The following is a 56,782-nucleotide window of genomic DNA, read 5'->3' as shown; positions in this document are numbered from 1 at the left end:
ATCGTTTACCGCATCGGTGCGCATATTCCGGTGCCGGGGATTGATCCGGACCAGCTTGCGAAGCTTTTCCAGTCTCAGTCAGGTGGCATCCTCGGGATGTTCAACCTGTTCTCGGGCGGTGCGCTGTCGCGCTTTACCGTCTTCGCGCTCGGCATCATGCCGTACATCTCGGCGTCGATCATCATGCAGTTGTTGACGATCGTACTGCCGCAGTTGGAGTCGTTGAAGAAGGAAGGGCAGGCAGGGCAACGCAAGATTACGCAGTACACGCGTTACGGCACCGTGGTTCTGGCCACGTTCCAGGCGCTGTCGATTGCGGTTGCGCTGGAATCGCAGCCTGGTCTCGTGTTGGAACCGGGTCTGATGTTCCGGGCCACGGCGGTGATCACGCTGGTGACTGGCACGATGTTCCTGATGTGGCTGGGTGAACAGATCACCGAGCGTGGTCTGGGCAACGGTATCTCGATCATCATCTTTGGCGGTATCGCGGCGGGCTTGCCCAATGCGATTGGCGGACTGTTCGAACTGGTCCGTACGGGTTCCATGAGCATCATCGCGGCGATCTTCATCGTGGCGATCATTGCGGGTGTGACCTTCGCCGTGGTGTTTATCGAGCGTGGCCAGCGCAAGATTCTGGTGAACTATGCCAAGCGTCAGGTCGGCAACAAGGTGTACGGCGGTCAGTCGTCGCACCTGCCGCTGAAGCTGAACATGGCAGGGGTGATCCCGCCGATCTTTGCGTCGTCGATCATCCTGTTCCCGGCAACGATTGCGGGCTGGTTTACGTCGGACTCGACGAGTGCGGTCGGTCGGTTCATCAAGGACCTGGCTGCCACGCTGTCGCCGGGTCAGCCGGTGTACATCCTGCTGTATGCAACTGCGATTGTTTTCTTCTGCTTCTTCTATACGGCTCTGGTGTACAACAGCCGGGAAGTAGCGGATAACCTGAAAAAGAGTGGTGCCTTCATTCCGGGCATCCGTCCGGGCGAGCAAACGACGCGCTATATCGACAAGATCTTGGTGCGCCTGACGCTGGCTGGTGCGATTTACATCACACTAGTCTGCCTGTTGCCGGAATTCCTGGTGCTGCGCTGGAACGTTCCGTTCTATTTCGGCGGAACCTCGCTGCTGATCATCGTGGTCGTCACGATGGACTTCATGGCACAGGTACAGTCCTACGTCATGTCGCAGCAGTATGAGTCGCTGCTGAAGAAGGCGAATTTCAAGGGTAACCTGACCTTGCGTTAAAAACAGGTTGGGACAGGCTCAGGTATGGCAAAAGACGACGTCATCCAGATGCAAGGGGAGGTCCTGGAAAATCTCCCCAACGCGACGTTCCGCGTCAAGCTTGAAAACGGCCACGTAGTACTGGGCCATATCTCCGGCAAGATGCGAATGAACTACATCCGGATTCTTCCGGGTGACAAGGTGACTGTCGAGCTGACCCCATATGATCTGTCACGCGCACGCATCGTCTTCCGGACGAAGTGAAGCGAACAGGAATTGAAGGAAGAGGAAAATCATGAAAGTGCTGGCTTCTGTTAAGCGCATTTGCCGCAACTGCAAAATCATCAAGCGCAACGGTGTCGTGCGCGTGATCTGCTCGTCGGATCCCCGCCACAAGCAACGCCAAGGCTAATCGGAAAGAGGATTGACGAATGGCACGTATCGCAGGGGTTAACATCCCGAACCACAAGCATACCGAAATCGGCCTGACGGCCATTTACGGTATCGGCCGCTCGCGCGCCCGCAAGATTTGCGAGGCCACCGGTGTACCGTTTGACAAGAAGGTCAAGGACCTGACCGACGCCGACCTGGAAAAGCTTCGTGATGAAGTGGGCAAGGTCACGGTCGAGGGTGACCTGCGTCGTGAAACCACGATGAACATCAAGCGTCTGATGGACCTTGGTTGCTATCGTGGCATGCGTCACCGCAAGGGTCTGCCGATGCGCGGTCAGCGTACCCGCACCAATGCTCGTACCCGTAAGGGTCCGCGCAAGGCCGGCGTGGCACTGAAGAAGTAAAGCCGAAGGCATAGGAAGAATCGAATGGCAAAAGGTCCGAATAACGCCGCCCAGCGCGCGCGTAAGAAGGTCAAGAAGAACGTTGCCGACGGCATTGCGCACGTCCACGCTTCGTTCAACAACACCATCATCACCATCACCGACCGCCAGGGCAACGCTCTGTCGTGGGCGACCGCAGGTGGCCAGGGCTTCAAGGGTTCGCGTAAGTCGACCCCGTTCGCTGCCCAGGTTGCTGCCGAGAACGCCGGCCGTGTTGCGCAAGACCAGGGTATCAAGAACCTGGAAGTGCGCATCAAGGGCCCCGGTCCCGGCCGTGAGTCGGCTGTCCGTGCGCTGAACGCGCTGGGCATCAAGATCGCGGTGATCGAAGATGTGACGCCGGTGCCGCACAACGGCTGCCGCCCGCCGAAGCGCCGCCGTATCTAAGCGCTTGGTTTGCCGGAGAACCGCAAGGGGGTTTTGATCCCTTGCCTCCGGACTGTGGTAGTATCGCGCGTTCGCCTGCTGCAATCTGATTGCAGCAGGTTTTCGTTTTGCGTCTGGACGAAGGGGTCATTGCCTCCGCAGTCCGGCGTGTTGTCATGCTTTTGCGTTGCGTCCGTGCGGCAGGCTGCCTGTCGTTGGCGGATGAAGAACCATAAGCCCACCGTCCGTTACAACCGGTGACGGACTCATGGCGCGTCATGATGGCGCCGTGATCGATCAAAGGAAGATAAAGTGGCACGTTATACCGGCCCGAAGGCCAAACTCTCCCGCCGCGAAGGCACAGATCTGTTCCTGAAGAGCGCACGCCGCTCGCTGGCCGACAAGTGCAAGCTGGACAGCAAGCCTGGCCAACACGGTCGCACTTCGGGCGCCCGTACGTCCGACTACGGCAACCAGCTCCGCGAAAAGCAGAAGGTCAAGCGTATCTACGGCGTACTCGAGCGTCAGTTCCGCCGTTACTTCGCCGAAGCCGATCGCCGCAAGGGCAATACCGGTGAAAAGCTGCTGCAACTGCTGGAATCGCGTCTGGACAACGTCGTGTACCGCATGGGCTTCGGCTCGACCCGCGCTGAAGCGCGTCAGTTGGTGTCGCACAAGGCGATCCTGGTGAACGGTCAGACGCTGAACGTTCCGTCGGCACAGATCAAGGCGGGCGATATCGTGTCGGTGCGCGAGCAGTCGAAGAAGCAAGTGCGTATCGCCGAAGCACTGTCGCTGGCTGAGCAGTCGGGCTTCCCGACTTGGGTTGCTGTGGATGCCAAGAAGTTCGAAGGCACGTTCAAGCAAGCCCCGGATCGCGCCGACATCTCCGGTGACATCAACGAAAGCCTGATCGTCGAATTGTATTCGCGTTAATCGCCGAATCGATCATCGAACGGTTCAGCGCTTGCCTTTCAAGCAAGGCTTCGCTTTCAGCCCGACGCGCTCTGTGGCGCGCCGGGCTTATTGCCCATCGTACGATGGGATTCTCAGGTTCCAAACGTCAGCCTTATCGGTGTAACGAGCCGAGGGTATTGAAAAGGACAACCTAATGCAAACAGCACTCCTCAAGCCAAAAATCATCGCCGTTGAACCGCTGGGCGACCATCACGCCAAGGTCGTGATGGAGCCGTTCGAGCGCGGTTACGGTCATACGCTCGGTAACGCCCTGCGTCGCGTGCTGCTGTCGTCGATGGTCGGTTATGCGCCGACTGAGGTCACGATCGCTGGGGTGGTCCACGAGTACTCCACCATCGATGGCGTGCAAGAAGACGTCGTCAACCTGCTCCTCAATCTGAAGGGCGTGGTGTTCAAGCTGCACAACCGCGACGAAGTCACGGTTTCTCTGCGCAAGGACGGTGAAGGCGTGGTGACGGCAGCCGATATCGAACTGCCGCACGACGTCGAGATCATCAACCCGGGTCACGTCATTGCTCACCTGTCCGCCGGTGGCAAGCTCGACATGCAGATCAAGGTTGAACAAGGCCGCGGCTATGTGCCGGGTAACGTTCGCAAGTTCGGCGACGAAGCCAGCAAGGTGATCGGCCGTATCGTGCTGGACGCCTCGTTCTCGCCGGTCCGCCGGGTTTCGTACGCCGTCGAATCGGCGCGTGTGGAACAGCGTACCGATCTGGACAAGCTGGTGATGAACATCGAAACCGACGGCGTGATCTCGCCCGAGGAAGCGATTCGTCAGTCGGCCCGTATCCTGGTTGACCAGCTGTCGGTGTTCGCCGCCCTGGAAGGCACCGAATCGGCTGCCGAGGCCGCTTCGAGCCGCGCGCCGCAGATCGATCCGATCCTGCTGCGCCCGGTCGACGACCTCGAACTGACGGTGCGTTCGGCCAACTGCCTGAAGGCCGAGAACATCTACTACATCGGCGACCTGATCCAGCGTACCGAGAACGAACTGCTCAAGACTCCCAACCTGGGTCGCAAGTCGCTCAACGAGATCAAGGAAGTCCTGGCTTCGCGTGGTCTGACGCTCGGCATGAAGCTCGAGAACTGGCCGCCCGCAGGTCTGGAGAAGTAATTGAAGTCGTGGGGTAGCGGTAACGCCGCCCCACGCTTCGTACGCGCCACAGGCATTCCGTCCGTGGCATGGAAGCCCCACCGGCCCGCGCCGTTGCGCAAGCAAAGGCGATAGAAGAGCTGGTTAAACACTGAAATCGAAAGGAATCATCATGCGTCACCGTCATGGTTTGCGGAAACTGAACCGCACCTCGTCGCACCGTCTCGCGATGCTGCGCAACATGTCCAACTCGCTGTTCCAGCACGAGCTGATCAAGACCACCCTGCCCAAGGCGAAGGAACTGCGCAAGGTTGTCGAGCCGCTCATCACGCTGGCCAAGAAGGACACCGTTGCCAACCGCCGTCTGGCTTTCGCCCGTCTGCGCGACCGCGACATGGTTACCAAGCTGTTCACCGAACTGGGCCCGCGCTATGCCACCCGTCCGGGCGGCTACACCCGCATCCTGAAGTTCGGCTTCCGTCAGGGCGACAACGCGCCGATGGCGCTGGTCGAGCTGGTGGATCGTCCGGAAATCACCGAAGCCCCGGCTGAAGAAGCGGCGGAATAAGTGATGCCTGATCCCGTCTTTCGCTGACGGGATTTTGGACACGGCACTACAATCGAGCCAGGCTTTTGCCTGGCTCTTTTGTTTTGTGCCTTGTTTTGCGCCGGAATCTGGAAATGACCGCTTCGAATGCTTCCCTTTCCGCTCAGTCGGCAGATCCGGCGGAGTCGGTGCTGATTGCGATGACGAACCTGCCGGACGAGGCGTCGGCGATCCGCCTGAGCGCGGCCATTCTCGAGGCGCGCGTAGCGGCGTGTGTGAACCGGATGGCACCATGCCAGTCGGAGTACTGGTGGCAGGGTCGGCTGGAGCAAGCGCAGGAGTGGCCGCTGCTGATCAAGACGACGCAGCGTCAGTACGGGGCCCTGGAGGCGTTGATCCGCGCCGCGCATCCTTACGACGTACCGGAGCTTGTCGCATGGCCGCTAGCGGCCGGTTTGCCGGCCTATCTGGACTGGGTCCGGAGCGAAGCGACGGGTGCTGACGACAAGGTCTGAAGCTACTGAAGCTTCTCAAGTATCGGAATATCAACACATGGTAATGACGGGTAGCAGCATCGGAACAATGTGGAAAACCGGTGCGACGCGCGGGAATCTGATGCGACATATCGCCGCACTATGGCTGACGGTATTCGCCTGCCTCTTCTTCTGGACCGTTGCACATGCGGCGACCGAAGACGATTTCCTGCCGCCGGAGCAGGCCTTCCGATTTGTCGCCAGGCAGATCGACCAGAAAACCGTCGAGGTTCGCTTCGACGTAGCCGATGGCTACTACCTCTACCGGGAGCGCTTCGCCTTTGCTGCCCAGCCGGCTGACGTAAAGCTCGGCAAGCCGGAGATGCCTGCCGGAAAGGTCCATTTCGATGAGACCTTTGGCAAGGACATGGAGACGTATCGCGGTGCCGTCGTGATCAAGGTGCCGGTGGAGCAGGCGCCCGCAGATGGCCGCTGGTCGCTCGTTGTGACGTCGCAGGGCTGTGCGGACAAGGGGCTTTGCTATCCGCCGATGGAAAGCATCTACAAGGTCGGTGGCTCTGTACTTGGCAACTTGTTCGGCGATCGTGGCGCGGCTGCCCAGTCGACGCCGGAGGCGCAGGCTCCAGCCGCCGTGCAATCTGCGCCAGATAGCGCGACGCCGACGCGTCAAAGCAAACTGGTCGACGACACTGATCGGATCGCCAATGCGCTCGCCAGTCGCAATCTCGCGCTGATCGGGGCCCTGTTCTTCGGCCTCGGCATTCTTCTGACATTCACGCCGTGCGTGCTGCCGATGGTGCCGATCCTTTCGTCGATCGTCGTCGGCGAGCATGTCACGCGCGGGCGTGCGTTCCTGGTGTCGCTCTCCTATGTGCTTGGCATGGCCGTGGTCTACACCACGGTGGGCGTAGCGGCTGGCCTGGCTGGCGAAGGCCTGGCCGCGGCGCTCCAGACGCCCTGGGTGCTTGGCGCTTTCGCCGCCTTGATGGTCGCGCTCGCGATGTCCATGTTCGGCATGTACGAACTGCAGATGCCGCAGCGCTGGCAAGCCCGGCTGACCGAATCCTCGAATCGCCGGCAGAGCGGCCAGTTTGTCGGTGCGGCCCTGATGGGGGCGATTTCCGCGCTGATCGTGGGGCCCTGTGTCACGGCACCGCTCGCGGGCGCGCTGGCGTATATCGCGCAAACCGGTGATGCCATCACCGGCGGCGGTGCCTTGATGGCAATGGCTCTCGGCATGGGCGTGCCGCTGATGCTGGTTGGGATGGGCGCCGGCAATCTGCTGCCACGTGCGGGCAAGTGGATGGAGGCTACCAAGCGCTTCTTCGGCTTCCTGCTTCTGGGCGTGGCGATCTGGATGGTGACGCCCGTACTGCCGGCCTGGGTCGTGATGCTGGCTTGGGCGGCGCTGCTGCTTGTGGCGGCCGTCTATCTCGGTGCGTTCGACGCGCTGGGTCCGGACCCTCGGGGCCTGATGCGACTGGGCAAGGGGCTTGGCCTGCTGGCGGCACTGGTAGGAGCGATTCAGATCGTTGGTGTGGCGTCGGGCGGACGCAACCCTTTGCAGCCACTTTCCCATCTGAGTCTGTCGGCGGCTACGCTGCCACCGCATGCGGCCGAGACTCGCTTCGAGCGCGTGCGGAGCATCGCCGAACTGGATGCGCGGATCGCGCAGGCCTCCGCTGCCGGGCGTCCGGTGCTGCTGGATTTCTATGCCGACTGGTGCGTCAGTTGCAAGGAGATGGAGAAGCTGACGTTCCCGGACGCGAAAGTCAGGGCGCAACTCGCGGACGTCGTCCTGTTGCAGGCTGACGTGACAGCCAACAATGCCGACGATCGCGCGCTACTGAAGCGTTTCGGTCTGTTCGGCCCGCCGGGCATCATCCTTTTCGGCAAGGATGGCCAGGAGCGCCCGGTGCGGGTGATCGGCTATCAATCGGCATCGCGCTTCCTCGAAAGCCTTGAGCGCGCGCTGGGGCCACGGTCGCAGACCTGACCTGACCTGACCTGACCTGACCTGACCCGGTCCGCGTCCTAGCGATCCAGCCAGCGGCCCAGGCCCCAGACGCCACCGATCACGGTGACCACGGCTCCCATCAGCCCGATCGACCACCAGAAGCCGTCTGGCTCTTGCAGCCACGGCATTCGCGCGAAGTTCATGCCGAAGATGCCCGTGATGAGCGTCAGCGGCATGAAGACCGCCGTGATGACGGTCAGCGCACGCATGGTCCGGTTGGTTCGGTGAGCCACTGCGGAAAAATGGATCTGCACCGCGGATTCGATCGAATCCTCGAGTCGCCGGGCGTGCGCCAGCACGCGCAGGATGTGCTCCATCAGGTCGTTGATGCGTACGAGCAGGACTTCGTCGCGGCTCGCTTCCTGCGCACCTTCGGCATCCTCGGCGCTATAGCGGTTGTCGAGCAGACTGTCGCGAAACTCCTGCAGCGCATCTCGCTGCTCTTCACTGAGATGCTCGAGCCGCCTGAGCTGGATGCGCGCATCCAGCAGGCCTTCCCAGCTTGAGAAACTATGGCGACTGCTCAGCAGCGCCCGCTGCCAACGATCGAGCTGCCGGGTCAGCGGGGCACGCAGATCCAAGTAGCGGTCGACCATCGCGTTCAGCAGTCGCAGCATCAGGTCTTCGGGCCGGGTTGGCGGCCTGACGCCATGCACCAGCGCTGCCGTGCCACCGGCGCGCGCGGACGCGGGGCGAGGCGCGCCACAGCTCTCGAGTAGCCTTTGGCGTACCTGTTCGATCGTGCGTGACGGCGAGGGCCGCACGGTTACCAGTACGTTGTCGAAGACAAAGAATGCAACTGGCTGTGTATCAATGCGGGCGAGCGCCGGCAGGAAGCCCGGCGCGTATTTGCGCGACGCCTTGCGCTGCGTGACGGACTGTGTGGCCTCGGCCTCTGCGAACTGCCGGCTGGTTTCGAAGGTGAGCTTGCGGAAGATCACCATGTCGTACGCGTGGGTCGTATCGAAGAACGACGGATGCGCAGGATTGGTGGCGTCGGCCAGATGCAGGTCGAGGATGGGTGCGCCCGTCAGCGCCATCAGGCTGTCGCGCCAGGCGCCGGGCGCCGGCGTAACTTCCTCGGTGCCGAAGTCCGCCCAGACAAACCGCGCGGCCGCATTTCCGGAGAGGAAGTCGCGCGCCGCGTCGAGTGTGTCCAGCGGATGTACCTGGTTGGCCGAGAAGCCTAGCAGCTGCATCCGCCGCTCAGGCCTGCAGCAGGCGCGCGGCGTCGCGCGCGAAGTAGGTCAGGATGCCATCCGCGCCAGCACGGCGGAATGCCAGCAGCGATTCCATCATGACCTTGTCGTGGTCGAGCCAGCCATTCTGCGCGGCGGCCTTGAGCATCGCGTACTCGCCGCTGACCTGATACACGTACGTCGGGAAGCGAAACTCGTCCTTCACGCGGCGCACGATGTCGAGGTACGGCATACCCGGCTTCACCATGACCATGTCGGCGCCTTCCATGATGTCCTGTGCGACTTCACGCAGAGCCTCATCGGTATTGGCCGGGTCCATCTGGTAAGTCATCTTGTTGCCCTTGCCCAGATTGCTGGCCGAGCCCACCGCATCGCGGAACGGGCCGTAGAACGCTGACGCGTACTTGGCCGAGTAGGCCATGATGCGCGTGTGGATGTGGCCAGCTTCTTCCAGTGCGTTGCGCACGGCGCCGATACGGCCGTCCATCATGTCGGACGGCGCGACGATGTCGACACCTGCTTCCGCCTGGACAAGCGCCTGCTTGACGAGGATCTCGACGGTGATGTCGTTGATCACGTAGCCGTTCTCGTCGAGCACGCCATCCTGGCCATGGCTCGTGTACGGATCGAGCGCGACGTCGGTCAGCACGCCAAGCTCGGGAAAGCGATCCTTCAGTGCGCGCACGGCGCGAGGCACCAGGCCTTCGGGGTTCGTGGCCTCGATGCCGTCAGGCGTTTTCAGCGACGGATCGATCACCGGGAACAGCGCGATGACCGGAATGCCGAGCTTCACGCAGTCTTCCGCGACTGGCATCAGCAGGTCCACGGACACACGTTCCACGCCGGGCATCGACGCCACGGTCTGTCGCTGGTTCTGGCCTTCCAGGATAAAGACCGGATAGATCAGGTTGTCAGGCGACAGGCGATTCTCGCGCATCATGCGGCGCGAGAAGTCGTCGCGACGCATGCGGCGGGGACGGAACTCGGGGAACGTGGACATGGCTGAATCTTGGGAAAGTCGTGGACGAATGCGCGGCGCACGTCACCGCGAAAGGCCCGCGGCAGACAACAGCAGAAGTACGCCGAAAGAAAAAAGAACTTTTGTGCGTGCCCGCTATCATACTCGCGGACACCCTGTGTTGCTCCGCGCAGCGCGGATGTCCCCCGCTACTCCTCCCTGAGCGGGTACCCGCCCTGAACCGGCGGGAAAGTTCGTCCCCGTTGTTCGCAACGGGGCTTTTTTTTGCCGGTTCGAAGTCGATGCGTGGCCTCAGCCCTGCGGCGTGTCGGGCGTATCCGTCTTCGCAACGGCAGGCTGCGCTTCAGGCAACGCCAGCCAACCCGCCACTACCCGCTGTGCTTCTTCGATGCCACGACGCTTCAGGCTGGAGAACAACTGGGCGGTGAGCGCCGGCGGGTTTTCCATCTGCGCCGCGTAATCGGCGAGCACCTTGCGCGTTTCGCGCAGCGCCTTGGCATTATCGCTGGTGGTCAGCTTGTCCGCCTTGGTCAACAACACGTGGATCGGCTTGCCGGTCGGCAGAAACCACTCGACCATCTGGCAATCGAGGTCCGTGAATGGGCGGCGCGCATCCATCATCAGGATCAGGCCGGACAACTGCGTCCGGGCCTGCACGTAGTCGGAAAGCAGGCCTTGCCAGTGAAACTTGGCGCTGCCAGATACTTCCGCATAGCCGTAGCCGGGCAGGTCGACCAGGAAGCCGACAGGATCGGGGGCCTTGACCGGCGCCACGGTGAAGAAGTTGATATGTTGCGTGCGCCCGGGCGTGCGTGACGAGAACGCCAGCCGCTTCTGGTTGCACAGGATGTTGATGGCCGTGGACTTGCCGGCGTTGGAGCGGCCGGCGAACGCCACCTCGGGAACGGCCGTGGCAGGCAGGTCGCGGAGGTGGTTGACGGTCGTAAAGAAGCGGGCCTGATGTAGGAGGGACATGCGCTGGAGTGTTGAGGCAGGTGACGAGTCGGCGGGGTGGTATACGACCCCTTGAAGGGACGTCGCCATAGAGACTGATCTAAGTCAATCCGGAAAGCGATTTATTGTACAATAACCCGGTTTACGGTCTCCTGAGCAGGTGACGTGTGGCATCCTTGCGCGATGTCATCGGCGATGCCTTAAATCGCCCGGGAAGCAATGTCCGGGGCAGGTTGGCGGGTGTTGCGTATACCGTTCTCACCCCTTGCTCGAAAAAGGCGCTTCCTCACCGCCTGGCCAGGGAAGATCGGCATGCATTACGGTGTTCATAACAAATCTGACAAGGTATACGAATGAACCGCATTGCGAAACTTCTGGGTGTCATGGCGCTGGCTGTTCCGATGGCCGCCATGAGTGGGCTGGCATCTGCCGCAGAGCAGGCCGCCGCGAAGGCAGATCCCGCCAAGGGCGAGACGCTATATTCGCAAGGCGCACCCGATCGCAATGTGCCAGCATGTCTTTCCTGCCACGGCGCAGCCGGCAACAGTGCCGCGGCCACCAATCCTAAGCTGGCCGGCCAGCAAGCGGAGTACGTGCACAAGCAACTGGCAGACTTCAAGGCCAAGAGCCGTAACAACGCCATCATGACGCCGTATGCGTCGGCGCTGAACGACCAGGAAATGAAGGACATCGGTGCCTATCTCGCCAAGCAGCAGGTCAAGCCTGCCACAGCGAAGAACAAGGACACGATCGAGATTGGCCAGAAGATCTACCGCGGTGGTATCGCGGCCAAGGGCGTGCCGGCCTGCGCTGGCTGCCACGGTCCGACCGGTGCCGGCATCCCGGCGCAATATCCGCGAATCGGCGGCCAGTATTCCGAGTACACCGAAGCGCAACTGGTGGCGTTCCGCCAGGGCACCCGTACCAACAATTCGGTCATGAGCACGATCGCCGCCCAGATGTCGGATACCGAGATCAAGGCGGTCGCGGACTACGTCGCCGGCGTCCGTTAAGTCGTATCTGGCCGGCATGGCAGGGTATCCCCTTGGGGGGGTGAACCAGCCGTGCCAGCAGCAATCGAAGAGGGTGGCCTGCTTGCCAAAGCACGTCCACCCTCTTTTGTTTTCCGGCGCCCAACCGGCGTCACATCAAGCACCAAACCGGATATCGGGTATTACCGCACATGTCGACCCCTTCCACTTCAGGCCTGCACCTGAAGACTCATCACCGCGTGCTGCGCGACGCCGTCGAGTTGCTGTCCTCGATGCGCTTCGCCATCACGCTGCTGACGGTGATTGCCATCGCCAGCATCATCGGCACGGTGCTCAAGCAGAACGAACCGTACCCGAATTACGTCAATCAGTTCGGGCCGTTCTGGGCGGACCTGTTCCACGCGCTGTCCCTGCAGAAGGTGTACAGCTCCTGGTGGTTCCTGCTGATCCTGGGCTTTCTCGTTGTCTCGACTTCGCTCTGTATCGCGCGCAATGGGCCGAAGATGATCGTCGACATGCGCTCGTGGAAGGATCACGTGCGCGAGCGCAGCCTGCGCGCGTTCCATCATCGGGGTGAGTACGATGCGTCGCGCGTCCGCACCGATGCCGCCGGCCGGGTGTATGCGCTGCTGCGCAACCGGGGTTATCGCATCAAGCCCGTCGAGCACGAGGGCGCCACGTTGCTGGCTGCCAAGGCCGGTTCGGCGAACAAGCTCGGCTACATCCTCGCGCACACGGCCATTGTCGTGATCTGCCTGGGCGGTTTGCTTGATGGCGACATGCTGATCCGGGCGCAAATGTGGTTTGGCGGCAAGAGCCCGATCGACGGCAATGCCATCATCAGCGAGATTCCGGCCAAGCACAGGCTCTCGCCGAGCAACCCGGGCTTCCGTGGCAATGCGTTCGTGCCCGAAGGCGCGACCGTGTCGACTGCGATCCTCAACATCGCCGACGGCGCGCTGGTGCAGGACCTGCCGTTCACGATCATGCTCAAGAAGTTCACCGTGGACTTCTATTCCACCGGGATGCCCAAGCTGTTCGCCTCCGACGTGGTGGTGACCGACCGGGCCACCGGCAAGAAGACGGAGGCGACGATCAAGGTCAACGAGCCGTTGGTTATCGACGGCGTGGCCATCTATCAGTCGAGCTTCGAAGACGGCGGCTCGCGCCTGAAGTTCGTCGGGTATCCCATGACGGGCAGCACCCATGCGACGTTCCCGTTTGCTGGCACGATCGGTGGCAACGCGCCCCTCGCGGGTACCGGCACCGGTGCCGACAAGGATGGATTGACCGTCGAGTTCAGCGATTTCCGGCTGATGAACGTCGAGACGGTCACCGATGCGTCGGGCAAGGCCGACGCGCGTGGCGTGGCGCGCAAGTCCTCGCTGGGCACGCTGGAGCAGCACCTCGGCGCCGCCGCCAATCCGAACAAGGAAAAGGACCTGCGCAATGTCGGTCCGTCGGTGCAGTACAAGCTGCGCGACGCCAATGGTCAGGCGCGCGAGTTCAACAACTACATGCTGCCGGTGCAACTGGATGGGCAGACCGTGTTCCTGGCCGGTATGCGCGAATCGCCGAATGAGCCATTCCGCTACCTGAGAATTCCGGCCGATGACCAGAGTAGTGTGGCGGACTGGATGCGCCTGCGTGCGGCGCTGCAGGACAAGGGGATGCGCGGCGAAGCTGCCCGCCGTTTCGCCGAGATATCGATGCCGGGCGCCGACAAGGCGGACCTGCGCAAGCAACTGGCTGAAAGCGCCATGCGTGCGTTGGACCTGTTTGCCGGGGCCACTCGCACGTCGCCCGATGCGCCTCCGGGCGGTTTCACGGCGATCGCTGCCTTCCTGGAAAAATCGGTCCCGCAGGCTGATCAGCAAAAGGCCGCGGACGTGCTCCTGAAGATTCTCAACGGCTCGATGTGGGAGCTCTGGCAACTGGCGCGCGAGCAGGACAAGCTGCCGGCCATCCCCAATGACACGAAAAGCGGCGTATTCCTCCAGCAGGCAATCAATGCGCTTTCGGACAGTTTCTTCTACGCCGCGCCGGTGTTTCTGCAGCTAGAAGACTTCCAGCAGGTCCAGGCCAGCGTGTTCCAGATGACTCGTGCGCCGGGCAAGAACATCGTGTATCTTGGGTGCTTGCTGCTTGTCCTGGGCGTGTTCGCAATGTTCTACATTCGCGAACGGCGCGTCTGGATCTGGATCAAGGACAAGGGCGTCGATGCTGCCGGACACTCCAGCGGTAGTCACGTCCTGATGGCGATGTCCACACAACGTCGCACGATGGATTTCGAGAAGGAATTCGTGGCGTTGCGCGCCGATATCGGCCGCGCCGTTGGCGCCGAGGTGACGGAAGCGGCGGGTGGTCATGATGCCGCGATGACGCAAGGCGCACCGCAATCGGGGCCATCAGCGTCAGATGATAAGCACGCGTCATCGCTATAGTACAAAGTACAAGAGCATGAACCGGCGTCAGCCTGTGCGGAGACACGCGGGCGGGGGCGCAGCAGATAAAACAGGCGCTTAGCGCCAAAGAGCAGGAATGCCATGTCCTCGAATGTGAATCACGTCAATCCTGGCCTGACGCCGCGGCGTGCCGCGGCAACCGATGATGTGTCCCGTGACGCATCCGGCCAGGACACCGCCTATCTCGAACCTTCATTCCTGAGCCGCCTGGGCTGGACCGACTGGGTCTTCGCGCTGCTGCTCGTGGTCGGCGCCGGGTTTGCGCTCTCGCGCTACGGCCAGTGGATGAACGTCTACGACAAGGGCGTGCTGATTGCCGCCGTGCCAACGTTCGCGCTGCTGGGCTGGCACTGGAAGCCCGTCCGTCTGCTGATGATCGGCATCGCGGCGTTTTCGCTGTTCGCGATCCAGCTCTATCAGGGTGACCTCGCGCGCGCCGAGCAGGCTTTCTTCCTGAAGTACTTCCTGTCGAGCCAGTCGGCCATCCTCTGGATGAGTGCGCTGGTGTTCCTCTCGACCCTGTTCTACTGGGTTGGACTGATTTCGCGGTCGGAAACCGGCTACAGCATTGGCAGCAAGCTCTGCTGGGCGGCCGTCGTGCTGGGCTTCACGGGTCTGATGGTGCGGTGGTACGAGTCGTACCTGATCGGCGCGGACATCGGCCATATTCCAATCTCGAACCTCTATGAGGTTTTCGTTCTCTTCTCGCTGATCACGTCCCTGTTTTATCTGTACTACGAGCGCCGCTATGCAACCCGCGCGCTTGGACCGTTCGTGATGCTCGTGGTGTCAGCGGCAGTCGGTTTCTTGCTGTGGTACACGGTCAGCCGCAATGCACAGGAGATCCAGCCGTTGGTGCCCGCCCTGCAGAGCTGGTGGATGAAGATCCACGTGCCGGCGAACTTCATCGGATACGGCACGTTCGCGCTGGCGGCAATGGTGTCGGTGGCCTACCTGCTCAAGCAACGTGGCATTCTGGCCGAGCGTCTGCCTTCGCTCGAGTTGCTCGACGACGTCATGTACAAGGCGATCGCGGTCGGTTTCGCCTTCTTCACGATCGCAACGATCCTCGGCGCACTGTGGGCTGCCGAGGCTTGGGGTGGCTACTGGAGCTGGGATCCGAAAGAAACCTGGGCGCTGATCGTCTGGCTCAACTATGCAGCTTGGCTGCACATGCGCCTGATGAAGGGGCTGCGCGGTACGGTTGCTGCATGGTGGGCGCTGGTTGGCCTGTTGGTGACGACCTTCGCCTTTCTCGGTGTGAACATGTTCCTGTCGGGGCTGCACAGCTACGGCGAACTCTGATCCGCCAGATCAACCTGTCCCGATGACGAAGCCTGCCGATTCCGGCAGGCTTTTTTGTTTCCTGAGCGGACCCTGAACATCGGACAGGCTCGAACCGTCGCATCATGTTTCGCAGAGAATGCGCTTCGGTTTTCTAAATATGCGTCATTAGGCATTTATCACCATCTAAGAAGCCACTTTCCGCCGCTGAACGCCACATTTTTTTGAGGTGGGAGGAATAAACACATCACATCGGGTGTTTACTGAAAGAGAACGGCGCCGGTTGTCGGCACCGCCCTGAAGAAGGAGACCCTCATGATGGCTTCTCGTCACACTGCTGTATCGAAGCTCCGCCCGATCGCACTCGCGCTGGGTGCTGCCACTGTCCTGCTGGCCGGTTGTTCCAGCCTGGGGATGGGTGGTGGCGACATGCCGCCTACCGTGAAAGTCACCAACGGCGCGCTGACCGATCCGCAGGGCCTGACGCTGTACACGTTCGATCGTGACCCGGCGAACGGCGGCAAGAGCGTCTGCAACGGCATGTGCTCGACCAACTGGCCGCCGCTGCTGGCTGAGCCAGGCAAGAGCGCATCGGGTGACTACTCGATCATCACGCGCGATGACGGTACCCGGCAGTGGGCGTACAAGGGCAAGCCGCTTTATCGCTTTGCCAAGGACGCCAAGGCGGGCGACAAGTCAGGCGACAACTTCAACGCCGTCTGGCACGTCGCGCTGCCGTGAAGCCCTGATCGTCGCTAGGCAATCCCGGCATGGAACCGTTTGAACGTCAGTTGGTGGTACTGGCGCCGCGTTTGCGGCGCCATGCCCGCGGTCTGACCGGCGATGCCATGCTGGCCGACGATCTCGTGCAGGACACGCTCGAGCGTGCCCTGCGCTATCGCTGGAGATTTCGCCTTCGCCCCGGCGCGTTATGGGGCGATGGCGCGGATGGGCTGCTGCCATGGTTGCTGACACTGATGCATCGGCTGCGCCTGAATCATCTGCGCAAGAGTGATGTCGTGACCGCAATGGATACGCTGCCGGAGGTGGTTGCCCATACCGCCGACCCGGGCCTGCGTCGCGATCTGTTACAGGCACTCGGCCAGTTACCGGAGCCACAGCGCGCGGTGCTGCTGCTCGTCAGCCTGGAGCAGTTCTCGTACGCCGAGGCCGCCAGGGTGCTCGACGTGCCGATCGGCACCGTGATGTCGCGCCTGGCGCGCGCGCGCGAACATATGCGTCGCCTGCTGGATGGCGGCGCCGATAGTGCTGCGGCAACAACCTCGTTGCAGCGGGTGAAATGATGGTGACCCCGACTCCAGTCGGCGAAGCCGACCTCCATGCATACGCGGACGGCCAGTTAAGCGGCCCGCGCCGGGCCGAAGTCGAAGCCTTCCTGGCAGCCGATCCGGAAGCCGCGCGCAAGGTCGAGGCCTGGCGTCGCCAAACGGCGGGGCTGCACGCATCATTGAACGCCGTCCTCAAGGAGGCGGTACCGCTGGACGCGCTTCCACGCGGATTGCGCGCCGGCAGCGGGCGCGCAAAGGCTCACCGCCCGCTCTGGCCCGTGGCGCTAGCGCTGGCCGCCAGCGTCGCGACATTCATCATCGGTGGCACGAGCGGCTGGATGGCGCGTGGTCGATTTGACGCCGACCTCGGCGGCGTGCCTCCACTCGAACGATTTGCACGCGACGCATTGGCCAGCCATGTGGTTTATGCACCCGAGGTTCGCCATGTGGTCGAGGTTCCCGCCAGCGATGAGGCGCACATGGTCGCTTGGCTGTCCAAGCGGCTCGGTGCGCCGTTGCAGGTCCCTGATCTCCGCGCACAGGGCTTTCGCCTGATCGGCGGGCGGCTCGGTGTGGCCGAGGGCGGTCCGATGGCTATCCTGATGTATGAGAATGACGCCGGGACACGCCTGTCGCTGCAATTGCGGCGGATGGCGCAAGGGACACCGGATACCGCATTCCGGCTCGAACGGCTGGCGCCTGCCCAAGGTGCTCAATCCACCGGGCCCGCTGCCATGGCGTTTTACTGGGTCGATCACAGTCTCGGTTTCGCACTGGCGGGGCCGATCGATCGTGAGCGACTGCTGGCGTTGGCGACCGCCGTCTATCAGCAATACCAACGGGGATAATCGCACCGCCCGCCGCACCTTTCAGCAGTCTTCCCTGTCAAACTCCCCAGGCTCCATCAGGCTTCGTTCGAACCATGCTGATTCCCTCTCCGAAATGGCTGCGCGGCGATGACATCGCTGCCTCCGAGATCACCCCGCAGCACGTATTCACGGCGCGACGACGCCTGCTGGCCATGGCGGCAGCGGGTACGGCCGGGAGCCTGGCAACACCTTGGTTTGCGCGGGAGGCGTTCGCGCAGCAGGGCTCGCCAGGCAGGCTCCCCAAGTTGGCGGCCACGCTGAACAATGCCTACGCGGTGACGGAAAAACGCACCTCGTATGAGGACGTCACGACCTACAACAACTTCTACGAGTTCGGCACCGATAAGTCCGACCCGGCGCGATACGCCGCTACGCTGCGGCCGCGTCCTTGGCAAGTCGCGGTGGAGGGGCTGGTCAAGCAGCCCAAGGTGTACGACCTCGACGAACTCCTCAAGCTTGCGCCGCTTGAGGAGCGGGTCTATCGGCTCCGCTGTGTCGAAGGTTGGTCGATGGTGATCCCGTGGATCGGCTATCCGCTTGCGGAGTTGATCCGGCGTGTCGAGCCGCAGCCGGGCGCGAAGTTCGTCCAGTTCATCACGCTGGCCGACAAGAAGCAGATGCCCGGTATCAGCAGCGGGGTGCTGGAATGGCCCTACAGCGAAGGCTTACGCATGGACGAGGCCATGCATCCGTTGGCGCTGCTCACATTTGGACTCTACGGTGAGGTGTTACCGAACCAGAACGGCGCACCGGTGCGCATGGTGGTGCCCTGGAAGTATGGCTTCAAGAGTGCCAAGTCGATCGTGAAGATCCGCTTTGTCGACAAGCAGCCACCGACGAGCTGGAACATCGCCGCGGCGAACGAGTACGGCTTCTACTCGAACGTGAACCCTGACGTGGACCATCCGCGCTGGAGCCAGGCCACGGAACGGCGTATCGGGGAAGACAAGGGGGGAGGCGGTTTCTCGGCCCTGTTCGCGCCGAAGCGCAAGACCTTGATGTTCAATGGCTACGGAGCGCAGGTGGCGTCGCTCTATCAGGGCATGGACCTGAGGAAGAATTTCTGATGGCCGAGCGCGATCTGCCGGCGTCGGCCGCGCAGGCTTCGCCGCGCCACGGTGGGTTGGCGTTGCTAGCGCCGTCACGCGTGCGCGCGGTGAAGGTCTGTGCCTGGCTTCTGGCGCTCCTGCCGTTCGCGCGATTGATGTACCTCGGTGCCACGTCGCAGTTCGGCGCGAATCCACTCGAGTTCGTCACACGATCGACGGGCACCTGGACGCTAGTCATGCTGTGCGTCACGCTCGCGGTAACGCCGCTGCGCCGGATTACCGGCTGGCACTGGCTGATCCGGTTGCGCCGCATGTTTGGCCTGTTCACGTTTTTCTACGGCGTGCTGCACTTCATGCTGTGGCTCGCGGTGGATCGCGGCTTCGACGTGGCCTACATGATCAAGGACATCGGCAAGCGGCCATTTATCACGGTGGGTTTTGCGGCATTCGTGCTGATGGCCCCGTTGGCCGCCACATCGGCCAATGCGATGGTGCGCTGGCTTGGCGGTAGACGCTGGCAATTGCTGCACCGTGCGATCTATGCGATTGCCGTACTGGCGATCCTGCACTACTGGTGGCACAAAGCGGGCAAGAACGATTTCCAGGAGGTGTCGATCTATGCCGTAGTGGTGTTCGTGCTGCTGGCGCTACGCGTGTGGTGGTGGCTGCAGAGGCGGCGGGCAATGCCATAAAAAAGGGCGACGTAGAACGTCGCCCTTTTTGTTTTGGCCGAGGCCCTGTCAGGCCTCAGGCCTCAAGCCTCAGGTCAGGCCTTCAGCAGTCGCTCGTTGCGGAACAGGTCCGCGGGCAACTCGCGCTCGCGCACCAGATGCACGGTATCGCCATCGACCATCACCTCGGCAGCGCGGCCGCGCGTGTTGTAGTTCGAGCTCATCACGAAACCATAGGCGCCAGCCGACATCACCGCCAGCAGGTCGCCGGCCTGAACGGCCAGCGTGCGGTCGCGGCCGAGCCAGTCGCCGGACTCGCAGACCGGACCCACTACGTCGTACATCACCCCCGCGTCGTTGCGAGGGGCGACCGGCTCGATGCGGTGGAATGCCTCATACATCGCGGGACGCGCCAGATCGTTCATTGCCGCGTCGACGATGCAGAAGTTCTTGGCCGCGCCGGGCTTCAGGAATTCCACACGGGTCAACAACACGCCGGCGTTGCCGACCAGCGAACGGCCCGGTTCGAACAGGACCTCGCGGTGTCCGTGGCCGCGCGCGGCCACGCGGTCGATCAGCGTGGTGGCGAACTTGGTGATGTCCGGCGGGGTTTCATCGTTGTAGGTGATGCCAAGGCCACCGCCCACATCGATATGTTCCAGCTTGATGCCTTCGGCCTCGAGTGCTTCAACCACGTCGAGCACCTTGTCGAGCGCCTCCAGATAAGGCGCCACCTCGGTGATCTGCGAGCCGATATGGCAGTCGATGCCCGTGACCTCGATATTCGGCAGCGCTGCGGCAGCACGATAGGTCGGCAGCACGTCCTCGAAGGCGACGCCGAACTTGTTGGCCTTGAGGCCCGTCGAGATGTACGGATGCGTCTTGGCATCCACATCCGGGTTGATGCGCAGCGACACGCGCGCGCGCTTGCCGAGGCGGCCGGCAACAGCGTTCAGGCGGTCCAGTTCGGGAATCGACTCGACGTTGAAGCCGCGCACGTCGTGGCTCAGCGCCAGCTCCATGTCCGCGATGTTCTTCGCGACACCGGAGAACACCACCTTGCGCGGGTCGCCGCCAGCGGCGATCACACGCAGCAGCTCACCACCGGAGACGATGTCGAATCCCGCGCCGAGTTGCGCAAATACCTGCAGCACGGCCAGGTTCGAATTGGCCTTCACCGCATACTGCACGTGGGCGTTGTGGCCCTTGCACGCAGCCGCGTAGGCGTTGTACGCGGTCGTCAGCGCGGCCCGCGAATAGACGAAGGTCGGCGAGCCGAACTGGTCGGCAATGCGGGTCAGCGGGACTTGCTCGACGGCGAGAATGCCATCGCGGCGCGAAAAGAAATCGGTCATATTCAAACGGCACTCAACGTGCTGAGGGGGCGGAACTGCCACGAGCCGGTTCCACGGGCACGGGCGAGGCGGTCGACGGCTCGGACATGGGGCGCGCGGGCTCGACGGCTCCGGGCGCATCAGGCTTGCCCAGTCCGGGATCGGCCACGGTTGGCGCCGTCGGAGCGGGTGGCACGATCGGCATGTACAGCGGGCCGCGAATGCCACATCCGGCCAGGGGCATCGCGAGCGTGGCGGCAAACGCCGATACAATCGCAGCACGACGCAGCATCGGGAAATCCTTCATTGTCTGGGTGGGTTCTCGGATGGCTGCGGGAAGCGCAAGGTTTCCCGACTTTTCCATCAATTGATGCCGGCCCGAGTGCCCAATCCGAACGGGGCGCCGGCGGCCTTGGAGTGTAGCATGCCCCCCCTCAGTGAAAGCGAGTTCCTGGCGCTGGCCAGCAAGGCACTGGACCAGCTGGAAGCGGCGATCGAAGCCGCCGCCGATGCGGCCGACGCCGACGTGGAAATCAATCGGACCGGCAACGTGATGGAACTCGAGTTCGAGGACGGCTCCAAGATCATCGTCAACAGCCAGGCGCCCATGCAGGAACTGTGGGTGGCAGCCAAGGCCGGTGGCTTCCATTTCCGCAACGATGGCAGCAAATGGGTCGATACGCGGGGCGGTGGTGAACTGTATGCCGCGCTGTCCGGGTACCTGAGCCAGCAGGCAGGGGTCACCTTGACACTGAAGTAAGCGTTCCGGCACGCCACGCCGAAACAAAAAACCGGCCGCAAGGGCCGGTTTTTCGTTGGAGGCGGCGCCGGTCAGGCTCCGCCGAACATCTCCAGGATCTTCTTCTTTTCCGCCTCGGTGTCCTGTGGCGGGCGCGAGCTTTCGTCCGGCTTGCCAGGCCATGGGTCGCCCAGGCCAACCGACGCCACTCCTGCGCCGCCGGCGTTTTCCTCGAGCGTCCAGTCTCCCGCGACCATGACCACACCTTCAGGCGGCTGGCGCTCCGGGCTTTCCGGCACACCCTTGAGCGCCTTGCTCATGTAGCCGACCCAGATCGGCAGTGCCAGTCCGCCACCGGTCTCGCGCACGCCCAGGCTCTTGGGCTGGTCGTAGCCCATCCAGGCAATCGCCACCAGTTTTGGTGTGTAGCCGGCGAACCACGCATCGACCGCATCGTTGGTGGTGCCGGTCTTGCCGGCCAAGTCGTTACGGCCCAGGCGCTGCTTGGCCGGGTTTGCCGTGCCGCTACGCACCACCTCGCGCAGCATGCTGTCGGCGATAAACGCGGTGCGCGCGTCGAGCACCCGCACGGCATCGCCACCAGCCTTCTGAGGATGAGTCTCCGAGACGATCTTGCCGCGCGAATCCTCGACCCGCTGGATCAGGAACGGGTTAATGCGATAGCCGCCATTGGCGAACACCGAGTAGGCGCCCGCCATCTGCAGCGGCGTCACGCTACCCGCGCCAAGCGCCATCGGCAGGTAGGCCGGATGCTTGTCGGCCTCGAAGCCGAAACGCGTGATGTAGTCCTGGGCGTACTGCGTGCCGATCGCGCGCAGGATACGCACCGACACCAGGTTCTTCGACTTGGCCAGGGCGCGGCGCATCGTCATCGGCCCTTCGAACTTGCCGTCGTAGTTCTTGGGTTCCCAGACTTGGCCACCCGTATCCGGTCCGATCGTCAGCGGTGCGTCATTGATCACCGTGGCCGGCGAGAAGCCCTTTTCGAGCGCAGCCGTGTAGATGAACGGCTTGAAGCTCGACCCGGGCTGACGCCAGGCTTGCGTCACATGGTTGAACTTGTTCCGGTTGTAGTCGAAACCACCCACCATCGAGCGTATCGCACCGTCCTCGGGGTTGATCGAGATGAACGCGGCGGCGACTTCCGGCAATTGCGTCACCGTCCACGAGTTGTCCTTCGGGTCCTGCGTCACGCGGATAATCGCGCCCGGGCGGATCTTCACCTTGGGCTGCGCGCTGGCCGCCAACGACGGCGCGATGAAGCGCAGCGCCGTGCCTTCGATCGTTGCCACCTCGCCCGATAGCAGAGTCGCGCGGACCTGTTTCGGCGAGATGCTCGTGACCACGGCGGAGCGCAGGTCGTCGCTGCCCGGATGCTCGACCAGCGCATCGTCGATGGCCTGTTCACGCTCGGCCGGATCGGACGGCAGGTCGATGAACGCTTCGGGGCCGCGATAGCCGTGCTTGCGCTCGTAGTTCATGATGCCGCTGCGCACGGACTCATAGGCGGCGTCCTGGTCGGGCTTGGTTAGCGTGGTGTAGACCGTCAGGCCGCGGGTATAGGTCTCCTCGCGGTACTGCGCGTACATCAGTTGGCGCACGATTTCCGCCACGTACTCGGCGTGGGTCGAGAATTCGTTGCCTTCGCTACGCACATTCAGCGGCTCGCGCACTGCCTGGTCGTACTGTTCCGGCGTGATGTAGTGCAGGTCGCGCATGCGTTGCAGGATGTACTCCTGGCGCACCTTCGCGCGGCGTGGGTTGACCACCGGGTTGTAGGCCGACGGCGCCTTGGGCAGGCCGGCCAGCATGGCGGCCTCGGCCGGCGTCACGTCCTTGATCGACTTGCCGAAGTACACGCGCGCCGCGCTGGCGAAGCCGTAGGCGCGCTGCCCCAGATAGATCTGGTTCATGTAGAGCTCGAGGATCTGATCCTTGCTCAGATTTGCCTCGATCTTGTACGCGAGCAGCATTTCATAGATCTTGCGCGTGTAGGTCTTCTCGCTCGAAAGGAAGAAGTTGCGCGCTACCTGCATCGTGATCGTCGAGGCGCCTTGCGACAGGCCGCCGCGCAGATTGGCCAGGCCGGCGCGCATCACGCCGACGAAGTCCACGCCGCCGTGCTCGTAGAACCGGTCGTCCTCGATCGCGAGCACGGCCTTCTTCATGACATCGGGAATTTCGGTGATCGGCACGAAGTTGCGGCGTTCCTCACCGAACTCGCCGATCAGCACGTTGTCGGCCGTATAGATCCGAAGGGGGATCTTGGGGCGGTAGTCGGTGATCGTGTCCAGCGACGGCAGGTTCGGCGCCGCCACAACCAACGCATAGCCAACCAGCAGCGCTACCGCTGCCATGCCGGCGACAAGCAGTCCGATCACCCAGATCATGATCCGTGCCCACAATGGGCGGCGGACGGGAAGGGACGGCTTCTGTTGTGCTGTGGCCATAAGGGTTTACCTAATCAGAGTGCCCGGATTATATCGCCGCCCCTCCGGCGGCCCGGCGTTCCTGTGGCGCGAAAGGCGCTATCGCGCTGTTACAAGATGTAATGGCCTGAGAGCTTGCGTGTCCTGCCGTGCAGGCGATTGCCATGGAACGCGCGCGGCGGGCCGGAAACGGGAGCGGTGGTGTCGAGTGTGTCGCCAGGAATACGGGCAAGGATCGCAGAATTGGCGCGGGGCAACGCTATGCAATGAAGTTGTTGTTGAGCGTCGGATTTTGGCAACGCTTTGGCAGGGGCGATCTGAAAAAGAAAGCGTGGTTAAACCGGCACATTGCCAGCGCCCTTGGATTTTGTAAGAATCGTCGACCATAAAAGAGCAAAACGTTTCATCCAAAGAAACTGGCTCGCACCGTTAGAGCAGACATGCCGTGGGCGAGTTCAAATGTCAGGGGGTCACCTTGCGACGGGGCATCTTGTCGGGTCTTCTACGCCGGACTACGGTCGGCGTAGATATTGGGTCGTCTAGCGTCAAGGTCGTGGAGCTGTCCGTCGGGGCAGGCAGAAACGACTTCAGGCTGGAAAAATGCGCCAGCGAATTGCTGGATCGCAACGCCGTTGCCGATGGCAACGTGGTCAACATCGAGGCCGTGGGTATCGCGCTGAAGCGCGCGCTCGGCAAGGCTGGCATCCGCACGAAGGAAGTCGTGCTCGGCGTGCCGTCTATGCTGACGGAGTCCCAGACGGTCAGTCTTCCGGACAATCTCTCGGAAGACGAACTCTATTCCCAGGTCGAATCCGAGGCGCACCGCCTCTATCCGCCTTCGCAGGCGGTCAACTTCGACTTTGCGGTGATTGGTCCCAGCGAAACCGAAGGCGGCATCGGCGTGCGTGTCACGGCCGCCAATAGCGATCGCGTTCAGGAGCGCGTGACGGCCGCCGAGATGGCTGGCCTGAAGCCTCAGGTGATGGACGTCGAAGAGTACGCCGTGCAGCGCTCGATCGTGCAGATGCTCGGCGTGCCAGAAGGTCTCTCGGAAGCCGATGCCAAGGACCTCCCGGTTGTGGCGGTCGTCCATCTTGGCGGTAGCCGCTCCAAGGCGATCTTCTACCAGGGCTGGAAGGAACTGTACGAGCAGCCACTGAACAGCTACGGCGATCAGCTCACCCAGAGCGCCGCGCGCATGTTCACGCTCGATGCGCTCAAGGCCGAAATCAAGAAGCGCAAGAACACGCTGCCAGAGTCGTGGCGCGCGCAACTGCTCAAGCCGTCGCTCGAGGCGCTGGCCATGGAAGTGCAGGGCGCCATCGGCAACTTCATCGCCAGTTCCAGCCTTGGCCGTGTGGACGAGATCCTGCTTTCGGGCGGACATGCGTCCCTGCTCGGCGTGCAGGCGGCTATCCAGCAACAGACACAGATCACGACGACGCTGGCCAATCCTTTCGCAAACATGATGACCGCAGGCAAGGTCAACGAGCGCTATCTCCAGCGTGACCTGCCTGCGTACATCGTCAGTGCGGGACTGGCGCTGCGCGGTTTGCAATAACCCACCGGGGGGCAAGCATGTCCACGACGACGAATTCCATTCCGTCGGTCAACCTGCTGCCGTATCACGAGGCGCGCAAGGCGGCCCGGCGGAAGAAGGTCTACACGATGCTGGGCGGAGCAGCGGGCGCGGGGGCGCTCGTGGTTCTGATCGGCGGTTTCTATATCGACTCGCAGATCGATGCCGTCGCGGCACGCAATCAGGTGCTGAAGACGGAAAACGCCAGCATGGATGCGACGATCAGCAGGGTCAACTCGCTGAAGAAGGACATCGAGGCACTGCTGGATCGCCAACGCGCGATCGAGAGCCTTCAGGCGCAGCGAAACCTGCCCGTGCAACTGCTCGAGGAGCTCGTGCGTCAGGTGCCGGAAGGCGTCTACCTGTCCAGCCTCAAGCAGACCGGTGACAAGTTCGTGATGACCGGCGTGGCGCAGTCCAACGAACGAGTGTCCGAGCTGTTGCGCAACATCAGCCAGGTGACCTGGCTCGACCAGGCGGATCTGGTGGAGTCCAAGGCCATCACCATGACCAACAACCTGCGCGAACAGCGCCGGTTGTTCGAATTCTCGATGCGCTTTTCCTATCGCGCGCCGGAAGTCCCGGGCGACAAGAAAAAGGGCGCCTCCGACGCCGCGGGCATGCCCGCTGGTCGAAAGGTCTGATCATGGCGCTCAATACCGAAATCTCCCTGCAGGACCTGACCGCGCAGTTCCGTGGCCTGAACCTGAACGAGCCGGAGACCTGGCCGACGGCGCCGCGCGTGGCCTTCTCCGCGCTTGCCGCCGCCATCGTGCTGGCGCTCGGCTGGCAGTTCTACTGGAGCGACAAGAGCGACGATCTGGACCGCAAGCGCGCCGAGCAGGAAACGCTGAAGCAGCAGTTCCAGACCAAGGTGGCGCAGGTTGCGAACCTCGACGCGCTGGTCGCGCAGAAGGCCGAGGTCGAAAAGCGCGTAGCGCTTGCCGAGCACCAACTGCCGAACAGCACCGAGATGGATGCGCTGCTGGCCGATGTGAACCACGCCGGCGTGGCGCGCGGACTGCAGTTCGAACTGTTCAAGCCTCAGCCAGCCACGATCAAGGCGTACTACGCCGAAATTCCGGTCAACCTGAAAGTGACGGGCCGCTACCACGATGTCGCGCTCTTTAACGCCGACGTGGCGGCACTCTCGCGGATTGTTTCGATGGGGAACCTGAACATGTCGGTGAGCAAGGACGGCACGCTATCAATGGAAGCTGTCGCCATGGCCTACCGCGCATTGGATCCCGACGAGCAGGCCGCGCAGCGCAAGGCAGCCGCGGACGCCGCGAAGAAGGCCAAGGGAGGTGCCAAGTGAGCCGCCTGACCCGACGCCCCCCCATGGCCCTGCGCGCAGTGGCGGTTGCGGCATTGGCCGTTGTCGCCCTGGCCGGTTGCGGTGCAGGCGAGGATGAACACCTCCAGCAATGGATGGCGCAGACGCGCGCGGCAAAGGTGCCGCCGCCTGAGCCGTTGCCCGAGGTCAAGCCCTATGAGCCGCGCCAGTATGCGGGCACCAAATCTCCCGAGCCCTTCGCGCAGACGAAGATCGGCGAGTTGAACAAGGCGATGTCGGAGTCGCCGGAGGCCGGACGGCGGCACGAGCCCCTTGAAGACTATCCGCTGGAGAACTTCAAGATGCTCGGGATGCTGAAGAAAAACGGCGAGACCTACGGTGTCGTACGCGTAGATAACAAGATCCATCACGTAAAGGTGGGTCAGTATCTCGGCCAGAACTATGGCCGGGTGGTCCGCATCACCGATCAGGAGATCGTGCTGCGCGAATTGGTCCGGGAAGGGGTCTCAGAGTGGAAAGAGAAAATGACCAGCCTGAAGCTGGAGGCATCGGCATGATCACGGCACGATGGGTCAAGGCGCTCGCGGGCGCGGCAACGATGGTGCTGGTGCTCGCCTCTCCGGCGGCGCTGGCGCAGAACAACCAGGTCAAGCAGATGGAAGCCAACGTGCTTGGCGAGCAGACCGTATTCACGATCGATCTGCAGGGACCATTGGCGCAGAAACCGGCGGACTTCACCACGCAGAATCCGGCGAAGATCGCGATCGACTTCTTCGACACGGGCTTCGCGGCGGGGCGCGCCCAGTACGAGTACGGCGGCAAGGTGCTCAAGAGCGCCAACGTGATGCAGATCGGGGACCGCACACGTGTGGTGCTGAACCTGAGCCGGTCGACGACATACCGCACCGAGGTGCGTGGTAACCAGTTCGTGGTGATGCTGGACAACGTCCAGCAGGCCGCAACTGGCGCGGTGCCGACGTTCGCGCCGGCGACGACGATGCCGACATCGGCGATGGCAGCGAATCGTCCGTCGATTCGGAACATCGATTTCCGTCGCGGGGGCGATGGCGCCGGGCGTGTGGTGGTGGATCTCTCGTCGCGTGATTCGGGCATCAACATCGCGCAGCAGGGCCAGAACCTCGTGGTCGACTTCATGGGCACGTCAGTGCCGGCCGATCTGCGCCGCCGCTTCGATGTGACGGATTTCGGCACGCCGATCCAGAGTATGCGAGCGAGCGATGCCAATGGCAGCGCGAAACTGACGATCGAGCCGCGTGGCAACTGGGAGTACAGCTCGTACCAGACGGACAACCAGTTCGTGGTGGAGGTGCGGCAGGTCAAGGATGACCCGAACAAGCTGATCGCGGGCCAAGGTTTCCGCGGCGAGCGGCTGTCCCTGAACTTCCAGAACATCGACATCCGCTCGCTGCTGCAGGTGTTCGCGGACTTCACGAACCTGAACATCATCACGAGCGACACGGTCCAGGGCAACCTGACGTTGCGCCTGAAGGATGTGCCGTGGGACCAGGCGCTGCAGATCGTGATGGATTCGAAGGGCCTGGCCTCGCGCCGCAACGGCAATGTGCTGTGGGTGGCGCCCAAGGCGGAACTGGCGACCAAGGAGAAGCTCGAACTCGAGGCGATGCAGCAGATCAACGAACTCGAACCGATCCGCAGCCAGGTGTTCCAGCTCAACTACCAGCGTGCCGATGACGTTCGCAAGATGTTGCTGGGCATGGTTACAGGCACTGCCGGGGCGGCAGGTGCGATGCCGATGCCGGTTGGTGGCGCGGCAGGCATGATGGGCGCGACGCGGATGCTGTCCAAGCGCGGTTCGCTGACAGCGGATCCCCGCACGAACCAGCTGTTTGTGTCCGATGTCTCGAGCAAGCTGGAGGAAGTGCAGATCTTCCTGCAGAAGATCGATATCCCGGTGCGGCAGGTGATCATCGAGGCACGCATCGTCGAGGCTAGCGATACCTTTAGCCGGAACCTCGGTGTGAAGCTCGGCTTTGCGTTGCCGAAGTCTGGCAGCTCGCTGAGCACCAACTACGGCAACTCGCTGCCGAATGCCACGAACGACGGTACCCCGGCACTGAGCCTGCCTGCCGCAGCCATCAACAGCGTGAACCCGGCTACGGCGGCATTCAGTATCTTCAACGCTGCTGCAGGCCGATTCCTGGATCTGGAACTGTCCGCACTGGAAGCCGACGGCAAGGGCAAGATCATCTCGAGCCCGCGCGTCGTGACGGCCAACAACATCAAGGCACTGATCGAGCAGGGTACCGAACTGCCGTACCAGTCGGCCACCTCCAGCGGCGCGACCTCGGTGCAGTTCCGCAAGGCCAACCTGAAGCTTGAAGTCACGCCGCAGATCACGCCGGAAGGCAATGTGCTGCTGGACGTCGATGTGAACAAGGACAGCGTCGGTATCCGGACGGACAACGGCTTCGCCATCGACACCAAGCACGTGCAGACGCAGGTGCTGGTGGAGAATGGCGGCACGGTCGTAATCGGCGGTATCTATAGCCAGGAAGAGTCCAATACCGTGAACAAGGTACCTTGGCTGGGCGACCTCCCGGTGCTTGGCAACTTCTTCAAGAACAACGCCAAGGTCAATAACCGGACCGAACTGCTGGTGTTCCTGACGCCGCGTGTCCTGAACGATAACGTGTCGCTCAAATAACGCCGGCCGGGTGCAGCAGGGGGCCCGGATGCAGTAGACTGGCAGGCCGCGTCGCAAAGCGACGCGGCCTTTTTCTATTTGGCGGCAACGTTGGCGGCTCTGAGGGTCGGCCAGGACCAGCGCGGCGGGATGATGCACAATGGCGTATGCATCACGCCCCTTGCGGGTTCCCGGCCTGACGCGGGTGCCCGCCGCCTTATTGTGCAAGACCTCAGTCCAGTGACAGCCAATCGCCCGAATATCTTCTTTGTTGGCCTGATGGGCGCCGGCAAGACCACCGTCGGCCGCACCGTGGCCCGTCGTCTCAACTATCCGTTCTTCGATTCCGATCATGAACTTGAGGCGCGCTGCGGGGTGCGAATCCCGATAATTTTCGAGCATGAGGGCGAAGCGGGGTTCCGTGATCGCGAGGCCCAGGTGATTGCCGAGCTGACCGGGCGCAGTGGCATCGTGCTGGCCACGGGCGGCGGCGCGGTGCTCCGCGAGGTCAACCGCGCAGCGCTGAAGGCCAATGGCACCGTGGTCTATCTGCGCGCCAGCCCGCACGATCTGTGGCTGCGCACGCGGCATGACCGCAACCGACCGCTCCTGCAGACGGGGGATCCGAAGGGCCGCCTCGAGGCACTCTATGCCGAGCGCGATCCGCTCTATCGCGAGGTGGCGGACTTCATTATCGAAACCGGCAAGCCGACCGTGGCGCAGCTTGCTAATATGGTTCTTATGCAACTTGAAATGGCCGGTTTTGTGTTTCCGCCCGCGGAAATCGTGCCCGAATCCGCCGAGGATGACGGGCCGCCGGCGCAGGACACCCACTCATGATCACGCTTGAAGTCGATCTCGGGACGCGTAGTTACCCGATCCACATTGGCAGCGGCCTGCTGGACCGCGCCGACCTGCTGGCCCCGCATGTGCGCGGCCAGCATGCCGTCATTGTCACCAACGAGACCGTGGGCCCGCTGTACGCGGCGCGCGTCGAAGCCGTGCTTGCCGGCCTTGGCAAGACCGTGCGCACCGTGGTGCTGCCGGACGGCGAGCGCTTCAAGCACTGGGAAACGCTGAACCTGATTTTCGATGCGCTGCTCCAGGCAGGGGCCGACCGCAAGACCACGCTGATCGCGCTGGGCGGCGGGGTGGTGGGAGACATGACCGGGTTTGCCGCCGCCTGCTACATGCGCGGCGTGCCGTTCGTGCAGATGCCGACCACGTTGCTGTCGCAAGTCGACTCGTCGGTGGGCGGCAAGACCGGCATCAATCATCCGCTCGGCAAGAACATGATCGGCGCGTTCCACCAGCCCAACGCGGTGATCGCCGACATCGACACGCTGCGCACGTTGCCCCCGCGCGAACTGGCGGCAGGCATGGCCGAGGTCATCAAGCATGGGGCAATCGCCGATGCCGACTACTTCGCCTGGATCGAGGACCATATCGCCGGGCTGAACGCCTGCGACACCGGCCTGATGACCGAAGCGGTGCGCCGCTCCTGCGAGATCAAGGCTGCCGTGGTGGCCCAGGACGAACGTGAAGGCGGCTTGCGCGCGATTCTCAATTTCGGCCATACGTTTGGTCACGCGATCGAAGCCGGCATGGGCTATGGCGAATGGCTGCATGGCGAGGCGGTGGGCTGTGGCATGGTGATGGCCGCGGACCTCTCGCACCGGCTCGGCTTCATCGACGTCGAGACGCGCGCCCGCATTCGCACGCTGACGCAGGCGGCGATGTTGCCGGTGGTGGCGCCGGATCTGGGTATTGATCGCTATATCGAGTTGATGAAGGTGGACAAGAAGGCCGAAGCGGGCAGCATCAAGTTCATCCTGCTGCGCAAGCTGGGTTCCGCCTTCATTACCACCGTGCCGGACGCGGACCTGCGCGAGACGCTGCGTCACGCGGTATTGAAACCTCCCACCGAGGCCCCGGTCGCCTGAGCGAACGGTTATGCCTCGCAGCCCTGACCCTGTAACGGATAACGGATTGCCGCATGACCGCCCTGTCGACCGATCTTGAAGCCCACCTTGCTCCGTACGCCGCCCACTCCGCGCAGACGCGCGGACGGGTACACGCGGAGCCGGCCTCGTCCTCCCGCAGCGAGTTCCAGCGCGACCGCGACCGTGTGATCCACAGTACCGCGTTCCGGCGGCTCGAGTACAAGACCCAGGTCTTCGTGAATCATGAGGGCGATCTGTTCCGGACGCGGCTGACCCATAGCCTGGAAGTCGCGCAGATCGCGCGGTCGATCGCGCGCAACCTGCGCCTCAACGAGGATCTGGTCGAGGCGATCTCGCTGGCCCACGATCTCGGCCACACACCGTTCGGCCATGCCGGGCAGGACGCGCTGAATGGCTGCATGAAGAACCACGGCGGATTCGAGCACAACCTGCAAAGCCTGCTGGTGGTGGACGAACTGGAAGAGCGCTACGGCGGCTTCAATGGCCTGAACCTGACCTTCGAGACGCGCGAAGGGATTCTCAAGCACTGCTCGCGTGTCAACGCGGCGGGGCTCGGCGAGCTGGGACGCCGCTTCCTGCAGGGCACGCAGCCGTCGCTCGAGGCCCAACTGGCCAACCTGGCCGATGAGATCGCCTACAACAATCACGATATCGACGATGGCCTGCGATCGGGGTTGCTGACCCTGGAGCAGCTCGACGAGGTGCCCATGTGGGGTCGCCACCGTGCCGAAGTGGCCGAGGCGTTCCCGGAGATCAATGGGCGCCGGGCAATCAACGAGACCGTTCGGCGCATGATCAATACGCTGATCGTCGACCTGATCGAGACCACCAGTCGCAACATTGCCACCGCCAATCCAAAGTCGATCGATGCGGTGCGCGCCGCTGGCCCGCTGGTGTCCTTTAGTCCCAAGGTGCATGAGGAAGCCGCAGCCCTCAAGCGCTTCCTGTTCCGCCACCTGTATCGCCACTATCTGGTGATGCGGATGTCGGCCAAGGCCCAGCGGATCATCTCGGACCTGTTCACGGCCTTTATGCAGGATTCCCGCCTGTTGCCGCCGCAATATCAGGCAGGCCACGGGGCGGACCAGCCGCGCCTGATCGCGCATTACATCGCGGGCATGACTGACCGGTACGCCATCCGCGAGCACCGGCGGATTTTCGCCGTCAGCGAGAGCAACTAGGCAGGCAGCGGGTGGGCAATTAGCGCCCACCAATAAACGGGGACAGATCCGCGTATCATTGCGCCATCGTTTCAGCAGGATGTTCGATGGCTCGTCTTCCCCGCTTCTCTCCCGCCGGCCTGCCGGCCCTCGTGTTGCAACGCGGCAACAATCGTCAGCCTGTGTTTCTGGGTCCGGACGACTATCTGCATTACCTCGACTGCCTGCGCATGGCCGCGCGCGAGCATGACGTCGCAGTCCACGCCTACGTTCTGCGTCCGAACCATATTCACCTGGTTGCCACGCCCAAGGGCGCTGACTCGCTGAGCCTGACGATGCAGGCTGTCGGACGTCGCTACGCGCGCCATTTCAACCGTGCGGCCAGCCGTACCGGCACCCTTTGGGAAGGGCGCTTCCGCTCGGCCGTGATCGAGCCAGGCGCTTGGCTGCTGCCGGCCATGATCTACGTGGAGTCCAACGCCACGCGCGCGGGCGATGCAGCGACATTGGAGGCGGATCGCTGGAGTAGCTATCGCCATCACATCGGTATTGAGGCGAGCCCGCTTGTGAGTGATCACTCTATTTACTGGGAGCTTGGCAATACGCCATTCGAGCGGCAGTCCAATTACCGCGCGCTGGCGCTGGAAGGGTTGTCCGGCAAGACGCTGGCGACGTTGCAGAAACATGCGCACAGCGGCTGGCCGTTAGGCGACGATGCCTTCCTGGCGCAGCTCGAACGCCATGCCACGCGACGCATTCATCCGCTGCCGAAAGGACGTCCCCGAAAATCCACCGAATCCGAGAGCGAGCGCACAGGCGATACAGAGGATTTTGACAGTGCACCAACATGATGCATTTGTGCGCCATAAATAATGTGTCCCCAATTAAATTGTGCGCCGAGATGGTGAGAAATTTAATGTGTTCTGACCCCATTTAATTTTTTTGCAAGGGCTCGGACGATTCTTTTATAGTTGCTCCACCCACAGTCATTGTGCGGCGCGTCACGCTCGTGTACGCCGCTGCGGTCCCGCTGTCTGACATCGTTGCTCGAAGAAGCACGTACACAGCCATCCCGTTCGGTCTGCCTTGCTGGCTGCGCAGCCTTCACCGGAATTCAGCCCGTGGACCACTCGCAACAATCCTCCGAAATCGCCGCCCGCCCGCAGGCTCAGGGCCTGTATGACCCGTCCAACGAGCACGATGCCTGCGGCGTCGGCATGGTGGCTCACATCAAGGGCAAGAAATCCCACGAAATCATCTCGCAGGGTCTGAAGATCCTCGAGAACCTGGACCACCGCGGTGCCGTGGGCGCCGACGCGCTGATGGGCGATGGCGCCGGTATCCTGATCCAGATCCCGGATCAGTTCTACCGCGAGGAAATGGCCAAGCAGGGCGTGACCCTGCCGCCCGCCGGCGAATACGGCGTGGGCATGATCTTCCTGCCTAAGGAACACGCTTCGCGCCTGGCCTGCGAGCAGGAACTCGAACGCACCGTGCGCCTGGAAGGCCAGGTCGTGCTGGGTTGGCGTGATGTGCCGGTGGACGCGAACATGCCGATGTCCCCGACCGTGCGCAAGACCGAGCCGGTGATCCGCCAGATCTTCATCGGTCGTGGCCGCGACATCATGACCACGGACGCGCTGGAACGTAAGCTCTACGTCATCCGCAAGACCGCCAGCCACGCCATCCAGGCCCTCAAGCTCAAGCACGGCAAGGAATACTTCGTGCCGTCGATGTCGGCCCGTACCGTCGTGTACAAGGGTCTGCTGCTGGCCAACCAGGTGGGCGAGTACTACCTGGATCTGCTGGACGCCCGCGCCGTGTCGGCCCTGGCCCTGGTCCACCAGCGCTTCTCGACCAATACGTTCCCGGCCTGGGAACTGGCCCACCCGTACCGCATGGTCGCCCACAACGGCGAAATCAACACGGTGAAGGGCAACGTGAACTGGGTGAACGCCCGTACCGGCGCGATCTCGTCGCCGGTGCTCGGCGACGACCTGCCCAAGCTCTGGCCGCTGATCTACCCGGGTCAATCGGATACGGCATCGTTCGACAACTGCCTCGAACTGCTGACAATGGCCGGTTACCCGCTCGTCCACGCGATGATGATGATGATCCCGGAAGCTTGGGAACAGCACACGCTGATGGACGACAACCGTCGTGCCTTCTACGAGTACCACGCCGCGATGATGGAGCCGTGGGACGGCCCGGCGGCGATCTGCTTCACCGACGGTCGGCAGATCGGCGCGACGCTGGACCGTAACGGTCTGCGTCCGGCCCGCTTCTACGTGACCGAAGACGATTTCGTCGTGCTGGCGTCGGAAGCCGGCGTGCTGCCGTTCCCCGAGTCGCGCATCGTCCAGAAGTGGCGTCTGCAGCCGGGCAAGATGTTCCTGATCGACATGGAGCAGGGTCGCATCATCGACGACAAGGAACTCAAGGACAACCTGGCCAACGCCAAGCCGTACAAGAGCTGGATCGACGCCGTGCGCATCAAGCTCGACGAGCTCGAGGCCAAGGCCGAGGATGTAGCTGCCGAGAAGAAGCCGGTGGCGCGTCTGCTCGACCGCCAGCAGGCGTTCGGCTACACGCAGGAAGACGTCAAGTTCCTGATGGCCCCGATGGCCCTGGCCGGTGAGGAAGCCACGGGCTCGATGGGCAATGACTCGCCGCTGGCTGTGCTGTCGTCGAAGAACAAGACGCTCTACAACTACTTCAAGCAGCTGTTCGCCCAGGTGACCAACCCGCCGATCGACCCGATCCGCGAGAACATGGTGATGTCGCTGGTGTCGTTCATCGGTCCGAAGCCGAACCTGCTGGAACTGAACAACATCAACCCGCCGATGCGCCTCGAAGTGTCCCAGCCCGTGCTGGACTTCAAGGACATCGCCAAGATCCGCAACATCGAGCACTACACCGGTGGCAAGTTCCGTTCGTACGAACTGAACATCTGCTACCCGGTGGCGTGGGGCAAGGAAGGCATCGAGGCCCGCCTGGCGTCGCTGTGCGCGGAAGCCGTGGACGCGGTGCGTTCGGGCTACAACATCCTGATCGTGACGGACCGTCGCGTGGACGATGGGCAGGTGGCCATTCCCGCGCTGCTGGCCACGTCGGCCATCCACCATCACCTGGTCGAGAAGGGCCTGCGCACGTCGGCCGGCCTGGTCGTGGAAACGGGTTCGGCCCGCGAAGTGCACCACTTCGCGCTGCTGGCCGGCTATGGCGCCGAAGCCGTGCACCCGTACCTGGCGATGGAAACGCTGGCCGACATGGCCTCGGGCCTGTCGGGTGACCTGTCGCCGGAAAAGGCTGTCAAGAACTTCGTCAAGGCGATCGGCAAGGGCCTGCACAAGGTGATGTCGAAGATGGGCATCTCCACGTACATGTCGTACACGGGCGCCCAGATCTTCGAAGCCATCGGCCTGTCGCGCGAACTGGTGCAGAAGTACTTCCACGGTACGCCGTCGAACGTCGAAGGCATCGGCATCTTCGAGGTGGCTGAGGAAGCGCTGCGCCTGCATCGCGACGCGTTTGGCAGCAACCCCGTGCTGGAAAACATGCTCGAAGCCGGCGGCGAATACGCATTCCGTATCCGCGGTGAAGAACACATGTGGACTCCGGACTCGATCGCCAAGCTGCAGCACTCGGTGCGCGCCGACGATGGCAAGGGCCAGTACCAGACGTACAAGGAATACGCGAACATCATCAACGACCAGAGCCGCCGTCACATGACGCTGCGTGGCCTGTTCGAGTTCAAGGTCGATCCGGCCCGCGCCATTCCGCTGGAAGAAGTGGAATCGGCCAAGGACATCGTCAAGCGTTTCGCCAGCGGCGCCATGTCGCTGGGTTCGATCTCGACTGAAGCCCACACGACGCTGGCCGTGGCGATGAACCGCATCGGCGGCAAGTCGAACACCGGCGAAGGCGGCGAGGACGAGAAGCGCTATCGCAACGAACTGCGCGGCATCCCCATCAAGCAGGGCGACACGCTCAAGGGCCTGCTGGGCGATGGCGTGATCGAGCGCGACCTGGAACTGAAGGCGGGCGATTCGCTGCGCTCGAAGATCAAGCAGGTGGCCTCGGGCCGTTTCGGCGTGACCGCCGAATACCTGGCATCGGCCGACCAGATCCAGATCAAGATGGCCCAGGGCGCCAAGCCCGGCGAAGGCGGTCAGTTGCCCGGCCACAAGGTCTCGGACTACATCGGCAAGCTGCGTTACTCGGTGCCGGGCGTGGGTCTGATCTCGCCGCCGCCGCACCACGACATCTACTCGATCGAGGATCTGGCACAGCTGATCCACGACCTGAAGAATGTGAACCCGGTGTCGGACATCTCGGTCAAGCTCGTGTCCGAAGTGGGCGTGGGTACCGTGGCTGCTGGCGTGGCCAAGGCCAAGGCCGATCACGTGGTGATCGCCGGCCATGACGGCGGCACCGGCGCATCGCCGCTGTCGTCGATCAAGCACGCTGGCACGCCGTGGGAACTGGGTCTGGCCGAGACGCAGCAAACGCTGATGCTGAACGGCCTGCGCAACCGTATCCGCGTGCAAGCCGACGGTCAGATGAAGACCGGCCGCGACGTCGTGATCGGCGCGCTGCTGGGCGCTGACGAGTTCGGTTTTGCTACCGCGCCGCTGGTTGCCGAAGGCTGCATCATGATGCGCAAGTGCCACCTGAACACCTGCCCGGTGGGCGTGGCCACGCAAGATCCGGCGCTGCGCAAGAAATTCCAGGGCAAGCCCGAGCACGTTGTGAACTTCTTCTTCTTCGTTGCGGAAGAGGCACGCGAGATCATGGCGCAACTGGGTATCCGCACGTTCGACGAACTGATCGGCCGCGCCGACCTGCTCGACATGCGCGCTGGTATCGAACACTGGAAGGCACGTGGCCTGGACTTCGGCCGCATCTTCTACCAGCCGCCGTTCCCGGCCGACGTGCCGCGCTACCACACCGACGTGCAGGATCACGGCCTGTCGGCGGAAGCCGGCAAGGCGCTCGACCATGTGCTGATCGCCAAGGCGCGTCCGGCCATCGACAAGGGCGAACGCGTGTCGTTCATCCAGCCGGTGAAGAACGTGAACCGTACGGTTGGCGCGATGCTGTCCGGCGTGATCGCCAAGCAGCACGGCCACGAAGGCCTGGCCGACGACACGATCCACATCCAGTTCCAGGGTACCGCCGGCCAGTCGTTTGCCGCGTTCCTGGCACATGGCATCACGATGGATCTGGTGGGTGACGCCAACGACTACGTGGGCAAGGGCCTGTCGGGCGGCCGCGTGATCGTGCGCGCTCCGCACGAGTTCCGTGGCGATCCGACCCGCAACATCATCGTCGGCAACACCGTGCTGTACGGCGCCATCGCTGGCGAAGCCTTCTTCAATGGCGTGGGCGGCGAGCGCTTCGCGGTGCGTAACTCGGGTGCCACGGCTGTCGTGGAAGGCACGGGCGACCACGGTTGCGAGTACATGACCGGCGGTACCGTCGTGGTGCTGGGTGGCACGGGCCGTAACTTCGCGGCCGGCATGTCCGGTGGCGTGGCCTACGTCTACGACGAGGATGGCCTGTTCGACAAGCGCTGCAACACGTCGATGGTGGCGCTCGAGGCGGTGCTGGCTTCGGCCGACCAGGAGAAGGGCCAGCCCAAGGCGCAGTGGCACAAGTTCGGTGGCGAGCGCACGGCCGATGAAGTCATCCTGCGCAACCTGATCGAGCAGCACTTCCGCTACACCGGTTCGGAGCGCGCCAAGGCGCTGCTGGCGGACTGGACCACCGCACGCCGCAAGTTCGTCAAGGTCTTCCCGACCGAGTACAAGCGCGCGCTGGGCGAGATGTACGCGAAGGAACAGGCCGCGCGCGACAACGATCGCGAGGCAGTGGCCGCCTGATCGGTAGCCCCACGAGATGGCGCCGCGGCCAGGTTCGCGGCGCCGACAAGATACTGACCCCACGCGAGGCCGGCCCTGCCGCCTCGCGCCAAGCAAGACCAAGGATGCAACATGGGTAAGGCGACTGGCTTTCTCGAATTTGCGCGCCAGAACGAAGGCTACGAACCCGTAGTCAAGCGCGTGAAGCACTACAAGGAATTCGTGTTCGCGCTGTCGGACAGCGAGGCGAAGATTCAGGGTGCGCGCTGCATGGACTGCGGTATCCCGTTCTGCAACAACGGCTGCCCGGTCAACAACATCATTCCGGACTTCAACGACCTCGTGTATCGCCAGGACTGGAAGTCGGCGATCGAAGTCCTGCACCAGACCAACAACTTCCCCGAGTTCACGGGCCGCATCTGCCCGGCACCGTGCGAAGCTGCCTGCACGCTCGGCATCAACGAGCTGCCGGTTGGCATCAAGTCGATCGAGCACGCGATCATCGACAAGGCCTGGGAAGAGGGCTGGGTTCAGCCGCAGGTGCCTGCGCACAAGACCGGCAAGACCGTCGCTGTCGTGGGTTCGGGCCCTGCCGGCATGGCGGCCGCCCAGCAACTGGCGCGCGCCGGCCACGCTGTGACCGTGTTCGAGAAGAATGACCGCATCGGCGGCCTGCTCCGCTACGGCATTCCCGACTTCAAGATGGAGAAGAGCCTGATCGACCGCCGCATCGAGCAGATGCAGGCCGAAGGCGTGACCTTCCGCGCTGGCGTGATGGTGACCGACGGCGCGCTGCCGGCTGGCATCAAGAACTACGCTCGCGAGACGATCTCGGCTCAGGCGCTGATGGAGCAGTTCGACGCCGTGGTACTGGCCGGTGGCGCCGAAGTGCCGCGCGACCTGCCCGTGCCGGGCCGCGATCTGGCCGGCGTGCACTACGCGCTGGAGTTCCTGATCCCGCAGAACAAGGAAGTGGCGGGCGATGGCGTCAACGAGATTCGTGCCGAAGGCAAGCACGTTATCGTGATCGGTGGTGGCGATACGGGTTCGGACTGCGTGGGCACGTCGAACCGCCACGGCGCCACCTCGGTGACGCAATTCGAACTGCTGCCGCAGCCGCCGGAAGAAGAGAACAAGCCGCTGGTGTGGCCGTACTGGCCGATCAAGATGCGCACGTCGTCGTCGCACGACGAAGGCTGCTCGCGTGACTGGTCGGTGGCCACCAAGGAACTGGTCGGCGAGAACGGCAAGGTCAAGGCACTGAAGGCCTGCCGCGTCGAATGGAAGGACGGCAGGATGCAGGAAGTGCCGGGCAGCGAGTTCGTGCTGCAGGCCGACCTGGTGCTGCTGGCCATGGGCTTCACGAACCCGGTTGGCTCGATGCTCGAAGCGTTCGGTGTCGACACGGATGCGCGCAAGAACGCCAAGGCATCGACCGAAGGCGATCGCGCTTACTACACCAACGTGCCGAAGGTGTTCGCCGCTGGTGACGTGCGCCGTGGTCAGTCGCTCGTGGTGTGGGCCATCCGCGAAGGCCGCCAGGCTGCCCGTTCGGTGGACGCGTTCCTGATGGGCCATTCGACCCTGCCGCGCTGATCCGTAGCGTCGGGTTCAAAAGCAAAAGCAAAACCCCCCGCAAGTGCGAACTTGCGGGGGGTTTTGTTTGTGGCTGGGTCGAGAGTAGTGGGGTGGTCGTTCTAAAGCCGACACCCCATCAACACGGCGTCATCCCCGTAGTCAGCCAGCTTCTCCGCATACTCGTCAGCGGCGATCGCCGCGTACCCAAGCCTGCGCCACCACACAGCCGCCGATTGCACGGCGATCAGGCGCGACGACCGCAAGCCATCCGCCAGCGCGGCATCGCGGGCCGCCGCGTAAAGCCGTTGCGCCAGGCCCATTCCCCGGCCGACCGGCGCCACCGCCATGTCATGCACGAACCAGGTGAGCGCGGCCCCCGGCATCCAGTCACGCGCCAGCACGCCATCGAGGGGCGGCAACGCGTCTTTGGGCCAGGGGTGTGTGAACAGGTACGCCGCCAGCGCGCCATCTGGCAGGGCGGCTGCCCAGCAGGTGTCGGGGGATAGCGCCAGCCGGCTGGCGAGGGCATTGGAGGATTCGAGCAACATGTCGCCGTAGCACTGCGCCTGGACGGCGAGCACGGCGGGCATGTCGGCGACCGCTAATGGCCGCAGGACGATTTCAGACATCCAGCGATTATAAATGGGCTCACATTGGGGTCCTCCCGGACAGCGTTTACGTGGTCTGTGCTGGCCGGGAGCATGTCTCTACAATGGCCCGAAACGATAACGAAGAAACTGCCTCGAATCCCTTTCAGCCGATTTGGAGCCGTCGCCCTGTGTGGCGGACCGGAGGAAATTGATGTCCGAAGTGCGCAAATCGAAGCGACTTTGGCGAGGTATAGCGAAGTTGCCAAAACTTGCTGCCATCCTGGCAGTTCTGCGGTGCGGGCCGCGGAGCGCCATATCGTGGGGCCTGGTTGCCTGTGCCGCGAGCACGGCGACGGCGCTCGCGCAACCGCCCGTCATCGCGCAGCTGGCAAGCATTCCCAGCGCCGGTCGTTCGGAGATGAGTCGTCCGGTGTCATTTCCGGCTCGTCCTATCAGGATGATCGTTCCGTTTCCTGCGGGCGGTGTGTCCGACGCCGTCGCGCGGCTGCTGGCCGAGCGGCTGTCGGCTCGGCTCGGCGTGCCGATCGAGGTCGACAATCGTCCCGGAGCCTCGGGCACCATGGCTGGCGACGTGGTGGCGAAGGCAAGCTCCGATGGTCACACGTTGCTGTTCCATCAGGCCAACATGCTGATCCAGCCTGGTCTGGAGCCTGTGCCATACGATGTCATTCGAGACTTCGTGCCGGTGGGCCGTGTGGCGACAATGCCGCTGTTCCTGGTCATCGACGGTCGCCTGCCCATGCAGACGCCCCAGCAGTGGGCCACCGCGGTACGCTCGAATCCGGGCTCCTACAGCTATGGCTACGGCCAGCCCGGCAGTCCATCTCACCTGTATGCCGAGTACGCCGTGCGGGGGCTCCCGAATGCGGTCCCGCTGGTGACGGCCAAGGGCGAGAGTGCAGTCGTGCAGGAAATGCTGGCCGGTCGCATCAGTGCCTGCTTTTGCTCGTACGTATCGATCCAGCAACACATCCGCTCGGGTGCGCTGCGCATGATCGCCGTGACCGGTGTGGCGCGTTCGCCTCTTGCGCCGCAGGTGCCAACGCTGCAGGAGTCTGGCATCGAAGGCTATGCCGCCGCCGCGTGGTATGGCGTGATGGTGCCGGCGAAGACGCCGCGGGCGATTGTGGCCAGGCTGGCGAACGAACTCGACAACGTCACCGAAGAGCGCGAAGTGCGTGCCCGGATGCTTGCCGCGGGCCTCACGCCGATGCAGGACTCACCTGAGGCATTCGCCACGGCCATCCGCTCCGAATCGACCCAGTGGCAGGCCATTCTGCGCCAGACAGGGCAACACGGCGATCCCTGAAATGTCTTCTGCCCAGCGAAGATACTTCTCTTAACGATTGTTATCGTTTCCGGAACAGTGCGGTCACCATTTGGAACCGGCGCTGGGTAGGTACTAGCCCTTATAATGGCGGACTGTCCAAAAACGGTGACAATGTGACCGCTACTGTGCCGAACCCTTCTGGCCAAGTATTTGCTGGCCCGAATGTTGTCGAACTCGCGGATGTCGATTTTGCATACGCGGCTGGCGACAAGCCCATCCTTTCCGGCCTTTCCATGCGCTTTCCGCGCGGGAAGGTGGTGGCCGTCATGGGTGGCTCCGGCTGTGGCAAGACCACGGTCATGCGCCTCATCGGCGGCATGGTGCGCCCGCAGCGCGGCAGCGTCACTTTCAACGGTGCCGACATCGACGCCATGGACCAGAAGGGCCTGTATGCGGTCCGGCGACAGATGGGAATGTTGTTCCAGTTTGGCGCGCTGTTCACTGACTTGTCGGTATTCGACAACGTTGCATTTCCGCTGCGCGAACACACCGATCTGCCGGAGTCGATGATCCGGGATCTGGTGCTGATGAAGCTCAACGCAGTGGGGCTGCGCGGCGCACGCGACCTCATGCCCGCGCAGATTTCGGGCGGCATGGCGCGACGCGTGGCGCTAGCCCGCGCCATAGCGCTGGACCCCGCGCTACTGATGTACGACGAGCCGTTCGCCGGCCTCGACCCGATCTCGCTCGGCCTGACCGCAAGCCTGATCCGGAATCTCAACGACGCGCTCGGCGCGACCACGATCATCGTCTCGCATGACGTGAACGAGACATTCCTGATCGCCGATTACGTTTATTTCATCGCCAACGGCCGTATCGCGGCGGAAGGCACGCCCGAGGCGATGCGCGGCTCGGATGATCCATTCGTGCGCCAGTTCGTTCACGCCGAGGTGGACGGTCCAGTGCCGTTCCACTATGCCGGTCCGGCACTGGCCGATGATTTCGGCGTAGGAGGCGCGAAGTGAACGGCTTCTTTACCTCGATTGGCTCGACGGTACGCCAGTTCGTCGGCGGCCTGGGTCATGCCTCGCGCATGTTCCTGACGATGCTGGCGCTTTCGCCCGCGCTGTTGCGCCGCTTCCGGCTGGTGACCGACCAGGTGTTCTTCGTCGGCAACCTTTCGCTCGTGATCATCGCGGTGTCGGGCTTGTTCGTCGGGTTTGTGCTGGGTCTGCAGGGCTACTACACGCTGAACCGCTTCGGTTCGGAGCAGGCGCTGGGCCTTCTGGTAGCCCTGTCGCTGGTGCGCGAGCTGGGCCCGGTGGTGGCGGCGCTGCTGTTCGCTGGCCGCGCTGGCACGTCGCTGACGGCCGAAATCGGCCTGATGAAGGCCGGCGAGCAACTCAGCGCCATGGAGATGATGGCCGTGAACCCGCTGCAGCGCGTGATCGCCCCGCGTTTCTGGGCCGGCGTGATCGCCATGCCAGTGCTGGCCACGATCTTCAGCGCCCTGGGTGTCCTGGGTGGCTACCTGGTCGGCGTGCAACTGATTGGTGTGGACGCCGGCGCATTCTGGTCGCAGATGCAGAACGGCGTCGATGTGCGCGCGGACGTGCTCAACGGCGTGATCAAGAGCTTTATTTTCGGTATCACCGTGACGTTCATCGCGCTGTATCAAGGTTTCGAAGCCAAGCCGACCCCGGAGGGCGTATCGCGCGCCACCACGCGTACCGTAGTACTGGCCTCGCTGGCCGTGCTGGGACTGGATTTCCTGCTGACCGCGCTGATGTTCAGCTAGGCCAGCCGCACCGATCGCATGAGAAAGAGAATCGCATGAAGAAGACTACGCTCGATTACTGGGTAGGGGTGTTCGTGGTACTGGGCTTTGCCGCGCTGCTGTTCCTGGCGCTCAAGGCCGGCAACATGAGCAGCTTCTCGTTCCAGGAGACCTACACGGTTACCGCGCAGTTCGACAACATCGGCGGACTGAAGCCGCGCGCGCCGATCAAGAGCGCGGGGGTGGTGGTTGGCCGCGTCGCATCCATCCGCCTCGACGACAAGAACTACATGGCCACGGTGGAGCTGAACCTCGACAAGCGCTACCAGTTTCCGAAGGACACGTCGGCCAAGATCCTGACGTCGGGCCTGCTTGGCGAGCAGTACATCGGCCTCGAGGCCGGTGGCGACACGGCGATGCTGGCGCAGGGTGGCAAGATCACGATGACCCAGTCGGCGGTGGTGCTTGAAAACCTGATCGGCCAGTTCCTCTACAACAAGGCGGCCGATGCCGGCGCCGGTGGCGGATCGACGTCGTCAGGCTCGGGCGCCGCGGCGCTGCCTGCAGCGCCCGGTACTGGCGGGAGCGGCAAATGATGGTCTTGCAGCGCCTGGCCGTTGCATCGCTGGCGGCGCTTGCCCTGGCGGGTTGCGCAACGGGCCCGAACGCGAATCCCGCGGATCCGCTCGAGCCGTTCAACCGCGGCGTCAGCACGTTCAACGACAAGCTCGACACCTATGCGCTGAAACCGGTGGCCACGGTTTATTCGGACTACACACCGACGCCGGTGCAGATTGCGGTCGGCAATTTCTTCTCGAACGTCAGTGACGTCTACTCCGCGGCGAACAATCTGCTGCAGGGCAAGCCGTCGCGCGCGGCAGAGGACACGATGCGCGTGGCGATCAACAGTGTGCTCGGCATCGGGGGCCTGATCGATATCGCCACGCCGGCCGGCCTGCCGAAGTACAAGGAAGACTTCGGCCAGACCATGGGCGTGTGGGGTGTGCCTGCGGGGCCGTACCTGGTGCTGCCGCTTTTCGGGCCGAGCAGCGTGCGGGATACCGCAGGCATGATCGTGGACCGCTTCTCGGACCCGACCACCTATATCTCGCCCTGGTACGCCGGCCTGGGCCTGCAAACCGTCCGCGTGATCGACACGCGCGCGCAATTGCTTGGCGCGTCGAGCCTGATCGAGGCGGCGGCGCTGGACCGTTATTCGTTCCTGCGCGATTCATACCTGCAGCGGCGCAACTACCTGATTCACGACGGTGAGGTGCCGGACAAGGATGGGGGCGCGCCGGACGAAAAGCAGGACGACAACAGCGCGCCCGCGCAGCCATCCGCACCGGCGCCTGCCACGCCCACAACCCCAGCAAGTCCGAAGGCGGGTTGATTGCCCCGCCAGGCCAGTGCTGACAACGACCTGTGTCGCCTGTGAGCACGCTGTGAGCCCTGCAACAAAGTGTTTGAATGTGGTGTTTGGAACATTTCGCGCCCCGCGCTTGCCCAACGCCTGTGTTTCAATGGTTCCGGTACCCGGCAGCGTCCAGGCCGGACCAGAATCGAAAGGATATTCACGATGATCAAGCGACTGCTGCTTCCCTTCCTCACCGTTTTCGCCTTCGCCGGTGCCGCGCACGCCCAGCAGGCGGCGGACACGTCTACCCCTGACGGCCTGGTCAAGTCCGTGGTCAACGACGTGATGACCAGCGTGCGCGCGGACAAGGACATGCAGGCCGGCAACATTGGCAAGATCTCGGCGCTGGTGGAGCAGAAGATCCTGCCGAACGCCAATTTCACCAAGACCACGCAGATCGCGATGGGCCGTAACTGGTCGAAGGCGTCGCCCGAGCAGCAGAAGGTCATCACCGACGAGTTCAAGACGCTGCTGATCCGCACGTACGCGGGCGCCATCGCGCAGATTCGCGACCAGCAGGTCCAGTTCCGTCCGTACCGCGGCGCGCCTGAGGACACCGATGCCACGATCCGCACCCAGGTGATCAACAAGGGCGAGCCGATCCAGCTCGACTACCGTCTCGAGAAGACCGCGCAAGGCTGGAAGGTCTACGACATCAACGTGCTGGGCGCCTGGCTGACCGAGGCCTACAAGGGCAGCTTCAACACGATCGCCAACCAGCAGGGCGTCGACGGCATCATCAAGACGCTGCAGGACCGCAACCGCCAGTTGGCCAGCGCCAAGGGCTGATCCGGATTTCGTTGCGGCGCACCACGTCGCAACGATCTGGTCTACAATGACCGTTCGCTCCCGCCTGCAACCACTGAGCGGGAGCGTTTCATTTCCATCTCCCTGATTCCACGACCTTTCATGCCTGCCCTTGGCAATTCGCTGACCAACCGCAACGCCGCCACTGTGCTGCGTGACGGGCTGTCGCGCGTGACGCAGGGCGAAGTGACGGTCGACTGCAGCGCGCTGCAGCAGGTCGATTCGGCTGCCGTTGCCGTGCTGCTGGCCTGGCAACGTGTCGCGTCGCGGCGCGGGCAGACCCTGGCATTGAGCGGCGTGCCCGCCCAGTTGCGGTCGCTGGCCAGTCTCTATGGCGTCGATGGCCTGCTGGGTCTCGCCTCGGCCGCCGATCACGCGGACCATCACCACCGACATTGAACCGGCATCCGTTGCCGCGCGCCAGCAGCTTTCGCGCGTAGCCATGCGATGCCACGGCGTCCGGCCGAGGGTCGGCGTCGCGTCGAGCAAAGCGGGGTTTCCCCTGCATCCCCTATAATTCCGGGTTGTTCGTCCCCAAGTCGTCCCCAAGTGTCCTGACACGATTCCCCCAGGTGCTGCGCGGCTAACCTCAAGGGCGTTCCCCAACTCAAGATAGGCCGGCCGCAAAGCGGCCCAGTCACAAGACATTCGGCCATGAAAGCCATCGAAATTACCGATGTCCGCAAGCGCTACCGCAATCTGCAGGCGCTCAAGGGGGTCAGTTTCAGCGTCGAGCGCGGCGAGTTTTTCGGCCTGCTCGGGCCCAACGGCGCGGGCAAGACCACGCTGATCTCGATCCTCGCGGGCCTGAACCGCGCCAATTCGGGACGCGTCAGCGTGCTTGGCCACGACGTCGTGGACGACTACCGCATGGCGCGCCGCATGCTGGGCGTGGTGCCGCAGGAACTGGTCTTCGACCCGTTCTTCACGGTGCGCGAGACCCTGCGCCTGCAATCGGGCTACTTCGGGCTGACGCGCAACGACGACTGGATCGACGAGATCATGGCCAACCTCGATCTCACGAACAAGGCGGACAGCAACATGCGCCAGCTCTCGGGCGGCATGAAGCGCCGCGTGCTGGTGGCGCAGGCGCTGGTGCACCGGCCGCCCGTGATCGTGCTGGACGAGCCGACCGCCGGCGTGGACGTGGAACTGCGCCAGACGCTCTGGAAATTCATCTCGCGCCTGAACCGCGAGGGCCACACGATCATCCTGACCACCCACTACCTGGAAGAAGCCGAGGCGCTGTGCGATCGCATCGCCATGCTCAAGTTCGGGGAAGTGGTGGCGCTGGACCGCACCAGCAACCTGCTGACCCAGTTTGCCGGGCTGCAACTGGTGCTCACGCTGTCACGGGGCACGCTGCCGCCGGCGCTGGAAGCGCTGCGCACGCCGTCCAACCCGGGGGAGCGCGCGCATCGCCTGCGCCTGTCCGGATACGAAGCCGTGGAGCCGATTCTGGCTGCGCTGCGGGAAGCCGGTTGCGAGATCGAAGACATGGAAATCAGCAAGGCCGACCTCGAGGACGTGTTCGTCCAGATCATGCGCCGCGAAGGCCAGATGCCGGGCGCCCTGCCCAATACCGCGATGGAGGCTGCGGCATGAAGAACCCGGCTGAAATCGACGTTGCCGAGCAGCAGCGCCTGGAGTCGATGGCCGTGGGTGGCCTGATCGGCTTCCGCACGTTGCTCTACAAGGAGGTGCTGCGCTTCTGGAAGGTGTCCTTCCAGACCGTGGCCGCGCCGGTCCTGACCGCCGTGCTGTACCTGTTGATCTTCGGTCACGTGCTGGAAGACCGCGTGCGCGTCTACGACCAGATCAGCTATACCGCGTTCCTGGTGCCGGGCCTGGTAATGATGAGCGTGCTGCAGAATGCGTTCGCGAATAGCTCGTCGTCGCTGATCCAGTCAAAGATCACGGGCAACCTGGTGTTCATCCTGCTGCCGCCGCTGTCGCACTGGGAAATGTTTGGCGCCTACGTGGTAGCGTCGATCATCCGTGGTCTCTGCGTCGGCCTGGGCGTGCTGCTGGTGACCGCCTGGTTCGCCAACCTGCATTTCGCCCATATCGGCTGGATCCTGGTGTTCGGCCTGATGGGCGCGGGCATTCTCGGCACGCTGGGCCTGATCGCCGGCATCTGGGCCGAAAAATTCGACCAGCTGGCCGCGTTCCAGAACTTCCTGATCATGCCGGCGACGTTCCTGTCCGGCGTCTTCTATTCCATACATTCGCTGCCGGCGTTCTGGCAGGCTGTGTCCCACGCGAACCCGTTCTTCTACATGATCGACGGCTTCCGCTATGGCTTCTTCGGCGTGTCGGACGTGCCGCCGCTGCAGAGCCTGGCCGTCGTGGTCGTGGCCTTCGTGGTGCTGGCGGCGCTGGCGCTGCGGCTGCTGCGCAACGGATACAAGCTACGGTACTGATGTGCCGCCCTAACGGATTCAACCAGAGATAGACATGCTGCCAACACCGGAACAAGTCAGGGATTACATTGCCCAAGGATTGCCCTGCGAACATCTGGAAGTGGACGGCGACGGCCAGCACTTCTTCGCGACGATCGTGAGCGCGGAGTTCGATGGCAAACGCCTGATCCAGCGGCACCAGCGTGTGTACGCGGCGCTGGGAGAGCGGATGCGCGCGGAGATCCACGCGCTGTCGATGAAGACGCTGACCCCCGCCGAATGGCAGGCCGGCAGCAAGTAAGCGGCGTTCCGCACCACAGAACAACTTTGCCGGCTGGGCGTGTGCCCGGCTGGGACTACTGACAGAACATGGACAAATTCCAGATCCAGGGCAATGGGCCGCTCAAGGGCGAAATCCGCATCTCGGGCGCCAAGAACGCTGCGCTGCCGATCCTGTGCGCCGGCCTGCTGACCGCCGATACGGTGACCATCGGCAACGTTCCCGACCTGCAGGACACGCGCACCATGCTCAAGCTGCTGCGCCAAATGGGCATGAAGGCCGAAATGGTCGACGGCGTCGCCACGTTGCAGGGTGCCGACATCAACTCGCCCGAAGCGTCGTACGACCTCGTGAAGACGATGCGCGCGTCGATTCTCGTGCTCGGGCCGCTGGTGGCGCGCTTTGGCGAGGCACGTGTATCGCTGCCCGGTGGTTGCGGCATTGGCGCGCGTCCGGTGGACCAGCACATCAAGGGCCTGCAAGCGATGGGCGCCGAGATCACCATCGAGCACGGTTTCATCCATGCCCGCGCCAATCGTCTGAAGGGCGCTCGCGTGGTCACGGACATGATCACCGTGACCGGCACCGAGAACCTGCTGATGGCGGCCACGCTGGCCGAAGGCGAGACCGTGCTTGAAAACGCCGCGCGCGAGCCCGAGGTCACCGATCTGGCCGAACTGCTGGTGAAGATGGGCGCCAAGATCGAGGGCATCGGTACCGACCGCCTGGTGGTGCAGGGCGTGGATCGCCTGCACGGCGCCGAGCACAAGGTAGTGGCCGACCGCATCGAGGCGGGCACGTTCCTGTGCGCCGCAGCGGCCACGCTTGGCGACATCGTGCTGCGCGGCATCCCGCCGATGATTCTCGACGCCGTGCTGATCAAGCTGCGCGAAGCCGGCGCTACCGTGGAAACCGGTGATGACTGGATTCGTCTGGCCATGTCTCAGCGCGCGCAGGCCGTGAGCTTCCGCACCTCCGAATACCCGGCGTTCCCGACCGACATGCAGGCGCAATTCATGGCGCTCAATGCCGTGGCCGAGGGTACCGCGCGTATCACGGAGACGATCTTCGAGAACCGCTTCATGCACGTGCAGGAACTGAACCGCCTGGGCGCCAACATCACCGCCGAAGGCAATACGGCCGTGGTGACCGGTGTGCCGCGACTGTCCGGCGCCAGCGTGATGGCCACCGACCTGCGCGCGTCGGCCAGTCTCGTGATCGCGGGTCTGGTGGCGGATGGCGAGACGGTGATCGACCGCATCTACCACCTGGATCGTGGCTACGACCGCATGGAAAACAAGCTGTCCGCGGTCGGCGCGAAGATCCTCCGCATCAGTTGAGGCACGACGCCCACCACGAACGATGCCGAAACGGCAAGCCGCCCCCGAACACTGCTGAAGAATCTACGATGAGCCCCGCTTTCAATGCTTCGCCCGACCAGCTTACGCTGGCACTGTCAAAGGGCCGCATCTTCAAGGAAACGCTGCCACTGCTGGCTGCCGCCGGCATTCAGGTGACAGAGGATCCCGAGACTTCGCGCAAGCTGATCCTGCCCACGTCCGATCCGGCTGTGCGCGTGATCATCGTGCGTGCTTCGGACGTGCCGACCTACGTGCAGTACGGCGCGGCCGATTTCGGCGTGGCCGGCAAGGACGTGCTGATGGAACATGGCATGGCCGGCCTCTACGCGCCGATCGACCTGAACATCGCGCGCTGCCGCATGTCTGTGGCAGTGCCGGCCGGCTTCGACTACGTCAATGCGGTGCGCCAGGGTGCGCGCCTGGCCGTGGCCACCAAGTACGTGCAGACCGCGCGCGAGCACTTCGCGAAGAAGGGCGTGCACGTCGATCTGATCAAGCTCTACGGTTCGATGGAACTGGGGCCGCTGGTGGGGCTGTCCGACGCGATCGTCGATCTGGTCAGTACCGGCAGCACCTTGCGCGCCAATAACCTCGTCGAGGTGGAGGAGATCGTCCAGATCTCGTCGCGTCTGGTGGTCAACCAGGCAGCGCTCAAGCTCAAGCGCGAACGGCTGGCGCCGATTCTCGATGCATTTGAACGGGCCTCGGCCGCGCTCGCCTGAGGCGGGCAGTGACCGGAGACCCGCGAGGAAAGAAGTCATGAACGATACCGAAATGGAAAACCTGTCGATCCGCCGGCTTGATTCGCGCGAGCCCGGTTTCGCCGGCGCGCTGCGTCAGGTGCTGGCGTTCGAAGCATCCGAAGACGAGGCGATCGACCGCGCTGCTGCCGATATCCTGGCCGATGTGCGCCGCCGTGGCGACGAGGCCGTGCTCGAGTACACGCGCCGCTTCGATCGCATGGAAGCCGCGTCGATGTCGGCGCTGGCATTGTCGCAATCTGAACTCGAAGCCGCGCTGGAGGACCTCGAGCCGAAGCGCCGCGCCGCGCTGGAAGCTGCCGCTGCCCGCGTGCGTGCGTACCACGAGAAGCAGAAAATCGAATGCGGCAGCCATAGCTGGGAATACACCGAGGCCGATGGCACGATGCTGGGCCAGAAGGTGACCCCGCTCGACCGCGTGGGCCTCTACGTGCCGGGTGGCAAGGCTGCCTACCCGTCGTCGGTGCTGATGAATGCGATTCCGGCGCGCGTGGCTGGCGTCAAGGAAGTCATCATGGTCGTGCCGACGCCGGGCGGCGTGCGTAACGAACTGGTGCTGGCCGCCGCGCAGATCGCCGGTGTCGATCGCGTGTACACGATCGGTGGCGCGCAGGCCGTGGGCGCGCTCGCGTACGGCACTGCCACGCTGCCGCAGGTCGACAAGATCGTCGGCCCGGGCAATGCCTACGTGGCCGCCGCCAAGCGCCGCGTGTTCGGCACGGTCGGTATCGACATGATCGCCGGCCCGTCGGAAATCCTCGTGATCTGCGATGGCACCACCGACCCCGACTGGGTGGCGATGGACCTGTTCTCGCAGGCCGAGCACGACGAGCTCGCGCAATCGATCCTGCTGTGCCCGGATGCCGAGTACCTGAACCGCGTGCTGGAAAGTATCCAGCGCCAGTTGCCGACGATGCCCCGCCGCGAGGTCATCGCCGCGTCGCTGTCGGGCCGTGGCGCACTGGTCAAGGTGCGCGACATGGAGGAAGCCTGCGAGATTGCCAACGCGATCGCGCCGGAGCACCTCGAGATCTCCGCCGAGAATCCGCGTCAGTGGAGCGAGAAGATTCGCCATGCCGGCGCCATCTTCCTGGGCCGTTACACGAGCGAGTCGCTCGGCGACTACTGTGCCGGCCCGAACCACGTGCTCCCCACCTCGCGCACCGCCCGTTTCTCGTCGCCGCTGGGTGTCTATGACTTCCAGAAGCGTTCGAGCCTGATCGAGGTGAGCGAGAACGGTGCGCAGATGCTTGGCCAGATCGCTGCCGAGCTTGCCTATGGCGAAGGCCTGCAGGCCCACGCGCGCAGTGCCGAGTACCGCTTCAAACGTTAAGCCGGATTCATCAAAGCAGGACCAACGAGGACCATCATGTCAGCCGTAGACCCATCCCTGATCGAACGCATCATCCGTGACGACGTGCGCGCCATGGGCGCCTACCACGTGGCCGATTCGCACGGACTGGTGAAGCTCGACGCGATGGAGAATCCGTACCGGCTGCCGCCCGAGCTGCGCGCGCAACTGGCCGCGCGGCTCGGCGAGGTCGCGCTGAATCGCTATCCGGTGCCGAGCAGCGAGGCGCTGCGCGCCAGGCTCAAGACGGTGATGAACGTGCCGGCCGGCATGGATGTGCTGCTGGGCAATGGCTCCGACGAAATCATCAGCATGTTGTCGCTGGCCGCGGCCAGGCCGGGCGCCAAGGTGATGGCGCCGGTGCCGGGCTTCGTCATGTACGCGATGTCGGCGCAGTTCGCCGGGCTCGAATTCGTTGGCGTGCCGCTGCGCCCGGACTTCACGCTGGACCGCGCGGCAATGCTGGCGGCGATGGCCGAGCACAAGCCCGCCATCATCTATCTGGCCTACCCGAACAACCCGACGGGCAACCTGTTCGACGCCGACGATATGGCGGCGATCGTGCGCGCCGCCCAGGGCGAGGTATGCCAGAGCCTGGTCGTGGTCGACGAGGCGTACCAGCCGTTCGCGCAGGAAAGCTGGATGCCGCGCCTGACGGAATTCGGCAACCTGCTGGTCATGCGGACCGTGTCAAAGCTTGGTCTGGCCGGTATTCGCCTGGGCTATGTAGCCGGCGCACCCGAATGGCTGTCGCAGCTCGACAAGGTGCGCCCGCCGTACAACGTCAACGTGCTGACCGAAGCCACCGCGCTGTTCGCTCTCGAACACGTGGCCGTACTGGATGACCAGGCCGCCAGGTTGCGTGCCGAACGGTCGAAACTGGTCGAGGTCATGGCCGGCATGCCGGGCGTGACGGTGTTCCCGAGCGCGGCCAACTTCGTGCTTGTGCGCGTGCCGAATGCTGCACAGATCTTCGATCGCCTGCTCGCCCGGAAGGTATTGATCAAGAACGTGAGTAAAATGCACACGTTGCTGGCCAACTGTCTGCGCGTGACGGTCAGCACTCCGGAAGAAAACGCGCAGTTTCTTGAGGCATTCAAGGCCTCGTTGCAGGATTAACCCCACCATGCGTGTCGCAGAGGTCACCCGCAATACTTCGGAAACGCAGATCCGCGTTTCGCTGAATCTCGATGGCACTGGCCGCCAGAAACTGGCGTCCGGCGTGCCGTTCCTCGACCACATGCTGGATCAGATTGCCCGCCATGGCATGTTCGACCTCGAGGTCGAGGCCACGGGCGATACCCATATCGACGATCACCATACGGTGGAAGACGTCGGCATCACGCTGGGCCAGGCCGTGGCGCGCGCCATTGGCGACAAGAAGGGCATCACGCGCTATGGGCACAGCTACGTGCCGCTCGACGAGTGCCTGTCGCGGGTGGTGATCGATTTCTCGGGCCGTCCGGGCCTGGAATTCCACGTGCCGTTCACGCGCGCCCGTGTGGGTAGCTTCGACGTTGACCTGACGATCGAGTTCTTCCGCGGTTTCGTCAATCACGCCGGCGTGACACTCCATATCGACAATATTCGCGGCATCAACGCCCACCATCAATGCGAAACGGTGTTCAAGGCCTTCGGGCGTGCGCTGCGCATGGCGGTGGAGCTGGATCCGCGCGCGGCCAACATGATTCCGTCGACCAAGGGCACGCTCTAAGCCAGGCTGATCTCACGCGCCACCCTGTAGGCGTGCCGGCTGGTTGCGGCGCCCGCTGACTACCACCGACACCCGCACCCGATGGATACGCTCAAGTCCTTCATCTCGCTGCTGGCGCTGATCAATCCGATCGGGGCGATCCCGTTCTTCATCAGCCTGACCAGCCAGCAGACCGAGGCGGAAAAGCTGCGGACCATCAAGACGGCATCGGTATCGGTGGCGATCGTGGTGGGGGTCTCGGCGTTGCTCGGCCAGCAGATCATCGAGTTCTTCAATATCTCGGTGGCCTCGCTGGAAGTGGGTGGCGGCTTGCTCATGGTCATGATGGCCATGAACATGCTGAACGCGCAGACCAGTCGTACCAAGGCCACGCCGGAGGAAGAGAATGAGGCCGAAGCCAAGGCCAGTATCGCGGTGGTGCCGCTGGCGCTGCCGCTGCTGACCGGGCCGGGGTCGATCAGTACCGTGATCGTCTATGCGGGCAAGACGCAGCACTGGTACCAGTTGCTGATCCTGGTTGGCATCGGCGTGCTGCTTGGCGCTGTGGTGTATGTGACGTTCCGCGCGGCTGACCCCATCGCGCGGGTGATCGGACAGACCGGGATCAATATTGGCACGCGCCTGATGGGTCTAATACTCTCGGCGCTGGCCGTTGAATTCATTGTGGACGGGCTGAAGACATTGTTGCCTGTTTTGAAATCATGACTACCATAGCAATTGTGGATTACGGCATGGGCAACCTGCGCTCGGTAGCGCAGGCCCTGCGCACGGCGGCGCCGGAGGCGGATGTCCAGGTTGTGGATCGCCCGGAAGCGATCCGCGCGGCAGACCGCGTGGTGCTGCCGGGGCAGGGCGCGATGCCTGACTGCATGGGCGCGCTCGGCAATTCCGGCCTGCAGGAGGCGGTGCTGGAAGCCGCCGCGACCAAGCCGATGCTGGGCGTGTGCGTTGGCGAACAGATGCTGTTCGAACGTAGCAGCGAAGCTCGTGCGGGCGAAGGCAGCACGCCGGCGCTGGGGCTGATGCCCGGCGAGGTGATTCGCTTTGAACTGGAAGGCATGATGCAGCCCGACGGCTCGCGCTACAAGGTGCCGCAGATGGGATGGAACCGGGTACGCCAGTCGAAGCCGCATCCGCTGTGGAACGGCATTCCGGACAACAGCTGGTTTTACTTCGTGCACAGCTACTATGTGCACGCGCAGGATCCGGCCCATATCGCCGGCGAGACTGAATATGGCGTCGTGTTTACCAGTGCGGTGGCACGCGATAATATTTTCGCCACGCAGTTTCACCCGGAGAAGAGCGCCGCGATGGGTTTGCAGCTATACCGGAATTTCGTGCACTGGAATCCGTAAAGCGTCAGAAGCACCTGTTACCTGAAGCGCCAGTAATACCGTACAGCGATCACCTTTTCGTTCAGAGCCACCAACCAGACTGCGCATCTTTTGCCAAACTGACATGACCTGAGCGCCGACGCCCGGCGTCGGAATCGCTACCTTTTTCCCTTTACACAACCACCACGCTCGTCACGCATATGTTGCTCATTCCGGCCATCGACCTGAAGGACGGTCAGTGTGTACGCCTCAAACAAGGCGACATGGACCAGGCCACCGTCTTTTCCGAAGATCCCGCCGCCATGGCACGTCACTGGGTCAACCAGGGCGCGCGTCGCCTGCATCTGGTCGACTTGAATGGCGCATTCGTTGGCAAGCCACGCAACGAAGCCGCCATCAAGGCCATCATTGCCGAGGTTGGCGACGAGATCCCCGTCCAGCTTGGCGGCGGCATCCGCGATCTGAATACCATCGAGCGCTGGCTCGATGACGGCCTGTCGTACGTGATCATCGGCACGGCTGCGGTGAAGAACCCCGGCTTCCTCAAGGACGCCTGCGCCGCATTCGGCGGCCACATCATCGTCGGCCTCGATGCCAAGGACGGCAAGGTGGCCACCGATGGCTGGAGCAAGCTGACCGGCCACGAGGTGGCGGACCTGGCACGCAAGTACGAAGACTACGGTGTCGAGTCGATCATCTACACCGACATCGGTCGCGACGGCATGCTGCAGGGCATCAATATCGACGCCACGGTCAAGCTGGCCCGGTCGATGTCGATCCCGGTGATTGCCAGCGGTGGCCTGTCGAACATGGCCGACATCGACCAGCTTTGCGCCGTGGAAGGCGAAGGCGTGGAAGGCGTGATCTGCGGCCGCGCGATCTACTCGGGCGACCTGAATTTCGCGGCGGCCCAGGCCCACGCGGACAAGCTGGGCGCGGAGTAATCCAAGCTCGCGCGCCACAACCAGCCGTCGCCGATGCGGGCGACGGCGGGCAAGGAAACTCATGTTAGCCAAACGTATCATCCCCTGCCTGGACGTGACCAATGGGCGGGTGGTCAAGGGTGTCAATTTCGTTGAGTTGCGCGATGCGGGCGATCCCGTCGAGATCGCGCGGCGCTACGACGAGCAGGGTGCCGATGAGATCACATTTCTCGACATCACGGCAACCAGTGACGGCCGCGACCTGATCCTGCACATCATCGAGGCGGTGGCGTCGCAGGTGTTCATCCCGCTGACCGTCGGGGGTGGCGTGCGCACCGTGGAAGACGTGCGGCGGCTGCTGAATGCAGGCGCAGACAAGATCAGCGTGAACTCGTCTGCCATCGCCAATCCGCAGCTCGTGTCCGACGCAACGGGCAAGTACGGTTCGCAGTGCATCGTGGTGGCCATCGACGCCAAGCGCAGCTCCGCCCCCGGCGAACCGCCGCGCTGGGAAGTGTTCACTCACGGCGGCCGCAAGGCCACCGGGCTCGATGCAGTGGAGTGGGCCCGCGAGATGGCGCGCCGCGGCGCGGGCGAGATTCTGCTGACCAGCATGGATCGCGATGGCACGAAGAGCGGGTTCGACCTCGAACTGACACGCGCTGTCAGCGACGCGGTGCCCGTGCCCGTTATTGCATCTGGCGGGGTCGGTGGCCTGCAGGATCTGGCCGATGGCATCCGTCTGGGACACGCCGACGCCGTACTGGCCGCCAGCATCTTCCACTATGGCGAGCACACCGTTGGTGAGGCAAAGGCTTTCATGGCCCGCGAGGGC

Annotated in this window: 56 protein-coding genes (2 of these 56 cut by a window edge); 49 read left to right on the top strand and 7 right to left on the bottom strand. The window is 63.4% G+C overall.

The annotated features are described in order from the left end of the window. From secY to dsbD, 10 genes are all read left to right on the top strand, one after another. On the top strand, positions 1 to 1,248 hold the 3' portion of the coding sequence (gene secY, locus K6G35_RS14920) for a preprotein translocase subunit SecY (RefSeq protein WP_008642955.1). 96 nt of this gene lie to the left of the window's left edge; only the last 1,248 of its 1,344 coding nucleotides appear in the window; the start codon falls outside the window, past its left edge; it ends in the stop codon at positions 1,246 to 1,248. A gap of 24 nt (positions 1,249 to 1,272) precedes the next feature. Next, the gene (gene infA, locus K6G35_RS14915) at positions 1,273 to 1,491 is read left to right on the top strand and encodes a translation initiation factor IF-1 (RefSeq protein ID WP_010812378.1); all 219 of its coding nucleotides are present in this window, start codon (positions 1,273 to 1,275) and stop codon (positions 1,489 to 1,491) included. A 31-nt stretch (positions 1,492 to 1,522) separates the two neighbouring features. Beyond that, a complete protein-coding gene (gene rpmJ / locus K6G35_RS14910; protein ID WP_008642959.1) occupies positions 1,523 to 1,639 on the top strand; it encodes a 50S ribosomal protein L36 in 117 nt (38 codons plus the stop codon). Positions 1,640 to 1,658: 19 nt separating this feature from the next. Further along, positions 1,659 to 2,024, top strand: a complete 366-nt coding sequence (gene rpsM, locus K6G35_RS14905; protein WP_008642961.1) for a 30S ribosomal protein S13 — start codon at positions 1,659 to 1,661, stop codon at positions 2,022 to 2,024. 24 nt (positions 2,025 to 2,048) lie between these two features. Then, positions 2,049 to 2,450, top strand: a complete 402-nt coding sequence (gene rpsK, locus K6G35_RS14900; protein ID WP_008642963.1) for a 30S ribosomal protein S11 — start codon at positions 2,049 to 2,051, stop codon at positions 2,448 to 2,450. 291 nt (positions 2,451 to 2,741) lie between these two features. Beyond that, positions 2,742 to 3,365 (top strand): 30S ribosomal protein S4, encoded by a 624-nt coding sequence (gene rpsD / locus K6G35_RS14895; protein WP_008642965.1) that lies wholly within the window; start codon positions 2,742 to 2,744, stop codon positions 3,363 to 3,365. Between the two features lie 175 nt (positions 3,366 to 3,540). Further along, positions 3,541 to 4,521, top strand: coding sequence for a DNA-directed RNA polymerase subunit alpha (locus K6G35_RS14890; RefSeq protein ID WP_008642968.1), 981 nt, complete (start codon positions 3,541 to 3,543; stop codon positions 4,519 to 4,521). A gap of 151 nt (positions 4,522 to 4,672) precedes the next feature. Continuing rightward, positions 4,673 to 5,068, top strand: coding sequence for a 50S ribosomal protein L17 (gene rplQ, locus K6G35_RS14885; protein WP_008642987.1), 396 nt, complete (start codon positions 4,673 to 4,675; stop codon positions 5,066 to 5,068). 113 nt (positions 5,069 to 5,181) lie between these two features. Further along, the gene (gene cutA / locus K6G35_RS14880) at positions 5,182 to 5,562 is read left to right on the top strand and encodes a divalent-cation tolerance protein CutA (protein WP_035881092.1); all 381 of its coding nucleotides are present in this window, start codon (positions 5,182 to 5,184) and stop codon (positions 5,560 to 5,562) included. A 67-nt stretch (positions 5,563 to 5,629) separates the two neighbouring features. Next, a complete protein-coding gene (gene dsbD, locus K6G35_RS14875; RefSeq protein WP_495675887.1) occupies positions 5,630 to 7,537 on the top strand; it encodes a protein-disulfide reductase DsbD in 1,908 nt (635 codons plus the stop codon). A gap of 38 nt (positions 7,538 to 7,575) precedes the next feature. Here the strand turns inward: dsbD and K6G35_RS14870 are convergent, their stop codons facing one another. The 3 genes from K6G35_RS14870 to yihA form a co-directional block, all read right to left on the bottom strand. Further along, positions 7,576 to 8,757, bottom strand: coding sequence for a magnesium transporter CorA family protein (locus K6G35_RS14870; protein WP_035881094.1), 1,182 nt, complete (start codon positions 8,755 to 8,757; stop codon positions 7,576 to 7,578). A gap of 7 nt (positions 8,758 to 8,764) precedes the next feature. After that, positions 8,765 to 9,757 carry a porphobilinogen synthase gene (hemB, locus tag K6G35_RS14865; RefSeq protein WP_008642991.1) on the bottom strand — a complete coding sequence of 331 codons (993 nt, stop codon included), beginning with the start codon at positions 9,755 to 9,757 and terminating at the stop codon, positions 8,765 to 8,767. A gap of 270 nt (positions 9,758 to 10,027) precedes the next feature. Beyond that, on the bottom strand, positions 10,028 to 10,711 hold the full coding sequence (gene yihA, locus K6G35_RS14860; RefSeq protein ID WP_008642992.1) for a ribosome biogenesis GTP-binding protein YihA/YsxC: 684 nt from the start codon (positions 10,709 to 10,711) through the stop codon (positions 10,028 to 10,030). Positions 10,712 to 11,043: 332 nt separating this feature from the next. On the opposite strand from yihA, the gene K6G35_RS14855 reads away from it, so the two are divergent. From K6G35_RS14855 to msrQ, 8 genes are all read left to right on the top strand, one after another. Beyond that, positions 11,044 to 11,703 carry a c-type cytochrome gene (locus tag K6G35_RS14855; RefSeq protein WP_008642993.1) on the top strand — a complete coding sequence of 220 codons (660 nt, stop codon included), beginning with the start codon at positions 11,044 to 11,046 and terminating at the stop codon, positions 11,701 to 11,703. 170 nt (positions 11,704 to 11,873) lie between these two features. Then, complete coding sequence (locus K6G35_RS14850) at positions 11,874 to 14,126, top strand: cytochrome c biogenesis protein ResB (protein WP_495675886.1); 2,253 nt, start codon at positions 11,874 to 11,876, stop codon at positions 14,124 to 14,126. 102 nt (positions 14,127 to 14,228) lie between these two features. Further along, on the top strand, positions 14,229 to 15,452 hold the full coding sequence (gene ccsB, locus K6G35_RS14845; protein ID WP_035881097.1) for a c-type cytochrome biogenesis protein CcsB: 1,224 nt from the start codon (positions 14,229 to 14,231) through the stop codon (positions 15,450 to 15,452). Between the two features lie 294 nt (positions 15,453 to 15,746). Then, on the top strand, positions 15,747 to 16,172 hold the full coding sequence (locus K6G35_RS14840; protein WP_008642997.1) for a COG4315 family predicted lipoprotein: 426 nt from the start codon (positions 15,747 to 15,749) through the stop codon (positions 16,170 to 16,172). Positions 16,173 to 16,201: 29 nt separating this feature from the next. Further along, positions 16,202 to 16,735 (top strand): RNA polymerase sigma factor, encoded by a 534-nt coding sequence (locus K6G35_RS14835; protein ID WP_008642998.1) that lies wholly within the window; start codon positions 16,202 to 16,204, stop codon positions 16,733 to 16,735. Next, complete coding sequence (locus K6G35_RS14830) at positions 16,735 to 17,568, top strand: anti-sigma factor family protein (protein ID WP_035881139.1); 834 nt, start codon at positions 16,735 to 16,737, stop codon at positions 17,566 to 17,568. Before K6G35_RS14835 ends, K6G35_RS14830 begins: the two co-directional genes overlap by 1 nt. Positions 17,569 to 17,642: 74 nt before the next feature. Continuing rightward, positions 17,643 to 18,656: a protein-methionine-sulfoxide reductase catalytic subunit MsrP gene (msrP, locus tag K6G35_RS14825; RefSeq protein WP_495675885.1), complete on the top strand. Its 1,014-nt coding sequence runs from the start codon at positions 17,643 to 17,645 to the stop codon at positions 18,654 to 18,656. Continuing rightward, on the top strand, positions 18,656 to 19,330 hold the full coding sequence (gene msrQ, locus K6G35_RS14820; RefSeq protein ID WP_008643003.1) for a protein-methionine-sulfoxide reductase heme-binding subunit MsrQ: 675 nt from the start codon (positions 18,656 to 18,658) through the stop codon (positions 19,328 to 19,330). Before msrP ends, msrQ begins: the two co-directional genes overlap by 1 nt. Positions 19,331 to 19,404: 74 nt before the next feature. Here the strand turns inward: msrQ and lysA are convergent, their stop codons facing one another. Together lysA and lptM are read right to left on the bottom strand one after the other, a co-directional pair. Beyond that, the gene (lysA, locus tag K6G35_RS14815; protein ID WP_008643005.1) at positions 19,405 to 20,664 is read right to left on the bottom strand and encodes a diaminopimelate decarboxylase; all 1,260 of its coding nucleotides are present in this window, start codon (positions 20,662 to 20,664) and stop codon (positions 19,405 to 19,407) included. A 13-nt stretch (positions 20,665 to 20,677) separates the two neighbouring features. Further along, positions 20,678 to 20,935: an LPS translocon maturation chaperone LptM gene (gene lptM / locus K6G35_RS14810; protein ID WP_035881141.1), complete on the bottom strand. Its 258-nt coding sequence runs from the start codon at positions 20,933 to 20,935 to the stop codon at positions 20,678 to 20,680. Positions 20,936 to 21,067: 132 nt separating this feature from the next. Between lptM and cyaY the strand changes: the two genes are divergently transcribed. Beyond that, positions 21,068 to 21,403, top strand: coding sequence for an iron donor protein CyaY (cyaY, locus tag K6G35_RS14805; protein WP_008643007.1), 336 nt, complete (start codon positions 21,068 to 21,070; stop codon positions 21,401 to 21,403). Between the two features lie 71 nt (positions 21,404 to 21,474). On the opposite strand, the gene K6G35_RS14800 is transcribed toward cyaY, so the two are convergent. Next, on the bottom strand, positions 21,475 to 23,853 hold the full coding sequence (locus K6G35_RS14800; RefSeq protein WP_186426471.1) for a penicillin-binding protein 1A: 2,379 nt from the start codon (positions 23,851 to 23,853) through the stop codon (positions 21,475 to 21,477). A gap of 469 nt (positions 23,854 to 24,322) precedes the next feature. Here K6G35_RS14800 and pilM point away from each other — a divergent pair, with 469 nt between their 5' ends. The 11 genes from pilM to K6G35_RS14745 all read left to right on the top strand — a co-directional run bounded on the left by pilM (position 24,323) and on the right by K6G35_RS14745 (position 39,957). Beyond that, on the top strand, positions 24,323 to 25,393 hold the full coding sequence (gene pilM, locus K6G35_RS14795; RefSeq protein WP_029308627.1) for a type IV pilus assembly protein PilM: 1,071 nt from the start codon (positions 24,323 to 24,325) through the stop codon (positions 25,391 to 25,393). A 17-nt stretch (positions 25,394 to 25,410) separates the two neighbouring features. Next, positions 25,411 to 26,055, top strand: a complete 645-nt coding sequence (locus K6G35_RS14790; RefSeq protein WP_008643010.1) for a PilN domain-containing protein — start codon at positions 25,411 to 25,413, stop codon at positions 26,053 to 26,055. Between the two features lie 2 nt (positions 26,056 to 26,057). After that, positions 26,058 to 26,729 (top strand): type IV pilus inner membrane component PilO, encoded by a 672-nt coding sequence (locus tag K6G35_RS14785; RefSeq protein ID WP_008643011.1) that lies wholly within the window; start codon positions 26,058 to 26,060, stop codon positions 26,727 to 26,729. Positions 26,730 to 26,752: 23 nt separating this feature from the next. After that, the gene (locus tag K6G35_RS14780) at positions 26,753 to 27,265 is read left to right on the top strand and encodes a pilus assembly protein PilP (protein WP_008643012.1); all 513 of its coding nucleotides are present in this window, start codon (positions 26,753 to 26,755) and stop codon (positions 27,263 to 27,265) included. Then, a complete protein-coding gene (locus K6G35_RS14775; RefSeq protein ID WP_008643013.1) occupies positions 27,262 to 29,394 on the top strand; it encodes a type IV pilus secretin PilQ in 2,133 nt (710 codons plus the stop codon). Before K6G35_RS14780 ends, K6G35_RS14775 begins: the two co-directional genes overlap by 4 nt. A 219-nt stretch (positions 29,395 to 29,613) precedes the next feature. Beyond that, positions 29,614 to 30,213 (top strand): shikimate kinase, encoded by a 600-nt coding sequence (locus K6G35_RS14770; protein ID WP_495676357.1) that lies wholly within the window; start codon positions 29,614 to 29,616, stop codon positions 30,211 to 30,213. Beyond that, the gene (gene aroB / locus K6G35_RS14765) at positions 30,210 to 31,316 is read left to right on the top strand and encodes a 3-dehydroquinate synthase (protein WP_008643015.1); all 1,107 of its coding nucleotides are present in this window, start codon (positions 30,210 to 30,212) and stop codon (positions 31,314 to 31,316) included. The genes K6G35_RS14770 and aroB overlap by 4 nt, the downstream gene beginning before the upstream one ends. A 53-nt stretch (positions 31,317 to 31,369) precedes the next feature. Next, positions 31,370 to 32,518: a deoxyguanosinetriphosphate triphosphohydrolase gene (locus tag K6G35_RS14760; protein WP_008643017.1), complete on the top strand. Its 1,149-nt coding sequence runs from the start codon at positions 31,370 to 31,372 to the stop codon at positions 32,516 to 32,518. Positions 32,519 to 32,604: 86 nt separating this feature from the next. Next, entirely contained in the window at positions 32,605 to 33,348 is a 744-nt protein-coding gene (locus K6G35_RS14755) for a transposase (RefSeq protein ID WP_008643018.1), read from the top strand. A 366-nt stretch (positions 33,349 to 33,714) separates the two neighbouring features. After that, positions 33,715 to 38,382, top strand: a complete 4,668-nt coding sequence (locus tag K6G35_RS14750) for a glutamate synthase-related protein (RefSeq protein ID WP_224446166.1) — start codon at positions 33,715 to 33,717, stop codon at positions 38,380 to 38,382. A 111-nt stretch (positions 38,383 to 38,493) separates the two neighbouring features. Then, positions 38,494 to 39,957, top strand: coding sequence for a glutamate synthase subunit beta (locus tag K6G35_RS14745; protein WP_008643022.1), 1,464 nt, complete (start codon positions 38,494 to 38,496; stop codon positions 39,955 to 39,957). Between the two features lie 101 nt (positions 39,958 to 40,058). Here the strand turns inward: K6G35_RS14745 and K6G35_RS14740 are convergent, their stop codons facing one another. Then, positions 40,059 to 40,568, bottom strand: a complete 510-nt coding sequence (locus K6G35_RS14740; protein WP_495675884.1) for a GNAT family N-acetyltransferase — start codon at positions 40,566 to 40,568, stop codon at positions 40,059 to 40,061. A 172-nt stretch (positions 40,569 to 40,740) separates the two neighbouring features. Between K6G35_RS14740 and K6G35_RS14735 the strand changes: the two genes are divergently transcribed. From K6G35_RS14735 to hisF, 19 genes are all read left to right on the top strand, one after another. After that, a complete protein-coding gene (locus K6G35_RS14735) occupies positions 40,741 to 41,859 on the top strand; it encodes a tripartite tricarboxylate transporter substrate binding protein (RefSeq protein ID WP_495675883.1) in 1,119 nt (372 codons plus the stop codon). A gap of 134 nt (positions 41,860 to 41,993) precedes the next feature. After that, a complete protein-coding gene (locus K6G35_RS14730) occupies positions 41,994 to 42,845 on the top strand; it encodes an ABC transporter ATP-binding protein (RefSeq protein WP_024570328.1) in 852 nt (283 codons plus the stop codon). Next, a complete protein-coding gene (gene mlaE / locus K6G35_RS14725) occupies positions 42,842 to 43,618 on the top strand; it encodes a lipid asymmetry maintenance ABC transporter permease subunit MlaE (RefSeq protein WP_008643032.1) in 777 nt (258 codons plus the stop codon). Before K6G35_RS14730 ends, mlaE begins: the two co-directional genes overlap by 4 nt. 35 nt (positions 43,619 to 43,653) lie before the next feature. Further along, positions 43,654 to 44,193 (top strand): outer membrane lipid asymmetry maintenance protein MlaD, encoded by a 540-nt coding sequence (gene mlaD / locus K6G35_RS14720; protein ID WP_008643034.1) that lies wholly within the window; start codon positions 43,654 to 43,656, stop codon positions 44,191 to 44,193. Continuing rightward, positions 44,190 to 44,990, top strand: coding sequence for an MlaA family lipoprotein (locus tag K6G35_RS14715; protein ID WP_008643036.1), 801 nt, complete (start codon positions 44,190 to 44,192; stop codon positions 44,988 to 44,990). Before mlaD ends, K6G35_RS14715 begins: the two co-directional genes overlap by 4 nt. A 186-nt stretch (positions 44,991 to 45,176) precedes the next feature. Further along, positions 45,177 to 45,803 carry an MlaC/ttg2D family ABC transporter substrate-binding protein gene (locus tag K6G35_RS14710; RefSeq protein WP_008643038.1) on the top strand — a complete coding sequence of 209 codons (627 nt, stop codon included), beginning with the start codon at positions 45,177 to 45,179 and terminating at the stop codon, positions 45,801 to 45,803. 120 nt (positions 45,804 to 45,923) lie between these two features. Further along, complete coding sequence (locus K6G35_RS14705) at positions 45,924 to 46,220, top strand: STAS domain-containing protein (protein WP_008643040.1); 297 nt, start codon at positions 45,924 to 45,926, stop codon at positions 46,218 to 46,220. A 255-nt stretch (positions 46,221 to 46,475) separates the two neighbouring features. After that, on the top strand, positions 46,476 to 47,426 hold the full coding sequence (locus tag K6G35_RS14700; protein ID WP_008643041.1) for an ABC transporter ATP-binding protein: 951 nt from the start codon (positions 46,476 to 46,478) through the stop codon (positions 47,424 to 47,426). Continuing rightward, entirely contained in the window at positions 47,423 to 48,244 is an 822-nt protein-coding gene (locus K6G35_RS14695) for an ABC transporter permease (protein ID WP_008643042.1), read from the top strand. Before K6G35_RS14700 ends, K6G35_RS14695 begins: the two co-directional genes overlap by 4 nt. Before the next feature lie 34 nt (positions 48,245 to 48,278). Next, positions 48,279 to 48,524, top strand: a complete 246-nt coding sequence (locus tag K6G35_RS14690; protein ID WP_008643043.1) for a BolA family protein — start codon at positions 48,279 to 48,281, stop codon at positions 48,522 to 48,524. A 68-nt stretch (positions 48,525 to 48,592) separates the two neighbouring features. Next, a complete protein-coding gene (murA, locus tag K6G35_RS14685; protein WP_008643044.1) occupies positions 48,593 to 49,843 on the top strand; it encodes a UDP-N-acetylglucosamine 1-carboxyvinyltransferase in 1,251 nt (416 codons plus the stop codon). 68 nt (positions 49,844 to 49,911) lie between these two features. Next, positions 49,912 to 50,586 (top strand): ATP phosphoribosyltransferase, encoded by a 675-nt coding sequence (hisG, locus tag K6G35_RS14680; protein WP_008643045.1) that lies wholly within the window; start codon positions 49,912 to 49,914, stop codon positions 50,584 to 50,586. 37 nt (positions 50,587 to 50,623) lie between these two features. After that, positions 50,624 to 51,958 (top strand): histidinol dehydrogenase, encoded by a 1,335-nt coding sequence (gene hisD / locus K6G35_RS14675; RefSeq protein WP_008643046.1) that lies wholly within the window; start codon positions 50,624 to 50,626, stop codon positions 51,956 to 51,958. A 36-nt stretch (positions 51,959 to 51,994) separates the two neighbouring features. Further along, positions 51,995 to 53,095, top strand: coding sequence for a histidinol-phosphate transaminase (gene hisC / locus K6G35_RS14670; protein ID WP_008643047.1), 1,101 nt, complete (start codon positions 51,995 to 51,997; stop codon positions 53,093 to 53,095). 7 nt (positions 53,096 to 53,102) lie between these two features. Further along, positions 53,103 to 53,690, top strand: a complete 588-nt coding sequence (gene hisB / locus K6G35_RS14665) for an imidazoleglycerol-phosphate dehydratase HisB (RefSeq protein WP_008643048.1) — start codon at positions 53,103 to 53,105, stop codon at positions 53,688 to 53,690. Positions 53,691 to 53,771: 81 nt separating this feature from the next. Beyond that, the gene (locus tag K6G35_RS14660) at positions 53,772 to 54,395 is read left to right on the top strand and encodes a YchE family NAAT transporter (protein WP_008643049.1); all 624 of its coding nucleotides are present in this window, start codon (positions 53,772 to 53,774) and stop codon (positions 54,393 to 54,395) included. After that, positions 54,389 to 55,045: an imidazole glycerol phosphate synthase subunit HisH gene (gene hisH, locus K6G35_RS14655; RefSeq protein WP_085959056.1), complete on the top strand. Its 657-nt coding sequence runs from the start codon at positions 54,389 to 54,391 to the stop codon at positions 55,043 to 55,045. Before K6G35_RS14660 ends, hisH begins: the two co-directional genes overlap by 7 nt. Before the next feature lie 179 nt (positions 55,046 to 55,224). Further along, complete coding sequence (gene hisA, locus K6G35_RS14650; RefSeq protein ID WP_008643054.1) at positions 55,225 to 55,968, top strand: 1-(5-phosphoribosyl)-5-[(5-phosphoribosylamino)methylideneamino]imidazole-4-carboxamide isomerase; 744 nt, start codon at positions 55,225 to 55,227, stop codon at positions 55,966 to 55,968. A 61-nt stretch (positions 55,969 to 56,029) separates the two neighbouring features. Beyond that, a protein-coding gene (gene hisF, locus K6G35_RS14645) for an imidazole glycerol phosphate synthase subunit HisF (protein WP_008643056.1) crosses the window boundary here: on the top strand, positions 56,030 to 56,782 show its 5' portion. The gene runs 18 nt beyond the window's last position; the window shows 753 of its 771 coding nt (coding positions 1–753); the start codon lies at positions 56,030 to 56,032; the stop codon falls past the right edge of the window.

Source organism: Cupriavidus sp. HY129 (assembly GCF_059492215.1).
The sequence above is the reverse complement of the archived record's forward strand: the minus strand, read 5'-3'. Positions and strand labels throughout refer to the sequence as shown.

Coding starts and splice junctions, on each gene's coding strand:
- K6G35_RS14735 (WP_495675883.1), top strand. CDS start 40,741: ATGTCCGAAGTGCGCAAATCGAAGCGACTTTGGCGAGGTATAGCGAAG.
- msrQ (WP_008643003.1), top strand. CDS start 18,656: ATGGCCGAGCGCGATCTGCCGGCGTCGGCCGCGCAGGCTTCGCCGCGC.
- rpsM (WP_008642961.1), top strand. CDS start 1,659: ATGGCACGTATCGCAGGGGTTAACATCCCGAACCACAAGCATACCGAA.
- lysA (WP_008643005.1), bottom strand. CDS start 20,664: ATGACCGATTTCTTTTCGCGCCGCGATGGCATTCTCGCCGTCGAGCAA.
- infA (WP_010812378.1), top strand. CDS start 1,273: ATGGCAAAAGACGACGTCATCCAGATGCAAGGGGAGGTCCTGGAAAAT.
- hisD (WP_008643046.1), top strand. CDS start 50,624: ATGAACGATACCGAAATGGAAAACCTGTCGATCCGCCGGCTTGATTCG.
- K6G35_RS14740 (WP_495675884.1), bottom strand. CDS start 40,568: ATGTCTGAAATCGTCCTGCGGCCATTAGCGGTCGCCGACATGCCCGCC.
- hisA (WP_008643054.1), top strand. CDS start 55,225: ATGTTGCTCATTCCGGCCATCGACCTGAAGGACGGTCAGTGTGTACGC.
- K6G35_RS14850 (WP_495675886.1), top strand. CDS start 11,874: ATGTCGACCCCTTCCACTTCAGGCCTGCACCTGAAGACTCATCACCGC.
- rpsK (WP_008642963.1), top strand. CDS start 2,049: ATGGCAAAAGGTCCGAATAACGCCGCCCAGCGCGCGCGTAAGAAGGTC.
- hisB (WP_008643048.1), top strand. CDS start 53,103: ATGCGTGTCGCAGAGGTCACCCGCAATACTTCGGAAACGCAGATCCGC.
- hisC (WP_008643047.1), top strand. CDS start 51,995: ATGTCAGCCGTAGACCCATCCCTGATCGAACGCATCATCCGTGACGAC.
- cutA (WP_035881092.1), top strand. CDS start 5,182: ATGACCGCTTCGAATGCTTCCCTTTCCGCTCAGTCGGCAGATCCGGCG.
- K6G35_RS14660 (WP_008643049.1), top strand. CDS start 53,772: ATGGATACGCTCAAGTCCTTCATCTCGCTGCTGGCGCTGATCAATCCG.
- K6G35_RS14760 (WP_008643017.1), top strand. CDS start 31,370: ATGACCGCCCTGTCGACCGATCTTGAAGCCCACCTTGCTCCGTACGCC.
- rplQ (WP_008642987.1), top strand. CDS start 4,673: ATGCGTCACCGTCATGGTTTGCGGAAACTGAACCGCACCTCGTCGCAC.
- K6G35_RS14745 (WP_008643022.1), top strand. CDS start 38,494: ATGGGTAAGGCGACTGGCTTTCTCGAATTTGCGCGCCAGAACGAAGGC.
- hemB (WP_008642991.1), bottom strand. CDS start 9,757: ATGTCCACGTTCCCCGAGTTCCGTCCCCGCCGCATGCGTCGCGACGAC.
- K6G35_RS14780 (WP_008643012.1), top strand. CDS start 26,753: ATGGCCCTGCGCGCAGTGGCGGTTGCGGCATTGGCCGTTGTCGCCCTG.
- K6G35_RS14800 (WP_186426471.1), bottom strand. CDS start 23,853: ATGGCCACAGCACAACAGAAGCCGTCCCTTCCCGTCCGCCGCCCATTG.
- mlaD (WP_008643034.1), top strand. CDS start 43,654: ATGAAGAAGACTACGCTCGATTACTGGGTAGGGGTGTTCGTGGTACTG.
- msrP (WP_495675885.1), top strand. CDS start 17,643: ATGCTGATTCCCTCTCCGAAATGGCTGCGCGGCGATGACATCGCTGCC.
- cyaY (WP_008643007.1), top strand. CDS start 21,068: ATGCCCCCCCTCAGTGAAAGCGAGTTCCTGGCGCTGGCCAGCAAGGCA.
- K6G35_RS14840 (WP_008642997.1), top strand. CDS start 15,747: ATGATGGCTTCTCGTCACACTGCTGTATCGAAGCTCCGCCCGATCGCA.
- lptM (WP_035881141.1), bottom strand. CDS start 20,935: ATGCTGCGTCGTGCTGCGATTGTATCGGCGTTTGCCGCCACGCTCGCG.
- K6G35_RS14710 (WP_008643038.1), top strand. CDS start 45,177: ATGATCAAGCGACTGCTGCTTCCCTTCCTCACCGTTTTCGCCTTCGCC.
- K6G35_RS14890 (WP_008642968.1), top strand. CDS start 3,541: ATGCAAACAGCACTCCTCAAGCCAAAAATCATCGCCGTTGAACCGCTG.
- yihA (WP_008642992.1), bottom strand. CDS start 10,711: ATGTCCCTCCTACATCAGGCCCGCTTCTTTACGACCGTCAACCACCTC.
- K6G35_RS14750 (WP_224446166.1), top strand. CDS start 33,715: ATGGTGGCTCACATCAAGGGCAAGAAATCCCACGAAATCATCTCGCAG.
- K6G35_RS14700 (WP_008643041.1), top strand. CDS start 46,476: ATGAAAGCCATCGAAATTACCGATGTCCGCAAGCGCTACCGCAATCTG.
- K6G35_RS14785 (WP_008643011.1), top strand. CDS start 26,058: ATGGCGCTCAATACCGAAATCTCCCTGCAGGACCTGACCGCGCAGTTC.
- K6G35_RS14870 (WP_035881094.1), bottom strand. CDS start 8,757: ATGCAGCTGCTAGGCTTCTCGGCCAACCAGGTACATCCGCTGGACACA.
- K6G35_RS14790 (WP_008643010.1), top strand. CDS start 25,411: ATGTCCACGACGACGAATTCCATTCCGTCGGTCAACCTGCTGCCGTAT.
- dsbD (WP_495675887.1), top strand. CDS start 5,630: ATGTGGAAAACCGGTGCGACGCGCGGGAATCTGATGCGACATATCGCC.
- K6G35_RS14835 (WP_008642998.1), top strand. CDS start 16,202: ATGGAACCGTTTGAACGTCAGTTGGTGGTACTGGCGCCGCGTTTGCGG.
- hisG (WP_008643045.1), top strand. CDS start 49,912: ATGAGCCCCGCTTTCAATGCTTCGCCCGACCAGCTTACGCTGGCACTG.
- K6G35_RS14715 (WP_008643036.1), top strand. CDS start 44,190: ATGATGGTCTTGCAGCGCCTGGCCGTTGCATCGCTGGCGGCGCTTGCC.
- K6G35_RS14775 (WP_008643013.1), top strand. CDS start 27,262: ATGATCACGGCACGATGGGTCAAGGCGCTCGCGGGCGCGGCAACGATG.
- aroB (WP_008643015.1), top strand. CDS start 30,210: ATGATCACGCTTGAAGTCGATCTCGGGACGCGTAGTTACCCGATCCAC.
- K6G35_RS14830 (WP_035881139.1), top strand. CDS start 16,735: ATGGTGACCCCGACTCCAGTCGGCGAAGCCGACCTCCATGCATACGCG.
- K6G35_RS14695 (WP_008643042.1), top strand. CDS start 47,423: ATGAAGAACCCGGCTGAAATCGACGTTGCCGAGCAGCAGCGCCTGGAG.
- K6G35_RS14705 (WP_008643040.1), top strand. CDS start 45,924: ATGCCTGCCCTTGGCAATTCGCTGACCAACCGCAACGCCGCCACTGTG.
- murA (WP_008643044.1), top strand. CDS start 48,593: ATGGACAAATTCCAGATCCAGGGCAATGGGCCGCTCAAGGGCGAAATC.
- K6G35_RS14855 (WP_008642993.1), top strand. CDS start 11,044: ATGAACCGCATTGCGAAACTTCTGGGTGTCATGGCGCTGGCTGTTCCG.
- rpmJ (WP_008642959.1), top strand. CDS start 1,523: ATGAAAGTGCTGGCTTCTGTTAAGCGCATTTGCCGCAACTGCAAAATC.
- K6G35_RS14690 (WP_008643043.1), top strand. CDS start 48,279: ATGCTGCCAACACCGGAACAAGTCAGGGATTACATTGCCCAAGGATTG.
- K6G35_RS14755 (WP_008643018.1), top strand. CDS start 32,605: ATGGCTCGTCTTCCCCGCTTCTCTCCCGCCGGCCTGCCGGCCCTCGTG.
- ccsB (WP_035881097.1), top strand. CDS start 14,229: ATGTCCTCGAATGTGAATCACGTCAATCCTGGCCTGACGCCGCGGCGT.